This is a genomic window from Streptomyces sp. NPDC091287 (assembly GCF_044768525.1).
Lineage (GTDB): Bacteria > Actinomycetota > Actinomycetes > Streptomycetales > Streptomycetaceae > Streptomyces.
The window spans coordinates 1-57,671 of the sequence record NZ_JBIVUV010000031.1 but is presented as its reverse complement, the minus strand read 5'-3'; the positions used below and the strand labels follow the sequence as shown (position 1 = coordinate 57,671).

The following is a 57,671-nucleotide window of genomic DNA, read 5'->3' as shown; positions in this document are numbered from 1 at the left end:
GCCCACGAACTCACCGCGCTCGGCGCGGAGGTCCGGGTCGAGGCGTGCGACGCGAGCGACCGTTCCGCGCTCGCCGCGCTGCTGGACACCGTGCCCGCCGACCGTCCGCTGACGGCGGTGGTGCACGCGGCCGGAGCACTGGACGACGGGGTGGTCCAGTCGCTGACCCCGGACCGACTCGACACGGTGCTCGCCCCGAAGGCCGACGCCGCGATGCATCTGCACGAGCTGACCCGCGACCTGCCGCTCGCGGGGTTCGTCCTCTTCTCCTCCCTCGCGGGTGTCGTGGGCAACGCGGGGCAGGGCAACTACGCCGCGGCCAACGCCCTGTTGGACGGCCTGGCCGCGCACCGCCGCGCTCTCGGACTGCCCGCGCTCTCCCTGGCCTGGGGCCTGTGGGAGGACAGCAGCGCGCTGACCGGCCACCTGGGCGACCAGGAGCGCCACCGGCTCGGCCGCGACGGTGTCGTCCCGCTGACGCGCGAGGACGGGCTCGGCCTCCTCGACGTCGCCCTCGCTGGTGGGCCGGCCTCCGTGGTCGCGGCGCGCCTGGACCACGCCGAGCTGCGACGCCAGGCCGGGGCCGGTCTCCTTCCGCCCCTCTTCACCGCCCTGGTGAAGACCCCGGCGCGCCGGACGGCGGCCGCTCCCGCACTCAGGTCGCTGGCCGAACGGCTCGCTTCGGTGCCGGAGGCGGAGGGCGAGCGGCTGGTGCTCGACCTGGTCCGGGAGACGGCCGCGGTGGTCCTCGGCCACGGCGACACGACCCTCATCGACGACGAGCAGTCGTTCAAGGAGCTCGGTTTCGACTCCCTGACGGCGGTGGAGTTCCGTAACCGCCTGAGCACCGCCACGGGGCAGAGGCTGCCCGCGACTGTGGTCTTCGACCACCCCTCTCCGGCCTCGCTCGCCACCGTGCTGCGGACCCGGGCGCAGGCGGAGACCGCCGCAAGCGGGGCCACGGGGACCGTGGCCGATCCGCTCGCCGGAGTCGACGCCCTGGAACGGGCACTGGCTCAAACTCCGGACGCCGACACCGCCTCCCGCAGCGAGGTCGCGCGGCGGCTGCGGGAACTGCTGCGGGGGCTGGAGGGCCCGACGGCTGCCCCCGCCGATCCGGCGCCGGACGTCTCCGCCCGTATCAAGTCGGCTTCGACCAGTGATCTTCTCGACCTCATCGACAGCGAATTCGGCAGGAAGGCCCGGTCGAAGTGACTACACCAGCGAGCAGCACCAAGACCACGCAGAGCACGGGCGGCGCCGAGCGCGCGCCGGGCATCGACGACGCCCCCGGGTCGGGCTCGGCCGACCCCGTCTCCCAGGAGGAGCGGCTCGTCGAGTACCTCAAGTGGATCACCGCCGATCTGCACGAGACCCGGCAGCAGCTCGCTCAGGCCGAGGCGGCCGCGCGGGAGCCGATCGCCATCGTCGGGATCGGCTGCCGTTACCCCGGCGGCATCCACGGCCCGGAGGACCTGTGGCGGGTCGTGGACTCGGGCACCGACGTCATCGGCGATTTCCCCGAGGACCGGGGCTGGGATCTCGCCGCGCTGTACGACGCCGATCCGGACCGGACCGGCACCTCGTACACGCGCAACGGCGGCTTCCTGGCAGACGCCACGGAGTTCGACGCCGGGTTCTTCGGGCTCAGCCCGCGCGAGGCCCTGGCGACCGACCCGCAGCACCGGCTTCTGCTGGAGACCACGTGGGAGGCTCTCGAGCAGGCCGGTCTCGACCCGCGGGAGCTGCGGGGCAGCCGGACGGCAGTGTTCGCCGGCCTGATGTACAGCGACTACGCGGCGCGGCTGCCGCACATCCCCGCGGAGCTCGAAGGGTTCATCGGCAACGGCACCGCTCCCTCGGTCGCCACCGGCCGGATCGCGTACACCTTCGGGTTCGAGGGGCCGGCTGTCACCGTCGACACTGCCTGCTCCTCCTCCCTGGTCGCCATCCATCTCGCCGTCCAGGCGTTGCGTCAGGGCGAGTGCTCGCTCGCGCTCGCCGGCGGGGCGACGGTCCTGTCGACCCCGGGTCTGTTCACCGAGTTCAGCCGACAGCGAGGGCTCTCCGCCGACGGCCGGTGCAAGTCCTTCGGTGCCGCCGCCGACGGTACCGGCTTCGGAGAGGGCTCGGCGCTGATCGTCCTGGAGCGGCTCTCCGACGCCCGACGCAACGGCCACGACGTCCTCGCCGTCATCCGGGGCAGCGCCACCAACCAAGACGGTGCGAGCAACGGGCTCACCGCACCCAACGGCCCGGCGCAGGAGGCGGTCATCCGCCAGGCGCTGGACAACGCCCGGCTGGCCCCCGCCGACGTCGACGCCGTGGAAGCCCACGGCACCGGCACCACTCTCGGCGACCCCATCGAGGCGCAGGCGCTGGTCAACGCGTACAGCCGGGATCGGGCGGCGGACCGGCCGCTGTGGCTGGGGGCGCTCAAGTCGAACATCGGACACACCCAGGCGGCGGCGGGGGTGGGCGGCGTCATCAAGATGGTGATGGCGCTGCGCAACGAGACGTTGCCGCGCACCCTCCACGCGGACGAGCCGACGCCGCACGTGGACTGGGAGAGCGGAACGGTACGTCTGCTCTCCCGGCCCCGCCCGTGGCAGGCTGAGCAGGGCCGGCCGCGCCGGGCCGCCGTCTCCTCCTTCGGGATCAGCGGCACCAACGCGCACCTGATCCTGGAGGAGGCGCCCGAAGTGCCGGAACCTGAGGGCCAGGGCGGCGGCACGGAGGCGGGCCCGGCCGGTTCGGTCCCGCTCCCGGTGATCGCCTGGCCCCTCTCGGGCCGAGGCGCCGGGACGCCGGGGGCGCAGGCGCGCCGGCTCCTGGAACACCTGACGGACCACCCTTCACTCACTCCCGGCGAGGTGGCGGAGTCGCTGGCCGCCCGCCCGGCGCTGGAGGACCGGGCGGTCGTCCTGGGCGAGGACCGCGAGACGCTGCTGCGCGGTCTGTCGGACCTCGCGGCCGGTGTCGGGTCCGCCGGTGTCGTCCGGGGCCGGACCGACCGCCGGTCCCGCACCGCGTTCCTGTTCACGGGGCAAGGCAGCCAGCGGGTCGGCATGGGCCGGGAGCTGTACGAAGCGCATCCCGTGTTCGCCGCCGCCTTCGACAAGGTGTGCGGTCTCTTCGACAAGCATCTGGAACACCCCCTGCGGGAGGTCGTGTTCGCGACGCCGCGAACCGAGCAGGCCGCGCTCCTCGACCGCACGCAGTACGCACAGGCCGCCCTGTTCGCACTGGAAACGGCCCTCTTCCGCACCTTGGAACACCACGGCCTCGTACCGGACTTCGTGATGGGGCACTCCGTGGGCGAACTGGCCGCCGCGCACGCGGCCGGGGTGCTCACGCTGGAGAACGGTGTCGCGCTCGTCGCCGTCCGCGGCCGACTGATGGAGTCGGCACGGGGCGACGGCGCCATGGTGTCCTTGCAGGCGACGGAGGAGGAGGTCAACGCCTTCCTGGCCGAGGGGTACGCGGGCCGGCTGACGGTCGCCGCCGTGAACGGCCCCCGGTCCGTGGTCGTCTCCGGGGACGCGGACGCGGCGGCCGAAGCCACCGCGCACTGGCGGGGCCGGGGCCGCCGGACGAAGCGGCTGAGAGTCAGCCACGCCTTCCACTCGCCCCATATGGACGGCGTACTCGACGCGTTACGGCAGGCTGTCTCCCACCTGTCCTTCCAGCCGCCGACCATTCCGGTGGTCTCCAATCTGACCGGCCTGCCCGCGACCACTGAAGAGATGTGCTCCCCCGACTACTGGGTGCGGCATGTCCGCGAGGCCGTGCGCTTCGACCCCTGCGTCCGTCATCTGGAGGACCAAGGGGTGGGGGTGTACGTCGAGTTGGGCCCGGACGGTGTACTGGCGGCGCTCGCCGGTCACAGCCTGCGTGAGGAGCCCCAGGTCCTCGTTCCCGCGCTGCGGGGAGACCGCCCCGAGCTACGGACGCTCCTTGCGGCGCTCGGCCTGGCCTGGGCGCACGGGCGTACGGTGACCTGGGGCGGCGCCTCCCGTACCGGCCGGCGCATCGCCCTTCCCCCGTACGCGTTCCAACGGCGCTCGTACTGGTTGAACGGACCGGCCCGGCGAGCCGCCGAAGAGCCGGATGCCCCCTTTGCCCCGGCGCAGGACACCTGCGTCGGTGTCGTCGATGCCCTCGGACACCCTGTCCTGCGCCGGCACCTGGCCGAACTCGGCCCCCGGGAGCGGGAGGCGGAGCTGCTGGAACTGGTGCTCGCGTCGGCGGCCTCGGTGCTCGGGCACGAGTCGGCGGCGGAGATGGCCCCGGACGCCACGTTCCTGGAGATGGGGTTCACCTCGTTCACCGGACTCGAACTGCGGAACCTGCTGAGCGACGCGACGGGGCTCGACCTGCCCTCGGTGGTCGCGTTCGACCATCCGACCCCGGCCGAGCTGGCCCGGCTGCTGGCGGCGGAGATCGGAGGGGAACGGCCCGTCGGGGAGGCAGGATAGAATACGGGGGCACACCCCGGTTTGATGTCGCTCCCGCCTCCGACGGGAGCGACATCGTTTTCAGCACGGCAAGGAGAGGACAGCCCGATGCGTGCAGACGCCCGCCGCAATTACGAGCGGCTCCTGTCCGAGGCCAAGAAGGCCTTCGACCAGCACGGCATCCACACGTCGCTCGACGACATCGCCAAGCAGGCGGGGGTGGGCAACGCCACGCTCTACCGCCACTTCCCGACGAGGGAGAGCCTGCTCAAGACGATGCTCCGCGACAGCATCTCCGAACTCGGCAGCACCGCCAGCGAGTTGCTGACCACGGAACCTGCGGGAGCGGCGTTGGCGACCTGGGTACGGGCAGCGGTGGCGCACGCCACGACCTACCGAGGTCTCGTGACGATGCTGATGGACAGCCTCAAGGACCAGACGTCCGAGCTGAACAGCGCTTGCACGTCGATGCAGTCGTCCGGCCAGCAGTTGCTGGAGCGCGCGCAGCGAGCGGGCGAGGTACGGGACGACACCACGGCCTCCGAGCTCTTCGCCATGATCGCAGCGGCGGCCTGGACCCGGGAACATGCCCCGAAGGAGGCCGACCAGGTCCTGACGGTCCTCATCGACGGCCTGTGGCCACCGCGACGCTGACGGGCCGTGACCATCGTCCCGGCCGGCATGGCGGCGCCCGGCCGACCCGTGCGGGCGCTCAGCGGGGCAGGCGGGCCAGTCTGTCGGTGATCAAGGCAGCGAGCTCGTCGGTACGGTCCGACAGGTAGAAGTGTCCGCCGCCCCGGAAGACGGTGCAGGCGAACTCCCCCGTGGTGTGGGCCTCCCAGGCCCGCGCCTCGTACTCGGTCACGCGCGGGTCCCGATCGCCGAGGAGCACTTCCACGGGCGTCGCGACGACCGCGTCCCGGCCCGGGCGGTAGGTCTCGATCGCCCGGTAGTCCGCACGCAGCGGCGGCAGGACCAGCTCGCGCATCTCCAGGTCGTCGAGCAGTGCGGCTGAGACCCCGCTGAGTCGCTTCGTCTCGGCGATCAGCGCGTCGTCGTCGAGCAGATGGAAGGCTTCCGACCGGTGTGTCGACGGCGCCCGGCGCCCGGAGGCGAACAGCACCGTCGGCTCACTGATTCGCGCCGCCTCGAACGCGACGATCGCCCCCATGCTGTGGCCGAAGTAGGCCGGCCGACGGTCCGCCCATGGCTCCAACGCGGCCACCACCCCTGCCGCGAGCTCCCGGACGTCGTCCACGGCGGATTCCGCCCGCCGGTCCTGACGCCCCGGATACTGCACGGCCAGCACCTCGACGGTCGGACTCAGCAGCCGGGAGAGCGTGTGGAAGTAGCTTGCCGATCCTCCCGCATGGGGAAAGCACACAAGCGGTACCCGCGCCGCGCCATCGGCGGCTGACGCGTGAAAGCGCCTGATCCACACCTCGCTGTCGACCGTCAGCCCCGTCATACCCGCACTCCTCGCGTTCAGATCGCCTGCGAACCCGGCTGATCCTGCCCCATCGTCCTTAAGTCCGGGTTACGCCCCATCCGCGAGTCCCGAGCGCGGCCTCGGCCCAGTCGGCGCCCGGACCACCCGCCCGCTGAGGTGGCCGGGCGCAGGGGGCGTGGGCCGTGGGGCGTGGGTCGCCCGTGACGCACACGGTGATCAGGTTGTGACCGCTCGTTCGACCAACGTCAGCGCGCGGTGCGGGAGTTCCCCCCGGTCACGGCGGCCGCCGCCGAGCCACACGACACGCGCGTCACGGCGGAACCAGGAGTCCTGACGGCGCGCGAAGCGCTTGGTGGCGCGTACGGTCTCGGCCCGCGCGTCGTCCTCGGTGCACTCCCCCGCGAGCACCGCGAGGATCTGCTGGTAGCCGAGGGCCCGCGAGGCCGTGAGGCCCTCGCGCAGCCCGGACGCCTCCAGGGCGCGGACCTCGTCCACGAGCCCCGCCTCCCACATCCGGTCGACGCGCAGGGCGATGCGCTCGTCCAGTTCGGGGCGGTCCACGTCGACGCCGATCTGCACGGCGTCGTAGACCGGCTCGTCGCCGGGGAGGTTGGCGGTGAACGGTTTGCCGGAGATCTCGATGACTTCGAGGGCGCGGACGATGCGGCGGCCGTTGCTCGCCAGGATGGACCGGGCGGCATCCGGGTCGGCGGCGGCGAGGCGTTCGTGCAGGACGCCCGAGCCGCGCTCGGCCAGCTCCGCTTCGAGGCGGGCGCGCACCTCGGGGTCCGTACCGGGGAACTCCAGGGCGTCGATGGCGCCTTTCACGTACAGCCCGGAGCCGCCGACGAGGATCGGCGTGCGCCCCTCGGCGAGCAGCCGGTCGATCTCCAGGCGGGCCAGTCGCTGGTACTCGGCGACGCTGGCGGTCTCGGTGACGTCCCAGATGTCCAGCAGTCGATGCGGCACGCCGTCGCGCTCGGGGAGCGTCAGCTTCGCGGTGCCGATGTCCATGCCCCGGTAGAGCTGCATGGAATCGGCGTTGATCACCTCGCCGCCGAGCCGCTGGGCGAGAAAGACCCCCAGATCCGACTTTCCGGCTGCGGTGGGGCCTACGACGGTGATGACGCGGGGGGCGGAAGCGGGAGGGGTCACTCGGACAGTCTCCCAAATATCCGTGCCCTCCCGACCACGCCGGGTGCCCGTGGAGGCCCGGCCGTGCGCGGAGAGCGACGTCAAGGAAGCGCGGGGACGCGCAATGAGGCGAGTAAAAACGGCAAGAACGGACAAGTGACGGAGAATGGGGTCGGGAGAACGCTCCCGCGACCAGTTCTCAACAGTCCTCACTGCACGGAAGGTGACCCAATGGGGTTCCTGGACAACCTGAAGGCCAAGCTGGGACCGGCCAAGGACAAGGTCGGCGACCTCGCGCAGCAGCACGGGGGCAAGATCGAGCAGGGCCTCGACAAGGCCGCGCGCACGGTCGACCAGAAGACCAAGGGCAAATACAGCGACAAGATCGACTCGGGGACGCGCAAGGCCAAGGAGGCCGTGGACAAGCTGGGGAACAAGGACGGGGGCACCCCCGGTACGCCTGGCACCCCCGGTACGCCCGGCACTCCCGGTCCGCCCGGCACCCCCGGCACTCCCGGTACGCCCGGCACCCCCGGCACTCCCGGTACGCCCGGCAACACCCCTCCTCCGCCGCCGCCCGCTCCCTGACACGGTGACCGGGGACCGGCGGCGGGTACGGGGCCGAGTGCTCCGTACCCGCCGCCGGTCTGTTCAGGACCAGGCGGCGACGGTGTAACCCACGCCGTACGGGGCGTCCTCGTAGAGCAGCCGGCCGACGAGCCCGGCGTCCCGCGCGGCGCCGCCGAGCAGCTGCCAGGGGGCACGTCCGGCCGCCTTGAGTTCACGGGCGAGCGCCGCGTCGAGCGCCGCGAGGGCGTCGAGGTCCGCGGAGCCGAGCGCTTCGGTGGCGCGGGCGTCGAAGGCGGCGGCCCGCTCGTCGAGGTAGCCGGGGGCCTTGAGGGTGCGGCAGGCGCTGCCGTCGCCCATCACCAGGATCGCGACCCGCTCGGCACGCCGGGCGAGGGAGTGTCCCGCCGCCGCGCACTCCGGGGCGGCCTCACTCTCCGCCACGGCGAACCCTTCGACCGGAGCGCCCGTCCAGCGGGCCCGGCCCAGCAGCCAGGCACCCACGGTGAGGGACTGCGGCAGCGGCCGGTCCGGGGCGGCGGCGTCCCGCGGGGCGTCACCGAGCGTCACGCCGAGGTCCACGCCGACGCCCCGGAAGGACCCGTGGGCCCCTGCCGGGTGGGGCCCGGCGGACGGGTCGTCGCCCGGCCCCACGACGACGAGCAGGTCCGGGCGCGAGGCGGCCAGCACCCCCACGGCGTCGAGGCACGCGTCACGCGCGGCATCGAGCTCGGGGGCGGCCCCGGCGGCGACCTCGGGCACCAGGAGCGGCGGACAGGGGCACACGGCGGCTGCGACAAGCATGCCGGTCAGCGTACTTGTCGGGGGCCGGAGGTCGGGGGCCGGTCGGCCGCGCGGGGTCCGTGGGCCGGGGCCGACGGCTACTGCCCCCGAGCCCCCGGCCGGCTGCCGCCGCCGGTCCCGGCCGGCCGGGACCGCTGAGCGGCCCCCGAGTCGTCAGCCGATGCCGCAGGCCGGGGCCGCGGTGGCCGGGAGCGGGTCCGGGGCGCCGATGCCGGGGAGGCCGAGCATCACTCCGGCGGGCTTGGCGGCCGCCTCGGTGGTGCGCTTCTCCCAGGCGTCGCCCGCGCGGGTGGACCGTACGGCGAGCGGTGTGCCCTCGGCGAGCAGGTGGTGCGGGGCGGCGTAGGTGATCTCGACGGTCACGACATCGCCGGGGCGCACGGCCTTCTCGGGCTGCGTGAAGTGGACCAGCCGGTTGTCGGGGGCGCGGCCGGAGAGGCGCCGGGTGGCTCCGTCCTTGCGGCCCTCGCCCTCCGCGACCATGACGTCCAGGGTGCGGCCGACCTGCTTCTTGTTCTCGTCCCAGGAGATCTGTTCCTGGAGGGCGGACAGGCGCATGTACCGCTCCTGGACGACCTCCTTGGGGATCTGGCCGTCCATGTCGGCGGCGGGGGTCCCGGGGCGCTTGGAGTACTGGAAGGTGAACGCGTTGGCGAACCGCGCCTCGCGGACGGCGTGCATCGTCTGCTCGAAGTCCTCCTCCGTCTCGCCGGGGAAGCCCACGATGATGTCGGTGGAGATGGCGGCGTCCGGCATCGCGGCGCGCACCTTCTCGATGATCCCCAGGAAGCGCTCCTGGCGGTAGGAGCGGCGCATCGCCTTCAGGATGCTGTCCGATCCGGACTGCATCGGCATGTGCAGCTGCGGCATCACGTTGGGCGTCTCGGCCATGGCGGTGATGACGTCGTCGGTGAAGTCGCGGGGGTGCGGCGAGGTGAAGCGGACGCGCTCCAGGCCCTCGATGGCACCGCAGGCGCGCAGCAGCTTGGAGAAGGCCTCGCGGTCGCCGATGTCGGAGCCGTACGCGTTCACGTTCTGGCCGAGCAGGGTGATCTCGGAGACGCCCTCGGCGACCAGGGCCTCGATCTCGGCCAGGATGTCGCCGGTGCGGCGGTCCTTCTCCTTGCCGCGCAGCGCCGGGACGATGCAGAAGGTGCAGGTGTTGTTGCAGCCGACCGAGATGGAGACCCACGCGGCGTAGGCGGACTCGCGGCGGGTGGGGAGCGTGGAGGGGAAGGCCTCCAGGGACTCGGCGATCTCGATCTGCGCCTCCTCCTGGATGCGGGCGCGCTCCAGGAGGACCGGCAGCTTGCCGATGTTGTGGGTGCCGAAGACGACGTCGACCCAGGGGGCCCGCTTGACGATGGTGTCGCGGTCCTTCTGCGCGAGACAGCCGCCGACGGCGATCTGCATCCCGGGGCGCTTGGTCTTCATGGGCGCGAGGCGGCCGAGGTTTCCGTACAGCTTGTTGTCGGCGTTCTCCCGCACCGCGCAGGTGTTGAAGACGACGACGTCGGCGTCGCCGTCGGAGCCTTCGGGGGCCCGGACGTAGCCGGCGCCCTCCAGGAGACCCGACAGCCGTTCGGAGTCGTGGACGTTCATCTGGCACCCGTAGGTGCGCACCTCGTAGCTCTTCTGGACGTCCACTGCTTCGCTCCGGTTGCCGCTGCTCATGGGACAAGGGTAGGCGGTTGCCGGGCGGCCCCCTCCCGTCCCCTTCCCCGGCCCCGCCCGTCCGCCGCCCGGCCCGGCCCACTGTGGGCCGGGCCTCACGGGGAAGCCTGGTCAGGGGGGCGGTCGAGCTGGCAGGATCGCGCGCATGCTCCACGCTCTGTCCCGATTCGGCCGCCGGCGCACCCTGCAGACGGGCGCCGTCCTCGCGGTCGTGCTCGGGCTGCTCGCGTGGTGGTTGCAGCCCCAGGGGGACGAGGGGGACCCGAGCGGGTCGCTCACCTTCTCCACCGGAGTGCCCAGCGGTGTCTACCAGCGGTACGGGGAACGGCTGGAGGGCGTACTCGCCAAGGACATGCCGGAGGTGTCCATACGGCTGCGGACGAGCGAGGGGTCGCAGCAGAACCTCGCCCGGGTGGCGACGGGCGAGGCGGACTTCACCATCGCCACCGCCGATGCCGTGGCCACCTATCTGCGCGACGGCAGGCCGGGGGCGCAGCGACTGCGCGGCTGTGTCCGCCTGTACGACGACTACGTCCAGCTGGTCGTCCCCCGCGGCTCCGACGTCCGGACGGTCTCCGACCTGCGGGGCAAGCGGGTGGGCGTCGGCCAGGAGGGTTCCGGGGTACGGCTGGTCGCGGACCGGCTGCTGGCGGCGGCGGGGCTCGATCCGACCGCCGACGTCACACCGGTGCCGGTGGGCATCGACACCATGCCCGTACGGCTGGCCCAGGGCCGACTCGACGCGTTCTTCTGGTCGGGCGGGCTGCCGACCGCGGCCGTGCAGGAGCTGTCGCAGCGCTTCGACATCCGGCTGGTGCCGTTGGAGGCCGAGCTGGTCGCGAAGCTCCAGGCGGCGACCGGTCCCACCCGCTTCTACCGGTCCGCCATGATGCCCGCCGACGTGTACCCGCAGGCCCAGCAGGGTCAGGCGGTGCCCACGGTCGCCGTCGCCAACCTGCTCGTCACGACCGACCGTACGGACGCGGCCATGACCGAGGCCTTCACCCGGACCGTGATCAACAGCCGGGACCGGATCGGCCGCGAGGTCCACGCGGCGCAGTTGGTGGATCTGCGGACGGCGATCTACACGGATCCACTGGACGTGCACGACGGGGCCAAGGCCTACTACCGCTCGGTGAAGCCGTGAGGCCCCGCCGCTCCTGAAGCCGACGGCCCCTCCCTCTCGGCTTCCCTTCAGCTCCCCGGCAGGTCGCGGGGGACCGAGACGGTCACCCGCAGGCCGTGCGGTTCGTGATGCTCGTACGCGATCGAGCCGCCGCCCGCCGCGAGCAGCACCCGGGAGATGGAGAGCCCCAGGCCCGATCCACTGATGTTCTGGTGGCGGGCGCTGCGCCAGAAGCGGTCCCCGACGCGCTCCAGCTCCGCTTCGGTGAGGCCGGGGCCCCGGTCGGCGACCACGACGGTCGCCGCGCGGGCTCCGGCGGCGACGGTGACGGTGACGTCCTCTCCGGCGGGGGTGAACTTCAGGGCGTTGTCGACCACCGCGTCCAGGGCGCTGGAGAGCGCGATGGGGTCGGCCCAGGCGGTGGCCGCCGGGACCCCGTCCAGGGTGAGGTTCACGCCCTCCCGCTCCGCCATCGGGCGCCAGGAGGCGACCCGCTCGGCGGCGAGCGGGACGATGTCGATCAGCTGGAGGTCCGCCTCGGCGTGCTCGGCCAGCGCGAGGTCCAGGAGGTCGTCGAGAACCCGGGCCAGCCGCTTCCCCTCGGTGCGCACGGCCGCGATCTCCTCACTGTCCTCGGGCAGCTCCAGGGCGAGCAGCTCGATGCGCAGCAGCAGGGCGGCGAGCGGGTTGCGCAGCTGGTGCGAGGCGTCGGCGACGAAGGCGCGCTGCTGCTCCAGCACGTCCTCGACGTTGTCCGCCATCTCGTTGAAGGAACGAGCCAGGCGTCTGAGCTCCGGCGGCCCGGCGGAGGCGGCGACCCGGGAGCGCATACGGCCGCCGGCGATGTCGTGGGTGGCCGCGTCCAGGGTCCGTACGGGCAGCAGGACCCAGCCGGTGAGCCGTACCGCCGCGCCGACCGCCACCAACAGCGCCAGCGCCTCGCCGAGGCCGATGAACAGCCACGTCCGCAGGATCCGGGACCGCATCTCGCCGGTGGGCGAGTCGAGGACGACCACGGCGACCACATCGCCGTCGCGCACGACGGGCGAGGCGACGACGACGCGGCCGTCGCGCCACGGCCAGACCTGCGGGGGGTCGTGCGAGCGGCGGCCCAGCAGCGCCTCGTTGAAGGCCGTGCGCCCCTCCCCCTCGACGGGCAGGGTCCAGTAGCCGGGGGCCTTGGCCAGGGCCCGGTCGTCCCGGAAGAAGACGCCGGCGCGGATGTCGTACACCGAGGCGTAGAGCTCCAGGTCGGTCTGGAGGGTGCGGCGCCGCTCCTCGCTGTCCGGGGAGGTGTCGGTGATGGACTGCGCCAGGGCGGCGAACCGTGCGGTGTCGTCGATCCGGTCGATCACCAGCCGCTGCTGCTCGGCGGCGGCCACGCTGATCGCGAGCGGGAAGCCGAGGGTGAGCAGGACGGCGGCCATCAGGACGATGAGCAGCGGGAGCAGACGGGAGCGCACCGGGAGACGTACCCGCCGGTTACGCGGACGGCGCGACGAGCCGGTAGCCGACGCCCCGCACGGTCTCGATCAGGGCGGGCAGCCGCAGCTTGGAGCGCAGGGAGGCGACGTGGACCTCCAGGGTGCGTCCGGTCCCCTCCCAGCTGGTGCGCCAGACCTCGCTGATGATCTGCTCGCGGCGGAAGACGACGCCGGGGCGCTGGGCGAGGAGGGCCAGCAGGTCGAACTCCTTGCGGGTGAGCTGGACTTCCGCGCCGTCGACGCTGACCCGCCGGGTCGGCAGCTCGATGGCGACCGGACCGAGGCGCAGGGCGGCGACGGGGGTCGGCGCGGTGTCCTCGCCGCTGGTGGTGCGCCGGGCGACCGCGTGGATACGGGCGAGCAGCTCGCCGGTGTCGTACGGCTTGGTGACGTAGTCGTCGGCGCCGAGGTTGAGCCCGTGGATGCGTGAGCGCACGTCGGCGCGGGCGGTGACCATGATCACGGGGGTCGCGGTGCGTTTGCGGATCTTCCCGCACACCTCGTAGCCGTCCTGGTCGGGCAGGCCGAGGTCGAGGAGGATCACCCCGAAGGGCTCCTTCTCGGCGGGCAGCAGGGCGCGCAGGGCCTCCTCGCCGTTACGGGCGTGCACGACCTGGAATCCGTGCCGGGCGAGCACGGCGGACAGGGCCGCCGCGACATGGTCGTCGTCCTCGACGAGCAGCAGTCTCATGGCCCTCCTCTCCGTGTCTCCCGGGGCCGTACGGCTCCTCGGGTCTCCGTGCTTCCCCGGGGCCGTACGGCTCCTGGGGCTCGTTCGCTTCGTCGTCACCTCGGCAGCACCGTCGCACGGCGTCACCGCGTAGGGCCCGACATTAACCCGCGCTCCATCCGCGAGATCCCCCGAGAGCCCCCGAGAGCCCCCGAGAGCCCCCGAGAGCCCCCGAGAGCCCCGATGAGACTTCCCGTTCTGCGGTGTTTCACGTCTTCCTCGTCCTAGGCATCCACGCCGATGAACGGCACACCAGTCAAGAGCCTCCCGGTTACAGCAGGGTTCCGTTATGCACCCGGTACGCCCCCGGGGCGGTGCGTGGCGTCCTGTTCACACGGAGTGTCCGGTTGCCGCCGGATCGTTATGCTCAATTTCCGCTCAGATGTAATGACGCTGGTAGCACTGCGTCATTACTGTCCTTGTTCAACCGAGGAGGACGGAGCAAGAAGCCGATGAGCGGAGTTTCAGTGACCAAGGACGCCGAGGATGCCGCGCCCGCGGCGAACGACCTGGTCGTACTGAGCAACGTCAACAAGCACTTCGGCGCGCTGCATGTGCTCCAGGACATCGACCTGACCATCGCCCGTGGCGAGGTCGTGGTCGTCATCGGGCCTTCCGGGTCCGGCAAGTCCACGCTGTGCCGCACGATCAACCGCTTGGAGACGGTCGATTCGGGAGCGATCTCGATCGACGGCAAGCCCCTGCCCCAGGAGGGCAAGGAGCTGGCCAGGCTGCGTGCCGACGTGGGCATGGTCTTCCAGTCGTTCAATCTCTTCGCACACAAGACGGTGCTGGAGAACGTCATGCTGGGCCAGGTCAAGGTCCGCAAGGCCGACAAGAAGGCGGCGGAGGAGAAGGCCCGGACCCTGCTCGACCGGGTGGGCGTCGGCGTACAGGCCGACAAGTACCCGGCGCAGCTCTCCGGTGGCCAGCAGCAACGCGTCGCGATCGCACGGGCGTTGGCGATGGACCCGAAGGTCATGCTCTTCGACGAGCCCACGTCGGCGCTCGACCCGGAGATGATCAACGAGGTCCTGGAGGTCATGCAGCAGCTGGCCCGGGACGGGATGACGATGATCGTCGTCACCCACGAGATGGGCTTCGCCCGTTCCGCCGCCAACCGCGTCGTGTTCATGGCCGACGGGAAGATCGTCGAAGAGGCGACCCCCGACCAGTTCTTCAGCAACCCGCGCAGCGACCGGGCCAAGGACTTCCTGTCGAAGATCCTTCACCACTGACGACAACGACCCACGACCTAAGGATTGTTCACATGAAGCTCCGTCAGTCCGCCGCCGTCGCGGCCATCGCCGTCCTCGCCCTGACCGCGACCGCCTGCGGCGGCAAGGAGGGCTCCGCCGGTGACAAGCCGGGCGGCACGAAGCCCGGTTCCTCCGAGGCCCCCGCACTGCCCACGTACACCGCGGCCAAGGACGTCGCCCTGGACTCCCCGGTCTTCAAGAAGGCCAAGGAGCGCGGCAAGCTCGTCATCGGCGCCAAGGCCGACCAGCCGTACCTCGGCTTCGAGGACCAGTCGACGAAGGAGCGCTCGGGCTTCGACATCGAGATCGCCAAGATGGTCGCGGCCGACCTCGGCTTCTCCGACAAGCAGATCGAGTGGAAGACCGTCGACTCCGGCGTCCGTGAGACGGCCATCTCCAAGGGCCAGGTCGACTACTACGTCGGCACGTACACGATCAACGACGAGCGCAAGAAGCAGGTCGGCTTCGCCGGGCCGTACTACAAGGCCGGCGCGGACCTCCTGGTGCGCGAGGACGAGAAGTCGATCACCGGCAAGGACGCGGTGAAGGGCAAGAAGGTCTGCTCGATCGTCGGCTCCACGCCGCTCCAGGAGATCAAGAAGCCGGAGTACGGCGCGAGCGTCGTCGAGCTGGCCAAGTACTCCGACTGCGTGCAGCAGCTGCTGACCAAGCAGGTCGACGCCGTCACCACGGACGACTCGATCCTCAAGGGCTACGCGGCCGCCAACTCCGGCAAGCTCAAGGTCGTCGGCGACCCGTTCACCGACGAGCCCTACGGCGTCGGCCTGAACAAGGACGACAAGGTGCTCCGCGAGGCCATCAGCAAGTCGCTGGAGGAGCGCGTCAAGGACGGCACGTACAAGAAGATCTACGAGGCCACGCTGGGTCTGTCCGGTTCGGACTACGTCGAGCCGCCGGCCATCGAGCGCTACTGACGCCGTCGGCTCTCGGACCGCGGGCTCCGGCCCGCCGTCCGACGGCCGGCACCCCGTCATCCGTCACGACGCCCCGCGAGTGACCCAGGCGTCCCGTACGCCACCGCCGTCCCGGTGTTCCCGGGGGCCGCGGGCGTACGGGGCGCCCCTTCCCCTGCCCTGATGCCGCTGACCGCCGACGCGGAGACCTCATGAACGTACTGCTCGACAATTTCCCAGAGTTCCGCGACGGCTTCATAGGAACCGTGTCGATCACCGCCGTCAGCTCGGTTATCGCCCTGGTCCTCGGTGTGCTCATCGCCGGATTCCGGGTCTCGCCGGTGCCGCCGCTGCGGTACTTCGGCACCGCCTGGGTGACGCTGATGCGCAACACCCCGCTGACGCTGCTCTTCCTGATCTTCTTCTTCGTCGTGCCCGAGATCCTCTTCCCGGGGATGAGCCCGTTCGTGCTCGGCTCGCTCGCGCTCGGCTTCTACACCTCCTCGTTCGTGTGCGAGGCGGTCCGCTCCGGCATCAACACCGTGCCGCTGGGACAGGCCGAGGCCGCGCGCTCCATCGGCATGACGTTCGCCCAGACGCTGCAGATCGTGGTGCTCCCGCAGGCGACGCGGACCGTGATCCCGCCGCTGAGCAGCATCTTCATCGCGCTGACGAAGAACAGCGCGATCGCCGGCGCCTTCAGCGTCGCCGAGCTGTTCGGCTGGCAGAAGCTGATGAGTGACCGGGGCTACGACATCGTGCCCGTCTTCATCTGGGTGGCCATCGGCTACCTGATCGTCACGTTTACCATCAGCGGCCTCTTCCGGCTGCTGGAGCGTCGCATGGAGGTCGCCCGATGAGCGCCAGCGTTCTCTACGACGCCCCGGGTCCCAAGGCCGTCGTCCGCAACCGGATCTACGCGGTCGTCGGCAGCCTCGCCATCGCGGCGCTGATCGCGATCAGCATCATGCGGCTCGCCGACAAGGGGCACCTCGCCCCCGCGATGTGGGACATCTTCAACTACACGGGCATCCGGCAGAACATCGCCGACGCCCTGCTCGCCACGCTCAAGGCGTTCGGTCTCGCCGCGGTCGGCTCGCTGGTCCTCGGCGTGGTCCTGGTGGTGGGCCGGCTCTCCGACCACAAGCCGGTCCGCTGGGCGGCGACCACCTTCATCGAGCTGTTCCGCTCGCTCCCGCTGCTGATCACCATCTACGCCATCTGGGTCGGCTTCCTCACCGACTACTCGATGTGGGCGCTGGCCGCGGGCCTTTCCGTCTACAACGGCTGCGTCCAGGCCGAGGTGCTGCGGGCCGGCATCAACTCGGTGCCCAAGGGGCAGAGCGAGGCCGCGTACGCGCTCGGCATGAGCAAGACGCAGGTCATGGTCAGCGTCCTGATGCCGCAGGCCGTCCGGTCGATGCTGCCGACGATCATCGGTCAGCTCGTGGTGACCCTCAAGGACACCTCGCTCGGCTTCATCATCCTGTACCCGGAACTGCTCCAGACCGCGCGGCTGATCGCCTCCAACACGCAGGTGAACGGCCAGTACCCGTACGTCTCGACGATCGTCGTCATCGGCACGCTCTACATCGCGATGTGCCTGCTGCTCTCGGCGCTGGCGACGTGGATCGAGAAGCGCGGCCGCCGCGCCAAGACCGGCATCAAGGTGGCGCCCGGCGCCCCGGCCGCCGGCATCCCCGTGGTGGAGGCCGTGCCCGGTCCGGACGCGGGGGGCGCAGGGGGCGCAGGCCCGACGGCCGGCGGTGCCGGTGCGACCGGTGTGACGAAGGACTGATCGTCCCGGGCCCTTCCCGGCCCTGACGAGCAGGAGCATTCGAGGCAGCGGCGCACGCGTCGCTGCCTCGGTCACTTGACGCAAGCACCACCAGTGGGTTGCATACGTTCTGTGATCACGCACCCGGCTTCCTATGCCACGTTCCGCATGACCGTACGGGCCGGAGGGTACGAGCCGTGGACCCGGTGATCGTCGTCGGCGCCGGGCCCGTCGGGCTGACGCTGTCGCTGGCCCTCGCCGCCCAGGGCGTCCCCTCGGTCGTTCTCGACGAGGGCCCCGGCACGGAGGAGCCCCGTCCCGCCCGCACGGTCGTGCTGCGCGAGGACACCGCCGATCTGATGGGCCGCCTCGGCTGCCGGGAGCTGGACCGGGTCGGGCTGCGCTGGTCCGGGTGGCGTTCGATGCGCCGGAAGCAGCTGGTCCGGAACGTGCCGCTGAGCGGGGGCGGCGGCGACGAGGACGAAGCCCCGCTCACCGGGCTCCTTCCCGCGCCGCTCCATGTTCCGCAGCATGCGCTGAGCGCCGCGCTGCGTGCGGCGGCGGACAAGGCGCCGCTGGTCCAGCGGGTGCCGCTGAGCCGCATCGACACGCTGGAGCAGGACCCCGACGGCATCACGGTGCACACGAGGGAGCCGGGCTCGACCTGGTGGCGCGGGAGTTACCTGGTCGGTTGCGACGGCGCCCGGTCAACCGTGCGCAAGCTGCTGGACATCCGGTTTCCCGGTCGTACGGCGGTGGAGCGGCATGCCGTCGCCGCGCTCCGCGCCGAGCTGCCCTGGCCCGACGAGGCCGTCCTGCACCGGCAGCCTCCCTGGCGGACCGGGGGCGCCGAGGTCTCCGCCCGGCCACTGCCGGACGGCGTCTGGCGGCTGGACTGGCTGCTGCCGCCGCGTGGCGAACTGGTCACTCCCGAAGCCCTGATCACCCGTATCCGGGACACCCTGGCCGGCTGGTGCGGCGAGACCCCGGCGTACGAACTGCTGGACACCGGCGTCCACACGCTCCACCACCGGCTCGCCCGGCGCTGGCGCAAGCAGCGTGCCTTCCTCGCGGGGGACGCGGCGCACCTGCTGGGCGCCGTGGGCACGCAGGGTCTGGACGAGGGGATCCGGGACGCCGAGAACCTGGCCTGGAAGCTGGCCCACGCCTGGCACCACGGCCCGGCCGAGCACCTCCTCGACAGCTATCAGGCGGAGCGCCGGGCGGCGGTGGCCGCACGGCTGCGCGCCGCCGACCAGTCGCTGCCGATACTGCGCGGCGGAGGCGGCCTGCGGACCCTCGTCCCGGGCGCCGCACGTGGTCACGACACCCTGCTCTCCGACGGCCATCTGGGCTGCGGAGCCCTGGGTGCGCCCCCTTCGTACTCGCACTCCCCCCTTGCACCACCGCACACGGAGGCGCACGCCGTCGTCGGTACGCCCCCCGGTGCGCCGGTCGCCGATGTGACGGTGACGGCGCCGGACGGGACGGCGGCGCGTCTGCGGGAGCGGCTCGGGCGGGGCCACCCGCTGGTGATCCTGGTCGCGCCGGGGACCGGGGTCTGGGACCGGCGGCACTGGCAGACCGCGGGCGTCATGCCCCGCCTCACGGACGCCGTGGCGGCGCTCCCCGGGTCGACGGAGCTGCTGGTCACCGAGAGCTATCCGGGGGCATCGGCGCACACGGTCCTGCTGGTCAGGCCGGACGGGCACCTGGTGGCCGCCTTCGGCGGCGTACGGCCCGCGGAGCTGCTCGCCGCGGCACAGGCCGCTCTGGGCGGTGCGCCCCGCCAAGCGCGGGAGCCCGTGGAACAGGGTGACGGCGGGGACGAACGGGGTGCGGGGCGCGAACAGCGGCCCCGGGCACGGGTCCACGCCGACGGCACCGCCGGGCTCAACTGATCGATTGACCGTCACGGGCGCGCGTGGTGTACTCCAGATCATGACCGACACCGATGTGCGCCTGTGGCGGAGGGTCCATATGGACCTCGTCCGTTACGCGGGCTGCGTGTGTCGCCCGTCCTGCTGACTCGCCTCCCTCTGCCGGTGCGTGCCGCTCTCCGCACGGCCGGAACCCCGCGCGAACTCCCAGGACGGTCCTCGTGTCTTCCCCTCGCTCCGCCGTGCCCACGGCTGCCGCTGTTCCTTCCCCTTCCGCCCCCGTGACCGGGGGCTCCGCAACCTCTTCCGCCGCACCGACAGTCGCGGAGCTGATGGACTTCGTCCGCGGCGCCGCTCGGGACGAGGCGCTCATCGCCTCGCTCCCCCTCGATCCGGAGGGCCGCACCTGGATCCGGCTCGACGGACCGGGAGGCAGCGAAGCGTGGCTGATCGGCTGGCCGCCGCGCACCGGCACGGGCTGGCACGATCACGCAGACTCGTTCGGCGCGTTCACCACCGTGGCCGGCGCTCTCAGGGAGCACTCACTGGCCGTGCGGCTGCCCACCGACGGCTGGAAGACGCTGGAGCTGACGGACGAGGTGGACCGGTCGAGGAATCTGGCGACCGGTCAGGGCAGGGCCTTCGGGCAGAACCACGTCCATGAGGTCCTCAACGAGTCCGAGGTCGCCCACGCGGTCTCCGTCCACGCCTACTACCCGCCCCTGCCGCGGATCCGCCGGTTCAGCCGCACCGGTGCGGTGCTCCGCCTGGAGCAGACCGAGAGCCCGGAGGACTGGCAGTGAGCGAGGACCGGAACACCGACCGGGGCGAGGCCGCGCCGGACGCCCCGACGCCCGTGGGCATCGACGAACTGCTGGAGCGGGTCAGGGCCGGCTACGACCGGATCGGCCCGCCCGAGGCTGCCGCAGCAGCGGAGGCCGGGGCCCTCCTGGTGGACATCCGGTACGCGGCGCTCCGTGACCGGGACGGACTGATCCCGGGCGCGCTGGTCGTCGAACGCAACGAACTGGAGTGGCGGCTCGACCCCCGGGGCAGCCACCGTGCCGCCGAAGCGGTCGGCCACGACCTCCGGATCGTCGTCATCTGCAACGAGGGGTACGCCTCCAGCCTCGCGGTCGCCTCGCTGCGGCAGCTGGGCCTGCACCGGGCCACCGACCTGATCGGCGGCTTCCAGGCATGGCGCGGCGCGGGCCTTCCGGTCACCTCCGCCGCCACCTCCACCTGACACCCGGGAGCTGATGCCCGGGAGCTGGCGCCCGGGCGTCAGTTGCCGGGCACGACACCGGGATCTGCCACCTGACGCCTGCCACCTGAGCTCAGGTGGCAGGCGTCAGGCATCCGGTGACAGGCGTCAGGCATCAGCTCCGTTCGGATGTCACACACCCGAACGCCACGTTCCACTAGAGCAATCGCCGTGCGTGACCGACATTCGCCTCACACAGAGGACCGAAATGTACGGAGATGACGCATTCATGGCGACCGCTCTCCTCACCCCCGACCAGCTCGACGGCCAGGCTTCCCGGCTGCACGACACCCAGGCGTGGCAGCAGATCGTCACGGGGTGGGAGCGCACAGTCCCCGAGCCCTCCGAGCCCGTGCTCACTCCGGCGGGGCCGACGTCCGCACGGCTCGTGGAACCCACAAAACCCGAGGAACCCGCGGAATGCGCGCCCACAGCGCCCTTCGATTGGCGGACGCTGCTGTCCGTGCCCGTGGACCGGCTCGTCGACGACACCCTGCGGACGCTGCCCGCCGCGCCCCCGCACGAGCGCCCGCTGCCCGGGAGGCTGGGCGCGATGCTGCCCGACCGCGTCCACCTCTGGCGGCGGGTCGGGCAGAGCAACCTCCGCCCGTCGACCCATCTCGGCTACGCACGGCAGATCCTGGCCGAGTGGGGCTGGCAGAACACTCCGTACCGGCTGCGCAACACCCGTGGCGCACGCTGCGTCTGCGGCGCCCTCATCTCCGCGCACCGCCTCGGCTACGGCTCCCTCGACACCGTGGACCGGGCGGGTGCCTGGCTGATCACGGAGCTGCGCGCGCAGGGGTGGCCCGGACTGATCGGCCCCTGGAACCGCCATCCCGGCCGCACTGCAGTGGACGCCCTGGCCCTCGTCGACGCCACCATCCGCCGCGCGTCCCTGGCGGGACAGTGACCACGGGCCCCTGACCATCGGACGCGTGCCGTCGGGAGGTAACCGCCGGCTGTCGGACGCGGCCGCCGGACGCTGGCCGCCGGCGGCTGGCGGCTGGCGGCTGGCGGCAGGCGGCAGGCGGCAGGATGTCGGCCGCCGCTACCCCCTGCCCGGCCCCTGCCCCCTGGCCGCGCATATCTCCGGACCCCGTATTCAGAAAGGCTCGTCCAGGCCTTCCGTGTCCTCGCCCTCCTCCTCCAGCGCCTGACGCACCACCCGCAGGGCCATGCCTTCCCCGTATCCCTTGCGTGCGAGCATCCCCGCCAGGCGACGCAGCCGCTTGTCCCGGTCCAGGCCCCGTGTGGAGCGGAGTTTGCGAGCCACGAGCTCCCGCGCCGTCTCCTCCTCCTGATCCGGGTCGAGCCGACCGACCGCCTCGTCGATCACGGTGGAGTCCACGCCCTTCGTCCGCAGCTCACGGACGAGGGCACGGCGCGCGAGCCCCCGGCCGTGGTGCCGGGACTCCACCCATGCCCCGGCGAACGCCGCATCGTCGATCAGCCCGACGTCTTCGAAGCGCGCGAGCACTTCCTCGGCCGCCTCATCCGGGATCTCCCGCTTGCGCAGGGCGTCCGCGAGCTGTTTGCGCGTTCGCGGCGTCCCGGTGAGCAGCCGCAGGCAGATGTTGCGCGCCTGCTCGACCGGGTCACGCGGCTCCCCCTTCTCGGCCCTCGACGAGGAAGGGGAGCCGCTGCTTCTGGTGCCGGAGCGGGCACGGCGGCCCGCCCCCTCGCCGAATCCGCTCCCGGCGCCGGCTCCACCGCGTGAGCGGCGCCCGGGCCGCGCCCCGCCGCCCGCCTCCGGCTCGGCGGGCCCGTGGTCGGATTCAGGGTCGCCGCCGGGCTCGGCAGGGCCGCCCGGCCACTCCGTACGACGTGTCACGGCCTAGCTCTTGGCCGCCGCAGTCTTGGCCGGCTTGGCCTTGGCGGCCGCGGTGGTCGCCGGCTTCGCCGCCCCGTCGGCCGCCGGCGCTGCGGCCGCTGCCCCAGCGGCGTCCGCGGCAGGCTCGCCCGTAGCGGCGTCCGGACGGACACCGATCCCCAGCTTCTCCAGGATCTTCTTCTCGATCTCGTTGGCGAGGTCGGGGTTGTCCTTGAGGAAGTTGCGGGCGTTCTCCTTGCCCTGGCCGAGCTGGTCGCCCTCGTACGTGTACCAGGCGCCGGCCTTGCGGACGAAGCCGTGGTCCACGCCCATGTCGATCAGACCGCCCTCGCGGCTGATGCCCTGGCCGTAGAGGATGTCGAACTCCGCCTGCTTGAACGGCGGGGCGACCTTGTTCTTGACGACCTTGACGCGGGTGCGGTTGCCGACGGCGTCGGTGCCGTCCTTGAGCGTCTCGATCCGGCGGATGTCGAGGCGCACCGAGGCGTAGAACTTCAGTGCCCGGCCACCGGTGGTGGTCTCCGGGGAGCCGAACATCACGCCGATCTTCTCGCGGAGCTGGTTGATGAAGATCGCGGTGGTCTTGGACTGGTTGAGCGCACTGGTGATCTTGCGGAGGGCCTGGCTCATCAGACGCGCCTGGAGACCCACGTGCGAGTCGCCCATCTCGCCCTCGATCTCCGCACGGGGCACCAGGGCCGCCACGGAGTCGATGACGATCAGGTCCAGGGCGCCGGAGCGCACCAGCATGTCGACGATCTCCAGCGCCTGCTCACCGTTGTCCGGCTGGGACAGGATGAGGTTGTCGATGTCGACGCCGAGCTTCTTCGCGTACTCCGGGTCCAGTGCGTGCTCGGCGTCGATGAACGCCACCGAGCCGCCGAGCTTCTGCGCGTTCGCCACCGCGTGCAGCGTCAGCGTGGTCTTACCGGAGGACTCCGGTCCGTACACCTCCACCACACGGCCGCGCGGCAGACCGCCGACGCCGAGGGCGACGTCGAGAGCGGTCGATCCCGTGGGGATGACCTCGATGGGCTCGTTCGGCCGCTCACCCAGGCGCATCACCGCACCCTTGCCGAATTGCCGTTCAATCTGTGCGAGTGCGGCGTCCAGCGCCTTCTCGCGGTCGTTGCCTGCTGCCATGGGTTCCACCCGATTTGCTTGAGTCGATCGCTTCACGTCTCAGACGCTAACCCCTGCCACTGACAATGGGCCTCGACGTCCTCCCGGCCTGTGGACAACTCCACGGCCGAGCCCGGGAAAACCCGGCCGGAATCTCATCAGAATGGATGTTCGATTTTCATGTCAAGCGCACCACGCGGCCCCGCGGTCGCCCCTTGTCCTGTCGCACTGAAGATTAAGCGTTCTCACTGAACTTTGGTGACCGGCAGGTTCGTCTCATTCAAGTTTGAGCGGCGAACGCTTCTGGGTGCGGGGGTTGGCGGCTCCGCCTGCTGCCGAAGGGTGACGGGAGCCCGCTCCTGTTGCAGGACCGGCCACCACATCCCACCGCAACGGAACCGGACCCCGGCCTGGGCCTGGCGTGTGCAGCAGCGGGCGTGCCAAGATCCCTCGGTGATCGAGACCGCTGCCCAATTCGTCCAGCTGACCGCCCCGGAACAGGTATCTGATTCTCTCGTTGAGGAGCTGGCGTCCTGCTGGGTCGAGGTGACCAATGCCGGGGGCACCGCCGGTTTTCCGTTCCCTCCCGTGGACCTTGCGCAGACGGCGTCGGCCGTCGAGGCGATCGTGGAGTCCCTGGCGCCGGAGACGAGCCGACTGCTCCTCGTTCACGTCGAGGGAGAGCTGGCGGGCTGGCTGAACGTGCGCCGCGATCCGTTCGAACTCGTACGGCACTGGGGGACCGTGCACCACGTGCAGACCCGTCCCGCGGTCCGCGGTCGCGGACTCGGGATGCAGTTGATGCGCGAGGTTCGCACCCTTGCTCGCAAGGAGATGGGCTTGGAGCAGCTCCGTCTCGCCGCCCGCGCAGGGGTGGGGCTGGAGGGGTTCTACGGACGGCTCGGCTGGAAGGAGATCGGACGCTGGCCCGGGGCTCTCCGGTTCGGTCAGAACGATGACCGTGACGAGGTGCTCATGCTGCTGTCCCCGTTGTGATCCGCTGCCGCGTTGCTCCTGTGCCCGGTGCAGGTACGCGCCTCATGCGGCATGGAGGTGGTCTGCCCGGGGCGCGTGGTGGTGGCGAAAGCCGCCGGGGGCGAGCACGGCGTCCGCCAGGTGGGGATGGGTCGCGGGCAGATTGGCGTGGACGTGCGCGCCCTCGCTGTGTGCAACGGGCGCCGTGGCTTCTGCTGAGTCGGCGGGCCAGGAGCGGACGGCGAGGACCGCAGAGGCGAGCGCGACGGCGGTCAGGGCCAGCACGGCCGCTTGGAGGCCGGCGGCGGCGCCGAGCCATCCGGCGAGTGGGTAGGTGGCGAGCCAGCAGGCGTGCGAGAGGGAGAAGTGCGCCGCGAAGGCGGTCGTGCGGTGCTCGGGGGACGTGTACTGCCTGATGATCTTCCCGGCCGGGGTCAGGACCAGAGAGCCGGCGGCGCCGAACGCGGCCCAGATGGTGAGCAGGGCGGGCCAGCGCCAGTCCCCGGTGCGCGCTGCGGTGACCAGGGCGGCTCCTGCAAAGACGCCTGGCAGGGCGAGAACTCCGGTGAGCATCGCCTTCCGGTCAGGAACGTGCTTCAGGAGGCGGGGGAGGAACAGGGCCACAACCATGGAGCCGCCGCCGTAAGCGCCAAGCGCGAGGGCCACGTCGCCCGCCGCCAGCGAGAGGTGGCCGCGCACGTAGACGACGGTGTTGACCAGGACGAGCGCGCCGCCCGCCGCGACCGCGAGATCCATCCAGAGCAGGGAACGCAGCGCGGGCGCCCCGAGGAGAAGCCGGATCCCCGCCGTCACCCTGCCCTGGACTCCTTCCTGGTGCTGCATGCCGGCCGCCGCAGCGCGCTTGGGCAGAACGGCGGAGAGGACCAGGATCGCGGAGGCCGCGAACCCGGCCGCGGTCCCCAGGAACAGCCAGTTGTACGTCGTGACGGCCAGCAGTGCCGCGGCGAGGGCCGGGCTGAAGAGACTTTCGGTATCGTAGGCGAGCCGCGACAGCGAGAGTGCGTGGGTGTAGTCGCGCTCGTCGGGCAGAACGTCGGGGACGACAGCTAGGAACGCCGGCGTGAACGCGGCCGAGGCCGCCTGCAGGACGAAGACGAGCACGTAGACCTGCCAGACCTGATCCACAAACGGCAGAGCGAGCGCCACACCCCCGCGCACGCCGTCCGACCAGACCATGACGGCCCGGCGAGGCACCCGCTCGGCCAGCGCGGCGATCACCGGGGCCAGGCCCACGTAAGCCGCCATCTTGATGGCCAGCGCCGTACCGAGCACCGATCCCGCGCGCGGTCCGGCGATGTCGTAGGCGAGCAGTCCGAGGGCGACCGTGGCCAGCCCGGTGCCGGCCAGGGCGACGACGTGGGCGGTGAACAAGTGCCGGTAGGCGCGGTTGCGCAGCACTGTGAGCATGCGGGTCCCCCTCGCTGCGAGGAGCGTTCCCCGCCCCGCCAACGTACCAATCATGTGCGCAGGTGCGCACGTGTTGACGGAATGGATGGGTGCGTATGGCCATGCGCGGCCTAGGGTGTGGGAGTGTCCATCAGCAAGGAACCTTCACCTGCGTCATCTGTGCACCAGCAAGCGGTTGACGAGAGGCGGCTGTCCGAGGCCGCCGAGGTGTTCGCGCTACTCGCGGACTCCACCCGCCTGCACCTGCTGTGGCTGCTCGCCCAGGAGGAGGCCGACGTCGGCACCCTCAGCGAGCGCTGCGCCGCATCGCGGACCGGGGTGAGCCAGCACCTGGCGAAGTTGCGACTGGCCGGGTTGGTCGACACGCGCCGGGAGGGACGACACGTCGTCTACCGACTGACGGACGGGCACCTGCGCCGGCTCGTCATCGAGGCCCTCAGCCACGCCGATCACCGCGTCACCGGTGCCGCCGCCCACGACTGACTCGTGCCGCCGAGCTCCTCTCGGCGGACCAGTTCGGGCGTCGGCCGTCACTCAAACTTCAGTGAGATCGCTCAACGTTCAATGCGACAGGACACCCCTTGACCGAAGCCCTTGACCGAAGCCCTTGACCGAACGTAGCCGAATCTGCACCCCTGGGCGTATCGCCCTATATTCAATCGATATGGGATCGATTGCAGGGCTCGGCGCACCCGACGGAGGGCAGGCCCCCGGATCCGATCTGGCCGGTCGCGTGGCACTCGTCGCCGGTGGCACCCGCGGGGCCGGGAGAGGCATCGCCGTCCAGCTCGGCGCCGCCGGGGCGACCGTGTATGTGACCGGCCGTACGAGCGGGTCCGAGCGGTCCGAGATGGACCGGCCCGAAACGATCGAGGAGACCGCGGCCCTGGTCGACGCGGCGGGCGGTCGGGGCATCGCCGTCCAGGTCGATCATCTGGTTCCCGACCGGGTCAGGGCGCTGGTGGCCCGCATCGCGAGCGAACAGGGCGCCCTGCACATTCTGGTGAACGATATCTGGGGCGCCGAGATCGAGTGGGACAGGCCGGTGTGGGAGTCGTCGCTCGACACCGGGCTGCACACCCTGCGGCTGGCCGTCGGCACCCATGCCATCACCAGTCACTTCGCGCTGCCGCTGCTGATCGAGACACCGGGCGGCCTGGTCGTCGAGATGACCGACGGGACGGACGAGTACAACGCGTCCCACTACCGTGTCTCGTTCTTCTACGACCTGGCCAAGGCCGCGGTGAACCGGATGGCCTTCGCCCTCGGCCATGAACTCGCACCGCACCACGCGACGGCCGTGGCGCTCACCCCGGGCTGGCTCCGGTCCGAGGCGATGCTCCAGGCCCACGGGGTGACCGAGACCACCTGGCGGGACGCCGTCGCGCACACGCCCCACTTCGCGGTCTCCGAGTCCCCCGCGTACGTCGGCCGCGCTGTGGCCGCCCTCGCCGGCGACCCCGAGGTGGCCCGCTGGAACGGCAGGTCGCTCTCCAGCGGGCAACTCGCCCAGGTGTACGGCTTCACGGATGTGGACGGGAGCCGACCCGACGCCTGGCGGTATCTGACCGAGGTCCAGGACCCCGGCCTGCCGGCCGATGTGACGGGCTACCGCTGAGGCGGCCCGCCACGACCGACTGCTACCGCCGAGGCCACACCAGACGGCGTATCCGGGACGGCAAGGGCCTCCCGGGCGTGCGGCTGCTGCCCCCGTGCACGCGTGGGTCGTCGGTGACGTCGTACCGCTTCACATAGGCGCCGAGGAACGCCTGGAGCGTGGCGATGGCGGGAATGGCGACCAGCGCTCCGACCGCGCCCAGCAGGGCCGTGCCGGCGATGACCGATCCGAAGGCGACCGCGGGGTGGATGTCGACGGTCTTCGCGGTCAGCTTGGGCTGGAGCACGTAGTTCTCGAACTGCTGGTAGATCACGACGAACCCGAGCACGTACAGCGCGTACCAGGGGTCGACCGTGAAGGCGATCAGCATGGGCAGGGCGCCCGCGAGATACGTGCCGATGGTGGGGATGAACTGCGAGACGAGTCCGACCCAGACGGCGAGTGCCGGGGCGTAGGGCACCCCGAGGATCACCAACAGGACGTAGTGCGCTACGCCGGAGATCAACGCCATCAGACCGCGCGAGTAGATGTATCCGCCGGTCTTGTCGACCGCGATCTCCCAGGCGCGCAGCACCTCGGTCTGCCGGGCCGGCGGCAGGACTGAGCACAGGGCGCGGCGGAGCCGGGGACCGTCGGCCGCGAAGTAGAAGGAGAACAGGAAGATCGTCAACAGCCGGAACAGCCCGCCGAGAACCGTGGTGGAGACGTCGAGCACTCCGGTGGCGCTGTTCTGGACGTACTTCTGCAGCCAGTCGGAGTGCAGCAGGCTGTCCTGGACCTCGACCCGGGAGAGTTCGGTACGGAAGGTCTGGTTGACCCAGTTGATCACCGAGTCGATGTACTTGGGGAACTCGTCGACCATGTCGACGATCTGGCCCGCGAGCATCGACCCCAGCAGCACCACGAATCCGACGCCGAAGATCGTCACTGCGAGGAAGACGAGGAACGTGGCCAGCCCGCGGCGTATGCCGCGACCCGCCATCCGGCCGACCGCGGGCTCGATGGCGAGCGCGAGGAAGAACGCGATCAGCACGTTCGTCAGCAACCCGATGAGCTGGTAGAACGCCCAACTGCCGAGCTGGAAGCAGGCGTAGAGCGCCAGGGCCAGCACCATCGCACGCGGCAGCCAGCCGGGCATGCGGACCCCGCCTGCGCCGGAGGGCGGCGCGGGTGGTGCGGCCGGCGGGGCGGGCGGGGATGCGGACGGCTGGGCCGGGGCGGTCTCGTCTGTCGATGACACGGGACAAGTCTGGCCTATGCCGCCGGCCACCGGTCCCCCGCCCCGAGCCGACCATTCCGGTTCCGCCCCGGTCCCGTCCCCGCCCGGAACGGGGTTCAGCGCTCGCCCGCCGGAACGCACACGGGCTTCAGCGCCTGTCGGCCGGAACGTCCATGGCCGTACAGACCCCGCGCCAGACGTCCTTGGCGTCCCAGCCCGCGTCCAGGGCCTGGTGCACCGTGCGGCCGCCGAGTTCGGCCATCACATGGTCACGGGCGAAGGAGTCCGCGTACGCCGCACCGAAGTGGTCGGCCATCCGCTCCCAGAAAATCGTCAACCGCATGCCACCAGTATCCCGCTCCTGAGAGTGCAGCCGGTCCGCCGGGCATGTGCCGGACGCCTTTCCCCTCTACGGTCGGTCCATGGCTGGAACCGGAGCAAGCACCCTCGCGCGAGCCGAGCAGTTCATCTGGCTCACGGCCCGTGTCCTCGAACAGCGGAGGTTCGCCCATGGCTTCCTGGACGGAGATCCCGACGCCGTCGAAACGGCCCTGTCCGCCTATCAGAACGAGGACGGCGGCCACGGTCACGCGCTGGAACCCGATCTCCGGGGTCCGGTCAGCCAACCGCTGCACACCGCCCATGCGCTGAGCGTTCTTGATTCGATCGATCGCTGCACCGGACAGCGCGTCGAACGGATCTGTCGCTTTCTGACCGATGTGTCAACCAAAGAAGGCGCGCTTCCCGCTCTGCTTCCTACACAGCGCGGGTACCCGGCGGCCCCGTTCATCCCCATCGTCGACGACCCTCCGGCGGAGCTGCTCGCGACCGGCCCGGTCGTCGGGCTGCTCCACGGCAATCAGGTGTGGCACGCCTGGTTGTTCCGGGCGACGGACTTCTGCTGGAGTGCCGTCGAGGCTCTGGAACAGTCCCATCCTTACGAGATCGAGGCCGCGGTCGCCTTTCTGGACTGCGCCCCGGACCGGGCCCGCGCCGAGGTGGCGGCCGACCGGCTCGGCCGCCTGGTGCGCGAACAACGGCTCGCGGTGCTCGATCCCTCCCGGCGGGCGGAGTACCCGGTGGCGACGGGTTACGCGCCGGGCGAGCACCACTTCCCGCACGACTACGCCCGTACGCCCGGGTCCCTGGCCCGCCGCTGGTTCACGGACGAGGAGCTGGAGCGCTCGCTCGACCACCTGGCCGCCGAGCAGCAGGACGACGGCGGATGGCCGGTGACCTGGCGTCAGTGGGCGCCGGGAACCGCACTGGAAGGGCGCCCCCTGGTGACGCTCAGGGCCTTGGGGACGCTCCGCTCGTACGGTCGTCCGCTCGGCTGACCGCGTGTCCGGTGTGGTCGACGGATCCCTCCCCGCGTTCGGTTTTCGGGCGTTCGGCTCGCTCAGGCCAGTGCCCGGACGCCGGCCGTGACCAGGACTCCCGCGCCGACGACGACCAGGAAGGGAGCGCGGAGGACCAGAGCGAGTGCCGCCGCCCCGAGACCGGCGGCACGGGCGTCGAGGACGAGCTGCTGACCGTCGCCGAAGGTCTGCTGTGCGGTGAGAGCCGCCAGCAGCGCCACGGGCAGCAGAGCGGCCATCCGCTGGACCAGCGGTCGCTCCAGCACACCCGCGGGCACCAGCAGGCCCAGGAGCTTGGCGAGGTAGCAGCCCGCCACGGTCAGTCCGATCGCGATCCAGACGTTCATGGGTGCCGCTCCTCCTTCTCCTGCTGTGCCGTCTTCTTCTGCCGGGTCGCCGCGCCGTCCTCGGGGCCCTCGGGGTTCGGTCCCCGTTTCGTCCGTCCCATGAGGAAGAGGACGACGGGTGCCGCGAGCGCCGACAGCAGAACGGGCACGCCCGCCGGCAGAACGGGCAGCAGCGTCAGCGCCAGCAGGACGGCCAACCCCGCCGTGACGCGTTCGATGGTGCTCTTGAGCATCGGCGCGAGCAGCGCGAGGAACACCGCGGGACTCGCCGCGTCCAGGCCCCACGCGTCGGTGTCGCCCAGCGCCTCGGCGCCCAGGGCGCCCACCAGGGTGGTGAGGTTCCACAGCACGTACAGGGTGAGTCCGGTGACCGTGAAGCCGATGCGCGCGGCCCGCCGGGTGGGCTGGGGCAGGGTGACCGCGGTCGTCTCGTCGATGACCCAGTGGGCGGCGAAGGGCCGTACCGCGCGGGGAAGCGCGAGCAGTTGCGAGAGCCGCAGACCGTAGAACGCGTTCCGGACGCCCAGGAAGAACGCCCCGGCCGCCGCGGTGTAGGGATTGCCACCCGCGGCCAGCGCGCCGACCAGGGCGAACTGCGAGGCGCCGGTGAAGACGAGAAGACTCAGGACGCAGGTCTGGAGCAGGCCGAGTCCGGAGCCCGCGGAGGTGACGCCGAAGGCGAAGCCGGAGAGCCCGACGGCGATGCCGACGCCTAGCGCGTCGCGGACGACGGCCGCGTCCGGCTTGTCCGGAAGGGCCTCGGCCGACCGGCCGGGCGGACCGGGCGGACCGGGCGGACCGGGCGATATGGCACCGGGTGCGCCGGTGCTCCCTGGGAGTGCTGTCTGTTCTGCCACGCCCGGAACGCTACGGGGATCACCAGGGCCGGGTCTTGTACGTTCTTGCACACCAGTCGGCACTTTCCGCACACGCAGAGTTGCAGTCTGCACACCCACTGACATGTTCTGCGCCATCAGCGGTACGTTCTTGCGCCCTCACCGGCCGGGCCGAGGCACTCCGCGCTCGCGCTGGTAGGCGCCGGGTGGCACACCCACGATCCGGGTGAAGTGGCGATTGAGGTGCGGCTGATCCGTGAAGCCGACGGCGGTCGCGGCCTCGGCGGGAGCGACACCGGCGTCGAGCATGCGACGGGCCCTGCGCACCCGGGCGTCGGTGAGCCACGTGTGGGGCGGCATCCCGTACTCCTTCTTGAACGCTCTCAGCAGCGCGAACGGGCCGGTGCCCAGCTCGGCGGCGAGCGCCTCCAGTGTGGGCGGGGCGGTCATGCGCTCCTCCAGCGCGGCGCGGGCGCGCACGGCGTTCCGCGCACCCCCGGCGTGCGCGGCCAGTCCGGGCAACGGGCTGCCGTGCTGGCTGAGGAGCCGCGTGACGAGGACCCGCAGCAGGCTGTCGGCCGCCAGCGCGTTTCCCTCCTCCGCCGCCCGGTGCACCTCGGTGATCAGGCGGGAGGCATGGGGGTCGGTCACCCGGGTCTCGGCGAAGCCGACCGTGCCGCGCAGGGACGTCACATCGGCCGCGATGTCGTTGACGACCTGGGCCGACGGGTAGAGCGTGGCGTACGCCCACCCCTCGGGCGCCCCGGAGCGGGCGGTGTGCGGCACCTCCGGATTGATCATGACGACGGTCCCGGGGACCGCGTGGACCGTGCCGCCGGGCAGCCCCACGTCCTCCACCCCGCCGGTGACGGCGCCGAAGACATACCCCTCGTGGCTGTGCCGGGGGAAGGTGTGGCGGACGTACCGGGCGCGCAGCAGATCGAGGTCGGGCAGCGCGGCGTACTGCCAGTGCCGTGCCCATTCCTCCGTGCCGTCCGCTCCCGTCATGGCGCCATTCTCGCAGGTCCCGGCCGTGCGCCACCGGCTGAGCGGACCATCGCGGGCGGTGTCACCGGCCCGTTGTCAGTGCCGGGGTGCACGATGGGGAGCATGACCGGATCCGCGCTCGACGCGTTCTCGCCCGCGACCCGCAGTTGGTTCGCCGGGGCTTTCAGCGCGCCCACCGCGGCGCAGGAGGGTGCCTGGCGGGCCATCGGCGAGGGCAGCGATGTCCTGGTCGTCGCGCCGACCGGTTCCGGTAAGACACTGGCCGCGTTCCTCGCCTCGCTGGACCGGCTGGCGGCCGAGGCGCCACCCGCCGATGCGAAGAAGCGCTGCCGGGTGCTGTACGTGTCCCCGCTCAAGGCCCTCGCGGTCGACGTCGAGCGCAATCTCCGCTCGCCGCTGACCGGCATCCGCCAGGAGTCGGTGCGTCTGGGCCTGCCGGAGCCGGAGGTGCGGGTCGGCATCCGGTCCGGAGACACCCCGCCCGCCGAGCGGCGCTCCCTGGTGACCAGGCCGCCGGACATCCTGATCACCACGCCCGAGTCGCTGTTCCTGATGCTGACGTCCTCCGCCCGGGACGCGCTGGCCGGCGTCGAGACGGTGATCCTCGACGAGGTGCACGCGGTCGCCGGCACGAAGCGCGGCGCCCACCTCGCCCTGTCCCTGGAGCGTCTCGACGAGCTGCTGCCGCGTCCTGCCCGACGCATCGGCCTGTCCGCGACGGTCCGGCCGGTCGACGAGGTGGCCCGCTTCCTGTCGCCGCAGCGCAAGGTGGAGATCGTCCAGCCCCGGTCCACCAAGGAATTCGACCTCTCGGTCGTGGTCCCGGTCGAGGACCTGGGCGAGCTGGGCGGCTCCCCCGCCACGGACGGTGACTCCGGCCAGGCGGACAAGCCCTCGATCTGGCCGCATGTCGAGGAGCGCATCGCCGATCTCGTGCAGTCGCACCGCTCCACCATCGTCTTCGCCAACTCCCGGCGACTGGCGGAGCGGCTGTGCAACCGACTGAACGAGATCGCGTACGAGCGGGCCACCGGCACCGCGTTCGACCCCGACAACCCGGCCCCCGCCCTCCCGGAGGCGCACGCCCCCGCCGAGATCATGGCCCAGTCCGGTGCGGGCAGGGGCGCTCCCGCCCTGCTGGCCCGTGCCCACCACGGCTCGGTCTCCAAGGAGCAGCGGGCCCAGGTCGAAGAGGACCTCAAGGCGGGCCGGCTGCCCGCCGTGGTGGCCACCTCCAGCCTGGAGCTGGGCATCGACATGGGCGCGGTCGACCTGGTGATCCAGGTGGAGTCCCCGCCCTCCGTCGCCTCCGGCCTCCAGCGGGTGGGCCGGGCCGGACACCAGGTGGGGGCGGTCTCCACCGGAGTGGTCTTCCCGAAGTACCGCGGCGATCTGGTGCAGGCCGCCGTCGTCACCGAGCGGATGCGGACAGGGGCGATCGAGGCGCTGCGCATCCCGTCCAACCCGCTGGACGTCCTCGCCCAGCAGCTGGTCGCCATGGTGGCGCTGGACAGCTGGCAGGCGGACGACCTGCTGGCCCTGGTCCGCCGGGCGGCCCCGTTCGCCTCGCTTCCCGAGTCCGCGTTCACCGCCGTGCTCGACATGCTCGCCGGACGCTATCCCTCCGACGCCTTCGCGGAGCTGCGCCCCCGGGTCGTGTGGGACCGCGTCGGGGGCACGGTCACGGGCCGCCCGGGGGCGCAGCGGCTCGCCGTCACCTCGGGCGGCACCATTCCCGACCGAGGGCTCTTCGGAGTCTTCCTCGCCGGGGCCGACCCCAAGAAGGGCGGCGGCCGGGTCGGCGAGCTGGACGAGGAGATGGTCTACGAGTCCCGTGTGGGCGACGTCTTCACCCTGGGCACCACGTCCTGGCGGATCGAGGACATCACCCGCGACCGGGTCCTCGTCTCGCCCGCCCCGGGTGTTCCGGGCCGGCTGCCGTTCTGGAAGGGCGACCAGCTGGGCCGTCCCCTGGAGCTCGGGCGCGCCCTGGGAGCGTTCCTCCGGGAGATCGGCGGACTGTCCGAGGAGGACGCCCGGCTGCGCCTGCTGGCCGCCGGGCTCGACGCCTGGGCGGCGGACAACATCCTGGCCTATCTGGACGAGCAGCGCCGGGCCTGCGGCCACGTCCCGGACGACCGGACGATCCTGGTCGAGCGGTTCCGGGACGAGCTGGGCGACTGGCGGGTCGTCGTGCACTCCCCCTTCGGCGCCCAGGTGCACGCCCCCTGGGCGCTCGCGCTCTCCGCCCGCCTCGGTGAGCGCTACGGGATGGACGCCCAGGTGATGCACGCCGACGACGGGATCGTGCTGCGGCTGCCCGACGCGGACATGATGGGCCTGGACCTGCTCGATTTCGACGCCCCGGGGCCCCCGGACACCGAGCACGGCGGGCCCGCGCCGGGAGCTGCGGCGTACGACAGCGACCAGCCGCCGGTGGCGGCCGCCGACGTCGTCTTCGACCAGGGCGAGGTCCAGCAGATCGTCACCGACCAGGTGGGCGGCTCGGCCCTGTTCGCCGCCCGGTTCCGGGAGTGCGCCGCGCGCGCCCTGCTGCTGCCCCGGCGCTCCCCCGGAAAGCGCACCCCGCTCTGGCAGCAGCGGCAGCGGGCTTCCCAACTGCTGCAGGTCGCCTCGGAGTTCGGCTCGTTCCCGATCGTTCTGGAGGCCGTCCGCGAATGCCTCCAGGACGTGTTCGACGTCCCCGGGCTCACGGAACTGATGGGCGACCTTGAGGCGCGCCGGGTCCGGCTGGTCGAGGTGACCACCCAGGAGCCCTCGCCCTTCGCCCGCTCGCTCCTCTTCGGTTACGTGGCGCAGTTCCTGTACGAGGGCGACTCGCCCCTCGCCGAACGGCGCGCCGCCGCCCTTTCCCTGGACTCCCACCTTCTCGCCGAGCTGCTGGGCCAGGCGGAGCTGCGCGAACTGCTCGACCCCGAGGTCCTCACCGAGCTGGAGCGGGAGCTGCAGTGGCTCACCGAGGACCGGCGGATCAAGGACGTCGAGGGGGTCGCCGACCTGCTGCGCGTGCTCGGTCCGCTCACCGACGCCGAGCTCGCCGAGCGGGGCGCCGAGCCGTCCTGGGCACCGGAGCTGGCGTCGGCCCGCCGGGCGATCCAGGTCCGGATCGCCGGGGCCGATCACTGGGCGGCGATCGAGGACGCGGGCCGGCTGCGCGACGCCCTGGGCACCGCGCTCCCGGTCGGCGTTCCCGAGGCGTTCACCGAGCCGGTGAAGGACCCGCTCGGCGACCTCCTCGCCCGCTTCGCCCGGACGCACGGCCCGTTCACCGCCGCCAGGGCCGCCGAGCGCTTCGGGCTGGGCACCGCCGTCACCGACGGGGCGCTGCAACGGCTGTCGGCCTCCGGCAGGACCGTCCAGGGCGAATTCCACCCGGCGGGCATCGGTCAGGAATGGTGCGACGCCACGGTGCTGCGCCGGCTCCGCCGCCGTTCGCTGGCGGCGCTCCGTCAGGAGCTGGAGCCGGTGCCTCCCGCTGCCCTCGCCTCCTTCCTCCCCCAGTGGCAGCACTTCGGCTCCAACGGCCTGCGGGGCATCGACGGGCTGGCCCGCGCCGTCGAGCAGCTTCAGGGCGCTCCCGTTCCCGCGTCGGCGCTGGAGAAGCTGATCCTGCCGAGCCGCGTCATGGGCTACGCCCCGGCGATGCTCGACGAGCTGACGACGACCGGCGAGGTCGTCTGGGCCGGGGCGGGAGCCCTGCCCGGCAAGGACGGCTGGGTCTCCCTCTACCTCGCCGACAGCGCGCCGCTCCTCCTGCCTCCCCCGCACCCGCTGGAGCTGTCGGCGCTCCACGAGTCCGTGCTCACCACGCTCTCCGGCGGGTACGGCCTCTTCTTCCGGCAGATCGCCGACCAGGTCCGGGCCACCACCCACCCGGGCTGCACGGACCAGCAGCTGGCCGACGCCCTGTGGGACCTGGCCTGGTCCGGGCGGCTCACCAACGACACCCTGGCCCCGCTGCGTTCGCTCCTGGGCTCGGGGCGGACGGCGGGCTCCACGGCCCACCGCTCCCGGCGAAGCGTCCCGCGCGGGCGCTACGGCTCGCTCACCGCCGCCGCCCGCCCCGCGTCCCGGACCGGCCCGCCGACCGTATCGGGCCGCTGGTCCCTGCTGCCCCCGGCCGAACCGGAACCGACCCACCGCGCCCACGCCCTGGCCCGGGCCCTCCTCGACCGGCACGGCGTGGTGACCCGCGGCGCGGTGCAGGCCGAAGGGGTGGAGGGCGGTTTCTCCGCGACGTACCGCATTCTGGCCGCCTTCGAGGACAACGGGCAGGCGCGGCGCGGCTATGTGGTCGAGGGGCTCGGGGCCGCCCAGTTCGCGATGGACGGCGCGGTGGACCGCCTGCGGGCGGCCTCCACGGCCCGCGACCGTCGGGATCCGGACTCCGCACCCCAGGCTCTGGTGCTGGCCGCGGCCGACCCGGCCAACGCGTACGGCGCCGCCCTGCCGTGGCCCGAGTCCCCTGACGGCGCCGGACACAAGCCGGGCCGCAAGGCGGGGGCGCTGGTGGTCCTGGTCGACGGCGAGCTGACGCTCTACATGGAGCGGGGCGGGAAGACCCTCCTGGCCTGGCCGTCCGACCCCGAGGCCCCGGCCCTGCGGGCGGCGGCCGAGGCCCTGGCCGCCTCGGCCCGCGCCGGCGCCCTGGGCACGGTGACGGTGGAGCGGACGAACGGCGTCTCCTCCCTCACCTCGCCGCTGGGCCGGACGCTGGAGTCCGCAGGGTTCCTCGCCACTCCGAGAGGTCTGCGCCTGCGCGCCTGATCCGAGGTGCCGATGATCCGAGATGCCGCCCCCGCCCGTCCCGGGCCCGGCATCTCGACGGACAGCACCTCGGTGGACAGCACCTCGGTGGACGGCACCTGCCCCGTCAACCGAGGCCACCGACCCCCGGCCGGACGCAACCCGACCCGACGGCGGGCCGGGCCATCGCACGAACGGCCCGGCCCGGCCCATCATGGAGGCATGCCAGAAGGAGACACCGTCCTCCAGACCGCCGCCCGGCTCCACGAGGCGCTGGCCGGGCAGGTGCTGACCCGGTCGGACCTGCGCGTCCCCCGTTTCGCCACCGCCGACCTCTCCGGCCGGACCGTCCTGGACGTCACCGCCCGCGGCAAGCACCTGCTGACCCGTGTCGAGGGCGGCCTGACCCTGCACAGCCACCTCCGGATGGACGGCGCCTGGAGGGTGTACGCCCCGGACGAACGCTGGCGAGGCGGCCCGGGGCACCAGATCCGCGCGATCCTCGCCAACGCGGAGCACACCGCGGTCGGCTACCGGCTCCCGGTGCTGGAGCTGCTGCGCACCAGCGAGGAGGACCGGGCCGTGGGCCATCTGGGCCCTGATCTGCTGGGCCCCGACTGGGATCCCGGCCTGGCCCTGGACCGACTGCTCGCCGCGCCGGAGCGCCCCCTCGGCGAGGCGCTCCTGGACCAGCGCAATCTGGCGGGCATCGGCAATGTCTACAAATGCGAGCTGTGCTTCCTGGCCCGCGTCACGCCTTGGCTCCCCGTGGGCGCCCTCCCCGACGGCGCGCTCCTCCGGCTCGTCACGCTCGCCGAGCGATTGCTGCACGCCAACCGCGACCGCCCCACCCGCACCACGACGATCACCTCCGAACTCCGCACGCCACCGGGCCCACCGAGCCCGCCCACCACAGCACACCCACCGAGCACCCCGGCCACCACACCGACCCCGGCCCCCGCCCGCCCACGCGCCCGGCCGCCCGTTCGCGTACAGGAGCGGCTGTACGTCTACGGGCGGGCCCGTCGCCCCTGTCTGCGCTGCGGAACCCCGATCCGTCTCACCGACCAGGACGCCCGCCCCACCTACTGGTGTCCCGGTTGCCAATCAGGACCGACCCCCTAGTTGACGACCCGTCAGATACGGTCGTACGGTCCCGTCATGCCTCTCTCCGCGTACGACCTCACGGGCCGCGCCGCGTTCATCACCGGCGCGGCGAGCGGCATCGGGCGGGCGAGCGCCCTGCTGCTGGCGGAGGCCGGGGCGACGGTGCACTGCGCGGACCGTGACGAGACGGGGCTGCGCCGGACGTACGACCTGATCGCCGACGCGGGCGGCAGCGCCCGGGCCCACCCTCTCGACGTCACCGACCGCGACCAGGTCCGTGCGGCCGTCGGCGCGGCCGGGCATCTCGACGTCCTGGTCGCCTCGGCCGGGATCATGCACACCAGCAGCGTGCTGGAGACGGCGGACGAGGACCTGGACCGCGTGCTGGCCGTCAACTTCCTGGGGGTGCTGTACGCCTGCCAGGAAGTGGCCCGCTCCATGACGGCCCGCTCCGCCCCCGGCTCGTTGATCACGATGGCGTCCGGCGCGGTGGACTCCGCGAGCGCGGGCCTGCTCTGCTACAGCGTCGCGAAGGCCGCCGTGGTGCAGCTCACCAAGACGCTCGCCACGGAGCTGGGGCCTCACGCCATACGGGTGAACGCCGTCGCGCCCGGCTGGATCCGTACGCCCATGACCGACCGGCACGATGCCTCGGGTCAGCACCGGGCGGAGGCGACGATGGCCCGGATCTCCCCACTGGGCCGGGTCGGCGAACCGGAGGACGTCGCACATACCGTGCTGCACCTGGCCTCGGACGCCTCGGCCTTCATGACCGGTCAGATTCTCCGGCCGAACGGCGGCGTCGCCATGCCCTGGTAGACCACCGCCGCGTCAACGAACCCAACGAGCCCGACGGCCCGAGCAGACCCGACCACCCTGACCGCCCCGACCGCCCGGGCGGGCTCACCGGGCTCATCGGCACGACCGACGCGACATGCACCGGCAGCAGGCTCAGCCCCCAGCCCCCCGCCGCCACCGCCCCCTCCACCAGCCCCGCCTGTTCCGGACGCAGCACCAGCCGGAGCACCGCCCACCACCACAGTCCGCCGAGAACAAGCGCCGGCACCCATCGCCGTATCATCGCTGCCTCCCGCGGCCGACGTCCTTTCCGGCAGTTTCCCCTGGCAGCGGCCGTGGTGCATCCAGAACGCCCGGCCGAGGGGTCACCCACACGGGAGTGCCCCCGCCGAAACGGCGGGGGCACTCGAACCCTGGGGCAGTGGCTCCGAAGGCTCAGGGCTACTTGTCGTCGTCCCGGCGGAGGGAGTCCTTCACGCCCTTGGCGCGGTCGCCGATTCCGCCCGCCGTGTCCTTGGCCCCGCCCTTGGCCTGATCGGCCTTGCCCTCGGCCTCCTTGCGGCGGTCGCCGGTCAGCTTGCCGACAGCCTCCTTGCCCTTGCCCTTCAGCTTGTCCTTGGCTCCGTCACTCATGATGTCGCTCCTTCTGCTAGGGACGTATCGCGGTCGTCGGTCGGGCTCCGGTTCAGGCGCTCTCCGCCTGGAACATCCAGGCATGCTTCTCAAGCTCCGCCGTCAGCCCGATCAGCAGGTCCTGGGTGATCGGATCCGGCTCGTCGGTCGCCTCGATGCGCTCCCGCATCCGGCCGATGACCACGCTCAGCGCGTCCACCAGGATCCGCACGGCGTCGGTGTCCTTGATCCAGCCCTCGGGCACGGACGCGATGGCGGTCTCCTTGGCCACCGTGCCGGACCGCCCGTCCGGGTTGACCCCGACCGCCGAGGCGCGCTCGGCGACCGTGTCGGAGTGCTGCCGGGCCGTGACGACGACGTCGTCGAGCTGAAGGTGCACGGAACGGAAGCGTGGACCGACCACGTTCCAATGGACCTGCTTGGCCACCAGGGAAAGGTCGACGAGGTCGACCAGAGCGCCCTGCAGCGCCGTTCCCACGACCTTGAGGTCGCTCTCGGACAACGTGCTCTTGACCACAGACATGTGCGCTACTCCCATCCGTCAGCCGCTTCGCTGACCGTCTCGGTGCATCACCCACGATGGCACATATGAAGCAAAACGGTCACGCGGGCCTTGTCCTCCGTCTGCCCACCCGCCGAAGGCTCACACCCGTACGAGGCGCGTGACTCCCAGGCCGCACGGAGGACCCGGCGGTCACGTGGACGTCGAACGCGAAAGTCCCGGCCGACCCCGGTAGGGGCCGACCGGGACTCGGTCGAGCAACTGTGCCGCGTGGATCAGGCGGCGACGACGTCCACCGCTTCCGCGGGCGCCTTGATGGTCACCCGGCCCGACGGCACACCTGCTACCGACGAGACGGAGACGGAGTTGAGCATGGGACGAACCGGTACTGGGACCGGATCACTGGCAGCTGCCGACTCGGCCAGCTCAGCGAGCGAGAGCTCGTCGCTCACTTCACGCATGAGCTCGGACATCCGTACGTCAAGCGCGTCGCAAATCGCGGAGAGCAGCTCGGAGGATGCCTCCTTCTGCCCCCGCTCCACCTCGGAGAGATAACCGAGCGAGACCCGGGCGGACGAGGAGACTTCGCGCAGAGTACGGCCTTGGCGCTGGCGCTGCCGACGCAGCACGTCACCCAGCAGGCGACGGAGCAGAATCATCGGTGGCTCCCTCCTCGGACCGCGTAGCCGCATCCTTCACGCCCTACCGTACCGCCTTGTGCTGCGGCCGTGCGGGGAGCGATGTCGTGTTCACTCAGGGCTGCAAACATCAATTCCCCCCGTTCTGTTCCGTATCCTGTGCCCGCGCATTCTCACCGAGTTCGCCTGCGAGCAGTTCGAGGGCACCTCGCACACTCTCACTACGGATATCCGCCCTCTCACCATTCAACCGCAGAGCCGTCACTTTCTCGATGCCGGAGGGTCCGGCCACGGCCACGTAGACCGTGCCGACCGGCTGCCCGTCCTGTGGTTCCGGTCCCGCGACCCCCGTGGTGGAGACGCCCCAGTCCGCGTCGAGGACCCGGCGCACACCGGCCGCCATCTGCAGCGCGACCTCGGGGTCCACGGCTCCGCGTTCCGCCAGCAGGCCCCCGTCGACGCCCAGGACGTCCCGCTTCAGGGAGGTGGCGTAAGCGGTCACCGATCCGCGGAAGGACCGGGAGGCGCCGGGTACGGAGGTCAGGTCGGCGGCGACCAGGCCGCCCGTCAGCGATTCGGCGACGGCGAGCGTCTCGCCCCGCGCTCCGAGAAGCCGGAGCACCCGGGCAGCGGCTGTCACCGCTCGGCCTCCGCGGCGTCGCGCGCCTCGGCAGCAGCGTGTACGTCCTTCACGCCGGCCACGGCTCCAGCGGCCGGACCGGCTTCGGCCGCGGTGCCGGCGTCGGCCTGGAGGGCCTCCGCAGCCTCTGCGGCCCGCTCGGCCGCGGCGGCGCGCTCGGCGGCGAGGCCCTGGCGACGCAGGACGACGGCCTGACGTACGTAATCGAGTCCGGTGACGACCGTCAGCACGACGGCGACCATCATCATCCAGAAACGCAAGGTCGCCAGGGGTCCGGTGAGCACCAGGACGTACATCCCGGCCGCCGTCCCCTGCGCGAGCGTCTTCAGCTTGCCGCCCCTGCTGGCCGGGATCACCGCGTGCCGGATGACCCAGAACCGCATCAGCGTGATGCCCAGCTCACGGGCGAGGATCACCCCGGTGATCCACCACGGCAGATCGCCCAGGACGGACAGCGAGACCAGCGCAGCGCCCATGATCGCTTTGTCGGCGATCGGGTCGGCGATCTTCCCGAAGTCCGTGACCAGGTTGTACGCCCGCGCCAGATGACCGTCGAACAGGTCGGTGATCATCGCGACGGCGAAGGCCGCCCAGGCGAACGCGCGCCAGACCGGGTCGTATCCGCCGTCGTGGAACAGCAGCAGGACGAACCCGGGCACGAGCAGCAGCCGCACCATGGTCAAGATGTTGGCGATGTTCCACAGGCTGGCCTGGTTGACGGCCGCAGTGCCCAGCTTGCCGCCGCGGACCGGCTTCGCGCCGGAGCCGCCTGCCGCGGATGCCGGGACTCCGGTCATCTGGCTACCTCCGCAAGCTCATGGTGTTCGGCCACCAGGTCGACGCCCTCGGTGCCCACTGCCTTTGCCTCGACCATACGGCCCGGCACGAGACCCTCGCGTGTGGTGAAGACCACCTGGCCATCCGTTTCGGGGGCCTGGTGCGCCGCGCGCCCGATCGCGACCTCGCCGTCCTCCTCCGACTCCACGGACTCCACCAGCACCTGGAGGGTCTCGCCGACGCGCTCCTCGGCCCGCTGCGAGGTCAGCTCCTCGGCCAGCTGGGAGATGTGGGCGAGGCGCTCCGCGATGGTGTCGGCGTCGAGCTTGTTCTCGTAGCCGACCGCCTCGGTGCCCTCCTCGTCCGAGTACCCGAAGACACCGATCGCGTCGAGGCGGGCGCCGGTGAGGAAGCGTTCCAGCTCGGCGAGGTCCGCCTCGGTCTCGCCGGGGAAACCGACGATGAAGTTCGAGCGGGCACCGGCCTGGGGGGCCTTGCTCCGGATGGTGTCCAGGAGCTCCAGGAACCGGTCGGTGTCGCCGAAGCGGCGCATCGCGCGCAGCACGCCGGGGGCGGAGTGCTGGAAGGAGAGGTCGAAGTACGGGGCGACCTTCGGGGTCGAGGTGAGGACGTCGATGAGGCCCGGGCGCATCTCGGCGGGCTGGAGGTAGCTGACCCGGATCCGCTCGATGCCGTCCACGTCGGCCAGCTCGGGCAGCAGGGTCTCCAGGAGGCGGATGTCGCCGAGGTCCTTGCCGTAGGAGGTGTTGTTCTCGGAGACGAGCATGACCTCCTTGACGCCCTGTTCGGCCAGCCAGCGGGTCTCCTGGAGCACGTCCGAGGGACGCCGCGAGATGAAGGAGCCGCGGAAGGAGGGGATGGCGCAGAAGGAGCAGCGGCGGTCGCAGCCGGAGGCGAGCTTCACCGAGGCGACGGGGCTGGTGCCGAGCCTGCGGCGCAGCGGCGCCCGCGGCCCGGAGACCGGTGCGACACCTTCGGGGAGGTCCTCGGGCGCGGGGGCGGGCGTCTCCTGGGCGTGGCCGGGCAGCGCCACGGCGGCGTCCTGCCGCTCGGCGGGGCTGATCGGCAGCAGCTTGCGGCGGTCGCGCGGGGTGTGCGAGGCGTGGATGCCGCCGTTGAGGATGGTCTGGAGCCGGTCGGAGATGTCGGCGTAGTCGTCGAATCCGAGGACACCGTCCGCCTCCGGCAGGGCCTCGGCGAGGTCCTTGCCGTAGCGCTCGGCCATGCAGCCGACGGCGACGACGGCCTGGGTGCGGCCTTGATCCTTCAGATCGTTGGCTTCGAGCAGGGCGTCGACGGAGTCCTTCTTGGCGGCTTCGACGAACCCACAGGTGTTGACGACTGCGACATCCGCGTCGGAGGCATCCTCGACGAGGTCCCAGCCGTCCGCTGCCAAGCGGCCTGCAAGCTCCTCCGAGTCCACCTCGTTACGGGCGCAGCCAAGAGTGACAAGGGCGACGGTACGGCGTTCGGGCATGGACTCAAGACTACTTTGTTCCGGCGGCCCCCCTGCCGTGCAGGGTTGCCTGCCCCTACCGCCACCCCTTCCCCGCTACGGGGAGTAACGGGGTCCGGGCCGGGGAACGCCGACGGGCGCCCGGCGCGATGCCGGACGCCCGTCGGGACGTGTGCGGAAGCGGAGGGCGGCGGATCAGCCGGCCTCGGGGTCGCCCTTGGTGTAGGAAAGCCGTTCGACCTGGCCAGGACCGAAGCGGTCCTCGACCTGCTTGCCGTTCACGAAGAGCTCGATCGCCCCGGCGTCGCCGAGGACGAGGTCGATGCGCTCCTTGTCCTGGAAGGTCTTGGACTCGCCCTGGAGCAGCAGCCCGTCGAAGAGCTGCCGCCCGTTGTGATCCTTGGCCGAGATCCAGCTCTTGCCCCGGTCCGCGCTGAGCTTGACCGTCACCTTGTCCCGGGGGGCGGCGGCGATGGCGCTCTCGGAGGGCACGGGCTTGCGGTCGGAGGGCTTGGTGGCGGTGGGCTTGGCCGCGGTCTTGTCGGGCTTGGAGCCCTCCGCGATCTGTGCGGTGTTCGAGGGTTCGTCCTCGCCGCTGAAGAGCGTGAAGCCGACGAAACCGATGACGGCGACGATGGCCGCGACCATGGCGGCGGTCCAGTTGGGCCGCCGGGGTTCGGAGCGGATGCGTTCCGCTTCGAACAGCGGAGCCGCGGGGGTCGGTGCGGGACGGCCGCCGTGATCGGCGTCGTACTCCTCGACCAGCGGTTCCGGATCGAGGCCGACGGCACGGGCGAGCGTGCGGATGTGGCCGCGGGCGTAGACGTCGCCGCCGCAGCGGGAGAAGTCGTCCTGCTCGATCGCGTGCACGATGGGGATGCGCACCCGGGTGGAGCTGCTGACTTCCTCGACCGTCAGAGCCGCGGCGATTCGAGCCTGCTGAAGGGCACGACCGATCGAAGGCCGGTCGTCTTCGGGGGAGTTGCCGATGGACACGGGGGCGCCTTTCGAGCGTGAGCCACCTGCTGGATGTTCAGTCTAGGGGGGGTACGAAAGGGAGGGGCAACCGGGAGGGACGACTTTGTACGCCATCGGGTTCGCCGGACGGCCCCGCCGCCGGCTCCGGGGCGGAGCGGGGACGGAGCACAGCCCCGATCGAGGACTGGTCAACCTGTAGTGGGCCGAACGGGGTGGGAGTACGGATGCGGTGACGACGGAGCGTGCTGCGGGGAGGAGCATGGTTCCGTCCCTCCCTTCAACTGGACGTACGACCGTACGAAACGGTTGCCCACAAAACCTTTACGGAGCGGATTCCCCGCGGATGACGGCCAACACCCCGTCGAGCTCGTCGGGTTTCACCATGACGTCGCGCGCCTTGGAGCCCTCGCTCGGTCCGACGATGTTGCGGGACTCCATCAGGTCCATCAGCCGGCCCGCCTTCGCGAAGCCGACCCGGAGCTTGCGCTGGAGCATCGAGGTCGATCCGAACTGGGTGGAGACGACCAGTTCGGCGGCCTGGCAGAGCAGGTCCAGGTCGTCGCCGATGTCCTCGTCGATCTCCTTCTTCTGTTTCGTGCCCACCACGACGTCGTCCCGGAAGACCGGGGCCATCTGGTCCTTGCAGTGCTGGACGACGGCGGCGACCTCGTCCTCGGTGACGAACGCGCCCTGCATACGGGTGGGTTTGTTGGCGCCCATCGGGAGGAAGAGCCCGTCGCCCTTGCCGATGAGCTTCTCGGCTCCGGGCTGGTCGAGGATGACGCGGCTGTCGGCGAGGGAGGAGGTGGCGAAGGCGAGCCGGGAGGGGACGTTGGCCTTGATCAGGCCGGTCACCACGTCGACCGAGGGCCGCTGGGTGGCGAGCACCAGGTGGATGCCGGCCGCACGGGCCAGCTGGGTGATGCGGACGATCGAGTCCTCGACGTCGCGCGGGGCCACCATCATCAGGTCGGCCAGCTCGTCGACGATCACCAGCAGGTACGGGTACGGGGACAGCTCCCGCTCACTGCCCTCGGGCGCCTTGCACTTGCCGTTGCGCACCGCGTGGTTGAAGTCGTCGATGTGCCGGTAGCCGAAGTTGGCGAGGTCGTCGTAGCGCAGGTCCATCTCCCGCACGACCCACTGGAGCGCCTCGGCGGCCTTCTTGGGGTTGGTGATAATCGGGGTGATGAGGTGGGGGATGCCCTCGTACGCGGTCAGCTCGACGCGCTTGGGGTCGACGAGGACCATCCGTACGTCGTCCGGGGTGGCCCGCACCATGATCGAGGTGATCAGGCAGTTGATGCAGGAGGACTTGCCGGAGCCGGTGGCGCCGGCGACCAGGACGTGCGGCATCTTGGCGAGGTTGGCCATCTCGTAGCCGCCCTCGACGTTCTTGCCGAGCGCCACGAGCATCGGGTGGTCGTCCTCGGCCGCGTCCGCGAGGCGCAGCACGTCGCCGAGGTTGACCATCTCCCGGTCGGAGTTGGGAATCTCGATGCCGACGGCGGACTTGCCCGGGATCGGCGAGATGATCCGCACGTCCGGGCTCGCCACGGCGTACGCGATGTTCTTGGCCAGTGCCGTGATCTTCTCGACCTTCACGGCGGGGCCGAGCTCGATCTCGTAACGGGTGACGGTCGGGCCCCGGGTGAATCCGGTGACCGCGGCGTCGACCTTGAACTCGGTGAAGACGTTGGTCAGCGAGGCGACGACCACGTCGTTGGCGGCGCTGCGGGTCTTGCCCGGTCCGCCGCGCTCCAGGAGGTCGAGCGAGGGCAGCGAGTACGTGATGTCGCCGGACAGCTGGAGCTGCTCGGCGCGGGCGGGCAGGCCCTCGGAACGCTCCGGTGCGGGCTTCGTCAGGTCCGGAACGGCGCCGGACCGGCCGGAGGTGTCACCGCCGGTCGCGTCGTCCGCGGCACCGGGCCGCTCTTGCCTGCGCCCTGCCCCGGCCTTCCCCGCGCTGTCCCGCTCGGCCTCCCGGGCTCCGGGGACGGGCGTCCCGGTGCGCTCCCGGTCCCCGGAGACGCCCTGGGTCAGGTCGGCGACGACCGGCGAGGGCGGCATGCCGTTGAGCACGGCTCCGTCGAGCGCGGCGGCAGCGGCCGCGGCGACGTCCACCGCGTCCAGCGGCCGGTTCATCGCGGGCTGCGCGGAGGGCCTGCGGGGCCTCCTGCGCTTGGTGAGCGCTTCCGCCTCCGCCTCGTCGTGGTCGTGGACGGGGTCCGCGTCCGGGCGCCGCGTGCCACGCCGACGGGTCCGGTCGGGCAGCGCCTCGCGCCACTGTTCGTCGTAGCGCTCATCGTCCTCGTACCCCTCGCCGGCCTCGGGCGCCGGTTCCACGATGCCGAGGCGGACACCGAGCTGACGCAGCCGCTGCGGAATGGCGTTGACCGGAGTGGCGGTGACGACGAGGAGACCGAACACGGTCAGCAGCACCAGCAGCGGTACGGCGAGCACCTCGCCCATCATGAAGATCAGCGGCTTGGAAGTGGCCCAGCCGATCAGCCCGCCCGCGTCCTGCATCGCCTCGGTGCCCTCGGCCCGGCCCGGCGACCCCACGGCGATGTGCACCTGGCCGAGGACCCCGATGACCAGGGCGGAGAGCCCGATGACGATACGGCCGTTGGCGTCGGGCCGCTCCGGGTACAGGATCAGCCGCACCGCGATCGCGCCCAGCAGTATCGGCGCGAGCAGGTCGAGCCGGCCGAAGGCGCCGGTCACCAGCATCTCGACCAGGTCGCCGACCGGCCCCTGGAGGTTGGACCAAGTGCCCGCGGCGACGATCAGCGCCAGGCCGAGCAGCAGCAGGGCGAGCCCGTCCTTGCGGTGGGCGGGGTCAAGTCCCTTGGCTCCACGCCCTATCGAGCGGAACAGGGCGCCGACGCCGTGCGCCGCCCCGAGCCAGACCGCCCGCACCAGCCGGTAGACGCCTCCGGTGGGTGACGGTGCGGGTTTGGGCGCGGCCTTCTTGGCCGCCGCCTTCTTGGCGGGAGCCCTCTTCGCGGGAGCAGCCGACTTCTTGGGCGCGGTCTTCTTGGCGGGCGCGGCTTTCCTCGCCGGGCCCGAGGTACGGCCGACGCGCTTCGCGGCGCCCGCCGCGCCCTGGGAACCCTTGCCGGACGTACGTGAGGCCATGGTGCCGAGGTTACCGCTGTCGTCGCCCGTGAATACGTTCGCCTACTGGTTCACCCGACCGTGTCGCCCTCGGGGGGCCGGGAACTGACGCCACCTCACGGCAGCGGTCGGCACGCACCGAGCCGGAGGGGCCGGAAATCGTCAGCTCTGTGCGGGCAGCACGCCCGTACCCCCGCCGGTGCCCGGCTCCAGCGCGTCGAGCGCGCGGCGCAGGCCGGTCAGCTTGCGTTCGAGGTGGGCGGCGGTGGCTACCGCCGCGGCGTCCGCGGATTCGTCGTCGAGCTGCTTGGAGAGCGCTTCGGCCTGCTCCTCGACCGCCGCGAGCCGCGCGGAGAGTTCGGCCAGCAGACCGGCCGGCTCCCTCTCGTGCTCGCCGCCCGCGTGGCCGTCGCCCTCCAACTGGAGCCGCAGCAGTGCGGCCTGCTCGCGGAGCTTGCAGTTCTTCATGTACAGCTCGACGAAGACCGAGACCTTGGCCCGCAGGACCCATGGGTCGAACGGCTTCGAGATGTAGTCCACCGCACCGGCCGCGTAGCCGCGGAAGGTGTGATGCGGACCGTGGTTGATCGCGGTGAGGAAGATGATCGGGATGTCCCGGGTCCGCTCCCGCCGCTTGATGTGCGCGGCTGTCTCGAAACCGTCCATGCCCGGCATCTGGACGTCCAGCAGAATGACCGCGAAGTCGTCCGTGAGCAGCGCTTTGAGCGCTTCCTCCCCTGACGATGCCCGGACCAGTGTCTGATCGAGCGCAGAGAGGATGGCCTCCAGCGCCAGCAGATTCTCCGGCCGGTCATCGACCAGGAGGATCTTGGCCTTCTGCACCATGGCCCGTCCTCCTCGCCCCGGAAATGCACCGGGTGCCGCCCCAGGGGACGACTCCCTTACGCCGTCCGTCCTTGTGCCGGTCATGGTAGCCGCACCCCGCCCGTCACCACACCCTGTCACCGCGATGTCACTGTGCACATACCGCAAACGCGGTTTGAGACCAGAAGGTTCCCCGAATACGGCGAGTTCACACCCGTTCGAGCACAGTCGGTCAACAACGGACGCTCTTCTGCTCCAATCCCGATCACTCTCCGTGCATCCACTGCTCCATCACCGCCAGCAAGTGATCAGGGTCAACCGGCTTCGTCACATAGTCGGAAGCCCCGCAATCGATGGCCTTCTCCCGGTCGCCCTTCATGGCCTTCGCGGTGAGCGCGACGATCGGCAATCCGGCGAACTGCGGCATCCGACGGATCGCGGTCGTCGTCGCGTAACCGTCCATCTCGGGCATCATGATGTCCATCAGCACGACCGTCACATCGTCGTGCTGCTCCAGGACTTCGATGCCCTCACGGCCGTTCTCCGCGTACAGCACCGCCAGTCCGTGCTGCTCCAGCACGCTGGTGAGCGCGAAGACGTTGCGGATGTCGTCGTCGACGATGAGGACCTTCTCACCGCGGAAGCGGAACGTCCGCCGGGGCTCCCTCTCCTCCGCCGCCGGCTGGCCCTGAACCTGGCTCTCGCCCTGGCTCCCCTGCGCCTGCACCCACTCCTCCTGCTGTGGGGAGCTCTCGGGCGTGGTCCTGCCGGTCGGCAGCGCGGGCCTGCGGGCAGCGTCCCCCAGGGCCTTGCGCCGCCGCCGGAACATCCCTGCGGAGTTGGCCGGGTCGCCGAACGGAGCCGGCTGGCCCTGCGGCGACTGCACGTGCCCCATCTCGCCCGCGCCGCCCAGCACCTCGGCGGAACCGGAACCCACCGCGGGGTAGCCCTGGGGCGGCAGTTCGGCCCGGTGCAGCGGCAGGTACAGAGTGAAGGTGGAACCGCGTCCCGGCTCGCTCGCCGCGTGGATCTCGCCTCCGAGCAGCCGTGCGATCTCCCGGCTGATCGAGAGACCGAGGCCGGTGCCGCCGTACTTCCGGCTCGTCGTGCCGTCCGCCTGCTTGAACGCCTCGAAGATCACCAGCATCTTGCTGGACGCGATCCCGATCCCGGTGTCGGTGACCGAGAAGGCGATCAGATCGGCGTCCGCGTCCCGCAGCGAACCGGCCTCCAGCAGGTGCTCCCGGATCGCGTTGGGCACATCGGCGCCGGCCGGCCGGATCACCAGCTCCACCGCACCGCCGTCGGTGAACTTCACCGCGTTGGAGAGCAGGTTGCGCAGCACCTGCAGCAGGCGCTGCTCGTCGGTGTGCAGCGTCGCGGGAAGCTCCGGCGACACCCGTACGGAGAAGTCGAGCCCCTTCTCCGCGGTGAGTGGGCGGAAGGTCGCCTCCACATAGTCGACCAGCTGGACCAGCGCGATCCTGGTCGGGCTGACGTCCATCTTGCCCGCCTCGACCTTCGACAGGTCGAGGATGTCGTTGATCAGCTGGAGCAGGTCGGAACCGGCCCCGTGAATCGTCTCGGCGAACTCCACCTGCTTCGGCGAGAGGTTGCCCTCGGCGTTGTCCGCCAGCAACTTGGCGAGGATCAGCAGCGAGTTCAGCGGCGTACGCAGCTCGTGCGACATGTTCGCCAGGAACTCGGACTTGTAGCGCATCGAGACCGCGAGCTGCTCGGCCCGCTCCTCCAGCACCTGCCGCGCCTCCTCGATCTCGGTGTTCTTCACCTCGATGTCGCGGTTCTGCTGGGCCAGCAGCTCGGCCTTCTCCTCCAGTTCGGCGTTGGACGCCTGGAGGGCCTTCTGACGGTTCTCCAACTCCTGCGAGCGGTCACGCAGTTGCTCGGTCAGCTCCTGCGACTGCTCCAGGAGCTTCTCGGTCTTGGTGTTGACGCTGATCGTGTTGACGCTCGTCGCGATCATCTCGGCGAGCTGGTTGAGGAAGTCCCGCTGGATATGCGTGAACGGCTGGAAGGAGGCCAGCTCGATCACGCCGAGGACCTTGCCCTCGAAGAGCACCGGCAGCACGATCACATGCGCCGGAGGGGCCTCTCCCAGCCCGGAGGAGATCTTCAGATAGCCCGGCGGCACGTTGTCCACCTGGATCGTCCGCTTCTCCTCGGCCGCCGTCCCGATGAGCGTCTCACCGGGCCGGAACGAGGTCGGCATCGAACCCGCGGAGTAGCCGTAACTCCCCCGCATCCGCAGCTCGTACGCGCTGGCCGCACCGTCGTCCGGACCCACCTCGTCCGAGTCGCCCGCGGTCATGGCCAGGAAGAACGCGCCGTGCTGCGCCGAGACCACCGGCGTCAGCTCGCTCATGATCAGCGAGGCCACGTCGTCCAGATCACGGCGGCCCTGCATCAGGCCCGAGATCCGGGCCAGATTGCCCTTCAGCCAGTCCTGCTCCTTGTTGGCGAGGGTGGTGTCGCGCAGGTTCGCGATCATCGTGTTGATGTTGTCCTGGAGGACCTGGATCTCGCCGGCCGCGTCCACGTCGATCTTCAGGTTCAGGTCGCCGCGGGTCACCGCGGTGGCGACGGCCGCGATGGCGCGGACCTGACGGGTCAGGTTCCCGGCCATCTCGTTCACCGACTCGGTGAGGTCGCGCCAGGTGCCGTCGACGTCCCGCACCCGCGCCTGACCGCCCAGCTGCCCCTCGGTGCCCACCTCGCGGGCGACCCGGGTCACCTGCTCCGCGAACGAGGACAGCTGGTCGACCATCGTGTTGATGGTGTTCTTCAGCTCCTGGATCTCACCGCGCGCGTCGATGTCGATCTTCTTGGTCAGGTCGCCCTTGGCGATGGCGGTGGTGACCGTGGCGATCTGCCGCACCTGGCCGGTCAGGTTGGAGGCCATCGAGTTCACGGACTCGGTGAGGTCCTTCCACGTACCGGCGACTCCCGGCACCCGCGCCTGGCCGCCCAGCTCGCCTTCCGTACCCACCTCGCGGGCCACACGCGTGACCTCGTCGGCGAACGAGGACAGCGTCGTCACCATCGTGTTGACCGTGTCGGCCAGCTCCGCGACCTCGCCGCGCGCCTCCACGGTGACCTTCTTCGTCAGATCGCCGTTGGCGACCGCCGAGGAGACCCGGGAGATGTTGCGCACCTGGCTGGTCAGGTTGTTGGCCATCAGGTTGACGTTCTCGCTGAGGTCCTTCCAGATGCCGGTCGCCCCGCGCACCCGCGCCTGACCGCCGAGAATGCCCTCGGTACCCACCTCGCGGGCCACGCGCGAGACCTCGTCCGCGAAGTTCAGCAGCTGATCGACCATCGTGTTGACGGTCGTGACCAGTTCGAGGATCTCGCCCTTGGCGTCGACCGTGATCTTCTTGGAGAGATCGCCCTTGGCGACCGCCGTGGTGACCTCGGCGATGTTGCGGACCTGGAGAGTCAGGTTGTTCGCCATGCCGTTGACGGACTGGGTGAGGTCCTTCCACGTACCGGACACGCCCTGGACCTCGGCCTGACCGCCGAGAATGCCCTCCGTACCCACCTCGCGGGCGACCCGCGTCACCTGCTCCGCGAAGTTGGACAGCTGGTCCACCATCGTGTTGAGGGTGTTCTTCAGCTCCAGGATCTCGCCCCGGGCGTCCACGTCGATCTTCTGCGACAGGTCACCGCGCGCCACCGCCGTGGCGACCTGAGCGATGTTACGGACCTGGGCGGTGAGGTTTCCGGCCATACCGTTCACCGAATCGGTGAGATCGCGCCACACTCCGGCCACGCCGGGCACCTGCGCCTGACCGCCCAGACGCCCGTCCGTACCCACCTCACGGGCCACCCTGGTGACCTGGTCGGCGAAGGCGGAGAGCTGGTCGACCATCGTGTTGATGGTGTTCTTCAGCTCCAGGATCTCGCCGCGGGCGTCCACGTCGATCTTCTGCGACAGATCGCCCCGCGCCACCGCCGTCGTCACCTGCGCGATCTGCCTCACCTGGGAGGTGAGGTTGCCGGCCATGAAGTTGACGGAGTCCGTGAGTTCCTTCCACGTACCCGACACACCGTCCACACGCGCCTGACCGCCGAGGCGGCCCTCGGTGCCCACGTCCCGGGCCATCCGCGTCACCTGGTCGGCGAAGCTGGACAGCTGCGCCACCATCGTGTTGACGGTGTTCTTCAGCTCCAGCATCTCCCCGGCCACGTCCACGGTGACCTTCTGCGACAGATCACCGTTCGCGACAGCCGTGGTGACCTGCGCGATGTCCCGGACCTGACCGGTCAGGTTACGGAACGCGGTGTTCACCGAGTCGGTGAGGTCCTTCCACGTCCCCGCGGCTCCCGGCACCTCGGCCTGGCCCCCGAGCCGGCCCTCGACGCCGACCTCCCGGGCCACGCGGGTCACCTCGGAACCGAACGACTGGAGCTGGTCCACCATCGTGTTGACGGTGTTCTTCAGCTCCAGCATCTCCCCGGCCACGTCGACCGTGACCTTCTGCGACATGTCGCCGCTGGCCACCGCCGTCGTCACCTGCGCGATGTCGCGCACCTGGGTCGTCAGATTCCGGAAGACCGTGTTCACCGAGTCGGTGAGGTCCTTCCAGGTCCCCGCCGCGCCCGGCACCTGCGCCTGACCGCCGAGCAGCCCCTCGCCACCGACCTCGCTCGCCACCCGCGTCACTTCGTCCGCGAAGGTGCGCAGCGTCTCGGTCATCTGGTTGATCGTCTCGGCGAGCTGCGCGACCTCGCCGCGTGCGCTCACCGTGACCTTCTGCGTCAGGTCACCGCTGGCGACCGCCGTCGTCACCTCCGCGATACCGCGCACCTGGGAGGTGAGGTTGCCCGCCATCGTGTTGACGGAGTCGGTGAGGTCCTTCCACACGCCTGCCACACCCGGCACGGTCGCCTGACCGCCCAGCTCGCCCTCCGTACCCACCTCACGGGCGACGCGTGTCACCTCGGAGGAGAACGAGGACAACTGGTCGACCATCGTGTTGACGGTGTTCTTCAGCTGGAGCATCTCACCGGCCACATGGACGGTGACCTTCCGCGACAGATCACCCTTGGCGACCGCCGTCGTCACCAGCGCGATGTCCCGCACCTGGGCCGTCAGCCGGTACGCCATCGTGTTGACGGAGTCCGTGAGGTCCTTCCAGGACCCGGACATCCCACGCACCTGCGCCTGCCCGCCGAGCTTGCCCTCGGTGCCCACCTCGACGGCGACCCGGGTCACCTGCTCGGTGAAGACCGACAGCTGGTCGACGAGGTTGTTGACCGTACGGGCGACCTTCAGGAACTCGCCGCGCAGCGGCCGGACCGTCTCGTCCGTCGTGTGCGACCGCAGCTCCATCCGCTGCTCCAGATCACCGTCGGCGACCGCCGACAGCACCCGGCCCACTTCGGAGACCGGTCGCGCGAGATCGTCGACGAGCTCGTTGGAGGCGTCGATCGCGGCGGCCCAGGAACCCTCGCAGGCGCCCGTCTCCAGCCGCTCCGTGAGCTTTCCCTCCCGGCCGACCACGCGCCGTACGCGGGCCAGCTCACCGGTGAGATGAAGGTTCCGGTCGGCGACCTCGTTGAAGACCGCGGAGATCTCCGTCATCACACCGTCGCCGGAGACGGTGAGCCGCCGGCGGAAGTTGCCGTCGCGCATCGCCACGAGTCCCGCGAGCAGTCTGTTCAGAGCTGCCGCGTCGACCTCGACGGTGCCATTGCGCTGCTTTTTCACGGACTGTCCGCCTTTTGTACGCGCCTTCGAACCCTGCGCCGCCACGCCAGACTCCACCGTGTCCCTCCCGCAGGGGTTGACCGTTTCACTCGGGCCTATCAGGAAGCTTGCCCAGTTCCACTTTGGCTCACCGCCACAGCACACCGTCAACGGGCGACCGGGCGGACGTCAAATCATGGCAACGTACCAGGCCGGAACCGGTCGGCGGGCAACCTGTCCCGGTTGCCCCCCATCCCTTGCACCCGGAGTCCATACTTGTGCGCCCGCGCACGACTACAAGACCGTTCTGTCCCGAACTCGGCCCTCGTGTAACCGGCACCCCCGACGAACGTCTAGCCTGGCAAGCGAATCGAAGCGGCGATAAACGGGCACAGGACTCGGGGAAGCGACGAGACACCATATGGGGAGTGCTGTGATCACCGCGCGCGCGGCCGCCACCTTCGAACCGGTCGGGCGCTCTGTCGCGACCGCCCGCGCCTTCGTCCGGGACACGCTCCAGGGGTGGGGCTACAACGATGTCGTCGACGACGCCGTCGTCCTCACCAGTGAGCTCGTGACCAACGCCGTCGTGCACGCGGGGACGGCGGCCGACGTGCTGTGCCTGCGCAGCGGGGACGGCGTCCGCGTCGAGGTCGCCGACCACTATCCGGAACGCGAGGTCCCGCTCCAGAGCAACGGCCTCGACTTCGGCAGCCCCGACCGCGAGAACGGCCGCGGTCTGCTGCTCTGCGCGGCGCTGGCCTCCCGCTGGGGTGTCGAGTACTCCCCCACCCGTAAGCACGTCTGGTTCCAGCTGGACCTGCCGGACCGGCCCGTGGGCATCCGCTCCGCCGGCCCGGTCCTGCCCACCTCGCTGCTCCCCGTCACCGACCAGCGCGTGCGGGTCGCCGTCGTCCAGATCGACAGCACCGGCGCGATCAGCGCGTGGAACGACGACGCCGCGTACGTCTTCGGGCACACCGCGGAACAGGTCACCGGCAAGCAGTTCACCGACTTCGTGGCCTGGCCGCACACCCCGGGGACCAACACCGGCATCGCCGACGCCCTCCAGCTCTCCCGCTGGGAGGGCAGCTACGGAATCCGCGGCGCCGACGGCCGGACCATCGCCGTCTACTCCTCACACCTGCGGGTCCGCGACACCGACGGCGAACCTTCCACGGTCTGTCTCCTCGTCCGCGACGACGAGCGTGCCGTGCTCCAGTCCCCCGTCCGCGCCCCGGTCTCCGACGCCTCCTCCGACAACCGCACCACGGACCCGTTCGAAGTGTTCATCGGCTCCCCGGCCCCCGACGACCTCGACGGCCTCCTCCAGCGGACGGTCGAGCGGGCACGCGACATGCTCGACGCCGACGCGGCGTTCCTCCTGCTCGCCACGGACGACGAGACGGAGCTGGAGGTCCGCGCCACGACGGGCCTCCCCTCGGCCCGCCAGCGCTTCGCCCGGGTCCCCGTGGAAGCCGGGACGGGACGCTACGGCTCCGCCCGCATGCCGGCCGTCCACGAGGACCTCACGGCCGTCCCCGGCGCCGTGCCCCTGCTCACCGACACCGGGATGCGCTCGGTCGTCACGGTCCCGCTCAAAGTCGAGGGCCGCCTCACCGGCTCCCTCGGCGTCGCGGCGGAAGCGGCGGGCCGCTACACCAACGAGGAGGCCCTGCGCCTCCAGTTCGCGGCGGACCGCATCGCGCTGGCCGTGGAGTCCGCCCGTCTGGGCGAGCTGGAACGGCTGCGCCGCGGCTCCCTGTCCTTCCTCGTCGAGGCCTCCGACCTGCTGGCCGGCACGCTCGACCGGGACCAGACCCTCGCGCTCATGGCCCAGATGACGGTCCCGACGCTGGCCACCTGGTGCGCCGTCTACACGATCGCGGACCAGTCCTCCGAGCCCTACCTCTCCTACGTGCTCCACGAGGACGAGGACCTCATCGACGGCCTCAAGGCCCTGCTCTCCAAGATCGCCCCGCCGGATCCGGTACCGACCCCGGGCGCCCGTGTCTGGGCCGCACCCTCGGAGGCCGGTCACCGTGCCGCGCTGAGCACCTCGACCCGCAGCCTGCAGCACGACGCGCCGCTGAGCATGAGCACGGCCACCCGCACCATCCTCGCCACGGCCCAGGCCGTCGGCGGCGAGACGGTGGTCCTTCCGCTGGTAGCCCGCAACCGCGTGATCGGCATGCTGACGCTGGGGAAGCCCTCGGACGACCACTTCCGCCAGGAGATCCTGGAACTGGCCGAGGACCTCTCCCGTAGGGCCGCCCTGGCCCTGGACAACGCCCGCCTGTACTCGGAGCGCATGGCCATCAGCCAGTCCCTCCAGCGCAGCCTGCTGCCCCCGGGCCTGCCCGACGTGCCGAACGTCGAGATCGAGGTCATCTACCGCGCCGCGGGCGAGGGCAACGAGGTCGGCGGCGACTTCTACGACGTCTTCCCGATCAGCGACGGCGCGTACGGCTTCGCCATCGGCGACGTCTGCGGTACGGGGCCCGAGGCCGCCGCCGTCACGGGCCTCGCCCGCCACGCGCTGCGCCTGCTGGCCCGCGAGGGCTTCGGCGGTCCCGCGGTCCTGGAGCGCCTCAACGCGGCGATCCTCGAAGAGGGTGCCCGCAGCCGCTTCCTGACCCTCCTGTACGGCGAGCTGTGGCCCCAGGAGGACGGCAGCGCCCTCCTGAAGGTCGTCTGCGCCGGCCACCCACTGCCGCTGCGCCTGCGCCAGGACGGCTCCGTCGAGTCCGCCGCGGAACCGCAGCCCCTGCTCGGCGTCATCGAGGACCTCGACCTGTACGAGCAGGAGGTCGTCCTCAACCCGGGCGACGTCCTCCTGTGCGTCACGGACGGCGTCACCGAACGCCGCGAGGGAAGCCGCATGCTGGGCGACGACGGCCTCGCGGACGTCCTGTCGACCTGTACGGGCCTGACGGCCGGAGCGGTCGCCGCACGCATTCTGCGGGCCGTGGAACGCTTCGCGGCGGAGCCGGCCTCGGACGATATGGCGATCCTGGCCATGCGCGTCCCGGAACCGCCCCGCGTCTGACCCTCAACGCGAAAGGCCCCCGCCAGTGGCGGGGGCCTTTCGCTTTCCTCTGAGCCCCAATGCGGAATCGAACCGCAGACCTTCTCCTTACCATGGAGACGCTCTACCGACTGAGCTATTGGGGCCTCGCTGCGCTGTGGCAACGAGGTAAACCATACACGGCATCCGGGGATGCTCATAATCCCGGCCGGCCGGAGTCGCGGCTCTGGGGCGCCCCTCGTACGCGCGGGTCATGCGGGTCGCGCTGGTGGCTCGGGTGGAGTGGGTGCATGGGTCGCGGATCGGTCCGTGAACGCAGAAAAGCCCCGCACCAAAAGGTGCGGGGCTTTCCCGGAAAAATTGTTCGGCGGCGTCCTACTCTCCCACAGGGTCCCCCCTGCAGTAC

At 71.2% G+C, this 57,671-nt stretch carries 47 protein-coding genes and 1 tRNA gene (1 of these 48 running past the window's edge); 22 read left to right on the top strand and 26 right to left on the bottom strand.

Going from position 1 to position 57,671, the window contains the following annotated elements; translation table 11 throughout:
* The 3 genes from ACIQRW_RS36500 to ACIQRW_RS36490 form a co-directional block, all read left to right on the top strand.
* Positions 1-1,215 carry part of the coding region annotated (locus ACIQRW_RS36500; protein WP_403769158.1) for an SDR family NAD(P)-dependent oxidoreductase on the top strand (this coding region is incomplete at its 5' end). The annotated region extends 7,603 nt beyond the left edge of the window, so 1,215 of the 8,818 annotated nt are shown.
* The gene (locus ACIQRW_RS36495; protein WP_403769155.1) at positions 1,212-4,478 is read left to right on the top strand and encodes a type I polyketide synthase; all 3,267 of its coding nucleotides are present in this window, start codon (positions 1,212-1,214) and stop codon (positions 4,476-4,478) included. The genes ACIQRW_RS36500 and ACIQRW_RS36495, both read left to right, overlap by 4 nt.
* A gap of 87 nt (positions 4,479-4,565) precedes the next feature.
* Complete coding sequence (locus ACIQRW_RS36490; protein ID WP_403769152.1) at positions 4,566-5,111, top strand: TetR/AcrR family transcriptional regulator; 546 nt, start codon at positions 4,566-4,568, stop codon at positions 5,109-5,111.
* A 58-nt stretch (positions 5,112-5,169) separates the two neighbouring features.
* Here the strand turns inward: ACIQRW_RS36490 and ACIQRW_RS36485 are convergent, their stop codons facing one another.
* Positions 5,170-5,925 (bottom strand): thioesterase II family protein, encoded by a 756-nt coding sequence (locus ACIQRW_RS36485; RefSeq protein ID WP_403769149.1) that lies wholly within the window; start codon positions 5,923-5,925, stop codon positions 5,170-5,172.
* 198 nt (positions 5,926-6,123) lie between these two features.
* Complete coding sequence (miaA, locus tag ACIQRW_RS36480) at positions 6,124-7,062, bottom strand: tRNA (adenosine(37)-N6)-dimethylallyltransferase MiaA (RefSeq protein WP_403769146.1); 939 nt, start codon at positions 7,060-7,062, stop codon at positions 6,124-6,126.
* Between the two features lie 210 nt (positions 7,063-7,272).
* Between miaA and ACIQRW_RS36475 the strand changes: the two genes are divergently transcribed.
* Complete coding sequence (locus tag ACIQRW_RS36475; protein WP_403769144.1) at positions 7,273-7,629, top strand: antitoxin; 357 nt, start codon at positions 7,273-7,275, stop codon at positions 7,627-7,629.
* Positions 7,630-7,692: 63 nt separating this feature from the next.
* Here the strand turns inward: ACIQRW_RS36475 and ACIQRW_RS36470 are convergent, their stop codons facing one another.
* Entirely contained in the window at positions 7,693-8,412 is a 720-nt protein-coding gene (locus ACIQRW_RS36470; RefSeq protein WP_403769141.1) for a class III extradiol dioxygenase subunit B-like domain-containing protein, read from the bottom strand.
* Between the two features lie 153 nt (positions 8,413-8,565).
* On the bottom strand, positions 8,566-10,086 hold the full coding sequence (gene miaB, locus ACIQRW_RS36465; RefSeq protein ID WP_403769138.1) for a tRNA (N6-isopentenyl adenosine(37)-C2)-methylthiotransferase MiaB: 1,521 nt from the start codon (positions 10,084-10,086) through the stop codon (positions 8,566-8,568).
* A gap of 145 nt (positions 10,087-10,231) precedes the next feature.
* Here miaB and ACIQRW_RS36460 point away from each other — a divergent pair, with 145 nt between their 5' ends.
* A complete protein-coding gene (locus tag ACIQRW_RS36460; RefSeq protein WP_403769135.1) occupies positions 10,232-11,233 on the top strand; it encodes a TAXI family TRAP transporter solute-binding subunit in 1,002 nt (333 codons plus the stop codon).
* Between the two features lie 47 nt (positions 11,234-11,280).
* On the opposite strand, the gene ACIQRW_RS36455 is transcribed toward ACIQRW_RS36460, so the two are convergent.
* The gene (locus tag ACIQRW_RS36455) at positions 11,281-12,675 is read right to left on the bottom strand and encodes a sensor histidine kinase (protein ID WP_403769132.1); all 1,395 of its coding nucleotides are present in this window, start codon (positions 12,673-12,675) and stop codon (positions 11,281-11,283) included.
* A gap of 19 nt (positions 12,676-12,694) precedes the next feature.
* Positions 12,695-13,387, bottom strand: coding sequence for a response regulator transcription factor (locus tag ACIQRW_RS36450; protein WP_003965809.1), 693 nt, complete (start codon positions 13,385-13,387; stop codon positions 12,695-12,697).
* Between the two features lie 491 nt (positions 13,388-13,878).
* Between ACIQRW_RS36450 and ACIQRW_RS36445 the strand changes: the two genes are divergently transcribed.
* From ACIQRW_RS36445 to ACIQRW_RS36405, 9 genes are all read left to right on the top strand, one after another.
* The gene (locus ACIQRW_RS36445; RefSeq protein WP_026291196.1) at positions 13,879-14,664 is read left to right on the top strand and encodes an amino acid ABC transporter ATP-binding protein; all 786 of its coding nucleotides are present in this window, start codon (positions 13,879-13,881) and stop codon (positions 14,662-14,664) included.
* A gap of 32 nt (positions 14,665-14,696) precedes the next feature.
* Entirely contained in the window at positions 14,697-15,620 is a 924-nt protein-coding gene (locus tag ACIQRW_RS36440; protein WP_397925304.1) for a glutamate ABC transporter substrate-binding protein, read from the top strand.
* A 191-nt stretch (positions 15,621-15,811) separates the two neighbouring features.
* Positions 15,812-16,459 carry an amino acid ABC transporter permease gene (locus ACIQRW_RS36435; protein WP_097870537.1) on the top strand — a complete coding sequence of 216 codons (648 nt, stop codon included), beginning with the start codon at positions 15,812-15,814 and terminating at the stop codon, positions 16,457-16,459.
* On the top strand, positions 16,456-17,397 hold the full coding sequence (locus ACIQRW_RS36430; protein ID WP_403769127.1) for an amino acid ABC transporter permease: 942 nt from the start codon (positions 16,456-16,458) through the stop codon (positions 17,395-17,397). The genes ACIQRW_RS36435 and ACIQRW_RS36430 overlap by 4 nt, the downstream gene beginning before the upstream one ends.
* 176 nt (positions 17,398-17,573) lie before the next feature.
* Positions 17,574-19,277, top strand: coding sequence for an FAD-dependent monooxygenase (locus tag ACIQRW_RS36425; protein ID WP_403769124.1), 1,704 nt, complete (start codon positions 17,574-17,576; stop codon positions 19,275-19,277).
* Between the two features lie 40 nt (positions 19,278-19,317).
* Positions 19,318-19,404, top strand: a complete 87-nt coding sequence (locus ACIQRW_RS36420; protein WP_311605579.1) for a putative leader peptide — start codon at positions 19,318-19,320, stop codon at positions 19,402-19,404.
* Positions 19,405-19,477: 73 nt separating this feature from the next.
* Positions 19,478-20,059 (top strand): cysteine dioxygenase, encoded by a 582-nt coding sequence (locus ACIQRW_RS36415; protein ID WP_403769122.1) that lies wholly within the window; start codon positions 19,478-19,480, stop codon positions 20,057-20,059.
* Entirely contained in the window at positions 20,056-20,502 is a 447-nt protein-coding gene (locus ACIQRW_RS36410; RefSeq protein WP_403769119.1) for a rhodanese-like domain-containing protein, read from the top strand. The genes ACIQRW_RS36415 and ACIQRW_RS36410 overlap by 4 nt, the downstream gene beginning before the upstream one ends.
* A 247-nt stretch (positions 20,503-20,749) precedes the next feature.
* Positions 20,750-21,433, top strand: coding sequence for a hypothetical protein (locus tag ACIQRW_RS36405; RefSeq protein WP_403769116.1), 684 nt, complete (start codon positions 20,750-20,752; stop codon positions 21,431-21,433).
* Between the two features lie 192 nt (positions 21,434-21,625).
* Here the strand turns inward: ACIQRW_RS36405 and recX are convergent, their stop codons facing one another.
* Positions 21,626-22,354 (bottom strand): recombination regulator RecX, encoded by a 729-nt coding sequence (recX, locus tag ACIQRW_RS36400; protein WP_403769113.1) that lies wholly within the window; start codon positions 22,352-22,354, stop codon positions 21,626-21,628.
* Positions 22,355-22,357: 3 nt separating this feature from the next.
* Complete coding sequence (gene recA, locus ACIQRW_RS36395) at positions 22,358-23,497, bottom strand: recombinase RecA (protein ID WP_403769110.1); 1,140 nt, start codon at positions 23,495-23,497, stop codon at positions 22,358-22,360.
* Positions 23,498-23,929: 432 nt separating this feature from the next.
* Between recA and ACIQRW_RS36390 the strand changes: the two genes are divergently transcribed.
* Positions 23,930-24,472: a GNAT family N-acetyltransferase gene (locus tag ACIQRW_RS36390; RefSeq protein ID WP_403769107.1), complete on the top strand. Its 543-nt coding sequence runs from the start codon at positions 23,930-23,932 to the stop codon at positions 24,470-24,472.
* Positions 24,473-24,514: 42 nt separating this feature from the next.
* Here the strand turns inward: ACIQRW_RS36390 and ACIQRW_RS36385 are convergent, their stop codons facing one another.
* Entirely contained in the window at positions 24,515-25,879 is a 1,365-nt protein-coding gene (locus ACIQRW_RS36385; protein ID WP_403769104.1) for an MFS transporter, read from the bottom strand.
* A gap of 123 nt (positions 25,880-26,002) precedes the next feature.
* Between ACIQRW_RS36385 and ACIQRW_RS36380 the strand changes: the two genes are divergently transcribed.
* Together ACIQRW_RS36380 and ACIQRW_RS36375 are read left to right on the top strand one after the other, a co-directional pair.
* A complete protein-coding gene (locus ACIQRW_RS36380; protein ID WP_403769101.1) occupies positions 26,003-26,362 on the top strand; it encodes an ArsR/SmtB family transcription factor in 360 nt (119 codons plus the stop codon).
* 250 nt (positions 26,363-26,612) lie between these two features.
* Positions 26,613-27,497 (top strand): SDR family oxidoreductase, encoded by an 885-nt coding sequence (locus ACIQRW_RS36375; RefSeq protein ID WP_403769164.1) that lies wholly within the window; start codon positions 26,613-26,615, stop codon positions 27,495-27,497.
* Between the two features lie 22 nt (positions 27,498-27,519).
* Here the strand turns inward: ACIQRW_RS36375 and ACIQRW_RS36370 are convergent, their stop codons facing one another.
* Positions 27,520-28,635, bottom strand: coding sequence for an AI-2E family transporter (locus ACIQRW_RS36370; RefSeq protein WP_403769161.1), 1,116 nt, complete (start codon positions 28,633-28,635; stop codon positions 27,520-27,522).
* A 229-nt stretch (positions 28,636-28,864) separates the two neighbouring features.
* Complete coding sequence (locus tag ACIQRW_RS36365; protein ID WP_003965827.1) at positions 28,865-29,059, bottom strand: DUF3046 domain-containing protein; 195 nt, start codon at positions 29,057-29,059, stop codon at positions 28,865-28,867.
* A gap of 79 nt (positions 29,060-29,138) precedes the next feature.
* On the opposite strand from ACIQRW_RS36365, the gene ACIQRW_RS36360 reads away from it, so the two are divergent.
* The gene (locus ACIQRW_RS36360; protein WP_403769098.1) at positions 29,139-30,053 is read left to right on the top strand and encodes a hypothetical protein; all 915 of its coding nucleotides are present in this window, start codon (positions 29,139-29,141) and stop codon (positions 30,051-30,053) included.
* Between the two features lie 62 nt (positions 30,054-30,115).
* Here ACIQRW_RS36360 and ACIQRW_RS36355 read toward each other — a convergent pair whose 3' ends face one another.
* From ACIQRW_RS36355 to ACIQRW_RS36345, 3 genes are all read right to left on the bottom strand, one after another.
* Positions 30,116-30,421: an AzlD domain-containing protein gene (locus ACIQRW_RS36355; RefSeq protein WP_003965829.1), complete on the bottom strand. Its 306-nt coding sequence runs from the start codon at positions 30,419-30,421 to the stop codon at positions 30,116-30,118.
* Positions 30,418-31,278: an AzlC family ABC transporter permease gene (locus ACIQRW_RS36350; protein ID WP_403769092.1), complete on the bottom strand. Its 861-nt coding sequence runs from the start codon at positions 31,276-31,278 to the stop codon at positions 30,418-30,420. Before ACIQRW_RS36350 ends, ACIQRW_RS36355 begins: the two co-directional genes overlap by 4 nt.
* Before the next feature lie 138 nt (positions 31,279-31,416).
* Complete coding sequence (locus tag ACIQRW_RS36345) at positions 31,417-32,265, bottom strand: AraC family transcriptional regulator (RefSeq protein ID WP_403769090.1); 849 nt, start codon at positions 32,263-32,265, stop codon at positions 31,417-31,419.
* Positions 32,266-32,367: 102 nt separating this feature from the next.
* Here ACIQRW_RS36345 and ACIQRW_RS36340 point away from each other — a divergent pair, with 102 nt between their 5' ends.
* From ACIQRW_RS36340 to ACIQRW_RS36330, 3 genes are all read left to right on the top strand, one after another.
* Positions 32,368-37,053, top strand: a complete 4,686-nt coding sequence (locus tag ACIQRW_RS36340; RefSeq protein WP_403769087.1) for a DEAD/DEAH box helicase — start codon at positions 32,368-32,370, stop codon at positions 37,051-37,053.
* A 201-nt stretch (positions 37,054-37,254) separates the two neighbouring features.
* Positions 37,255-38,157 carry an Fpg/Nei family DNA glycosylase gene (locus ACIQRW_RS36335; RefSeq protein WP_403769084.1) on the top strand — a complete coding sequence of 301 codons (903 nt, stop codon included), beginning with the start codon at positions 37,255-37,257 and terminating at the stop codon, positions 38,155-38,157.
* Positions 38,158-38,193: 36 nt separating this feature from the next.
* Complete coding sequence (locus ACIQRW_RS36330; RefSeq protein WP_403769082.1) at positions 38,194-38,958, top strand: SDR family NAD(P)-dependent oxidoreductase; 765 nt, start codon at positions 38,194-38,196, stop codon at positions 38,956-38,958.
* On the opposite strand, the gene ACIQRW_RS36325 is transcribed toward ACIQRW_RS36330, so the two are convergent.
* The 11 genes from ACIQRW_RS36325 to ACIQRW_RS36275 form a co-directional block, all read right to left on the bottom strand.
* Positions 38,906-39,220, bottom strand: a complete 315-nt coding sequence (locus tag ACIQRW_RS36325; RefSeq protein WP_403769079.1) for a hypothetical protein — start codon at positions 39,218-39,220, stop codon at positions 38,906-38,908. The two genes, ACIQRW_RS36330 and ACIQRW_RS36325, sit on opposite strands and share 53 nt — an antisense overlap.
* Before the next feature lie 158 nt (positions 39,221-39,378).
* Entirely contained in the window at positions 39,379-39,570 is a 192-nt protein-coding gene (locus ACIQRW_RS36320; protein ID WP_069755312.1) for a CsbD family protein, read from the bottom strand.
* Positions 39,571-39,622: 52 nt separating this feature from the next.
* Positions 39,623-40,093, bottom strand: coding sequence for a Dps family protein (locus ACIQRW_RS36315; RefSeq protein ID WP_228927694.1), 471 nt, complete (start codon positions 40,091-40,093; stop codon positions 39,623-39,625).
* A gap of 254 nt (positions 40,094-40,347) precedes the next feature.
* Positions 40,348-40,731, bottom strand: coding sequence for a helix-turn-helix domain-containing protein (locus tag ACIQRW_RS36310; RefSeq protein ID WP_003965837.1), 384 nt, complete (start codon positions 40,729-40,731; stop codon positions 40,348-40,350).
* 109 nt (positions 40,732-40,840) lie between these two features.
* The gene (locus tag ACIQRW_RS36305; protein ID WP_403769076.1) at positions 40,841-41,350 is read right to left on the bottom strand and encodes a CinA family protein; all 510 of its coding nucleotides are present in this window, start codon (positions 41,348-41,350) and stop codon (positions 40,841-40,843) included.
* On the bottom strand, positions 41,347-42,147 hold the full coding sequence (pgsA, locus tag ACIQRW_RS36300; RefSeq protein ID WP_403769073.1) for a CDP-diacylglycerol--glycerol-3-phosphate 3-phosphatidyltransferase: 801 nt from the start codon (positions 42,145-42,147) through the stop codon (positions 41,347-41,349). The genes ACIQRW_RS36305 and pgsA overlap by 4 nt, the downstream gene beginning before the upstream one ends.
* Positions 42,144-43,625, bottom strand: a complete 1,482-nt coding sequence (gene rimO, locus ACIQRW_RS36295; RefSeq protein WP_397932755.1) for a 30S ribosomal protein S12 methylthiotransferase RimO — start codon at positions 43,623-43,625, stop codon at positions 42,144-42,146. Before rimO ends, pgsA begins: the two co-directional genes overlap by 4 nt.
* 174 nt (positions 43,626-43,799) lie before the next feature.
* Entirely contained in the window at positions 43,800-44,600 is an 801-nt protein-coding gene (locus tag ACIQRW_RS36290; protein ID WP_403769069.1) for a RodZ domain-containing protein, read from the bottom strand.
* Positions 44,601-44,903: 303 nt separating this feature from the next.
* Positions 44,904-47,723 carry a DNA translocase FtsK gene (locus ACIQRW_RS36285; RefSeq protein WP_403769066.1) on the bottom strand — a complete coding sequence of 940 codons (2,820 nt, stop codon included), beginning with the start codon at positions 47,721-47,723 and terminating at the stop codon, positions 44,904-44,906.
* 141 nt (positions 47,724-47,864) lie between these two features.
* A complete protein-coding gene (locus ACIQRW_RS36280; protein ID WP_047179132.1) occupies positions 47,865-48,548 on the bottom strand; it encodes a two-component system response regulator in 684 nt (227 codons plus the stop codon).
* 244 nt (positions 48,549-48,792) lie between these two features.
* Positions 48,793-54,258 carry a HAMP domain-containing protein gene (locus ACIQRW_RS36275; RefSeq protein ID WP_403769063.1) on the bottom strand — a complete coding sequence of 1,822 codons (5,466 nt, stop codon included), beginning with the start codon at positions 54,256-54,258 and terminating at the stop codon, positions 48,793-48,795.
* Positions 54,259-54,658: 400 nt separating this feature from the next.
* Here ACIQRW_RS36275 and ACIQRW_RS36270 point away from each other — a divergent pair, with 400 nt between their 5' ends.
* The gene (locus ACIQRW_RS36270; protein WP_403769060.1) at positions 54,659-57,286 is read left to right on the top strand and encodes a SpoIIE family protein phosphatase; all 2,628 of its coding nucleotides are present in this window, start codon (positions 54,659-54,661) and stop codon (positions 57,284-57,286) included.
* Between the two features lie 52 nt (positions 57,287-57,338).
* On the opposite strand, the gene ACIQRW_RS36265 is transcribed toward ACIQRW_RS36270, so the two are convergent.
* Positions 57,339-57,411: transfer RNA gene (locus ACIQRW_RS36265), tRNA-Thr, on the bottom strand.
* Positions 57,412-57,671 lie beyond the last annotated feature (260 nt).

Coding starts and splice junctions, on each gene's coding strand:
- ACIQRW_RS36490 (WP_403769152.1), top strand. CDS start 4,566: ATGCGTGCAGACGCCCGCCGCAATTACGAGCGGCTCCTGTCCGAGGCC.
- ACIQRW_RS36485 (WP_403769149.1), bottom strand. CDS start 5,925: ATGACGGGGCTGACGGTCGACAGCGAGGTGTGGATCAGGCGCTTTCAC.
- ACIQRW_RS36475 (WP_403769144.1), top strand. CDS start 7,273: ATGGGGTTCCTGGACAACCTGAAGGCCAAGCTGGGACCGGCCAAGGAC.
- ACIQRW_RS36470 (WP_403769141.1), bottom strand. CDS start 8,412: ATGCTTGTCGCAGCCGCCGTGTGCCCCTGTCCGCCGCTCCTGGTGCCC.
- miaB (WP_403769138.1), bottom strand. CDS start 10,086: ATGAGCAGCGGCAACCGGAGCGAAGCAGTGGACGTCCAGAAGAGCTAC.
- ACIQRW_RS36460 (WP_403769135.1), top strand. CDS start 10,232: ATGCTCCACGCTCTGTCCCGATTCGGCCGCCGGCGCACCCTGCAGACG.
- ACIQRW_RS36450 (WP_003965809.1), bottom strand. CDS start 13,387: ATGAGACTGCTGCTCGTCGAGGACGACGACCATGTCGCGGCGGCCCTG.
- ACIQRW_RS36445 (WP_026291196.1), top strand. CDS start 13,879: ATGAGCGGAGTTTCAGTGACCAAGGACGCCGAGGATGCCGCGCCCGCG.
- ACIQRW_RS36440 (WP_397925304.1), top strand. CDS start 14,697: ATGAAGCTCCGTCAGTCCGCCGCCGTCGCGGCCATCGCCGTCCTCGCC.
- ACIQRW_RS36435 (WP_097870537.1), top strand. CDS start 15,812: ATGAACGTACTGCTCGACAATTTCCCAGAGTTCCGCGACGGCTTCATA.
- ACIQRW_RS36430 (WP_403769127.1), top strand. CDS start 16,456: ATGAGCGCCAGCGTTCTCTACGACGCCCCGGGTCCCAAGGCCGTCGTC.
- ACIQRW_RS36420 (WP_311605579.1), top strand. CDS start 19,318: ATGACCGACACCGATGTGCGCCTGTGGCGGAGGGTCCATATGGACCTC.
- ACIQRW_RS36405 (WP_403769116.1), top strand. CDS start 20,750: ATGGCGACCGCTCTCCTCACCCCCGACCAGCTCGACGGCCAGGCTTCC.
- recA (WP_403769110.1), bottom strand. CDS start 23,497: ATGGCAGCAGGCAACGACCGCGAGAAGGCGCTGGACGCCGCACTCGCA.
- ACIQRW_RS36385 (WP_403769104.1), bottom strand. CDS start 25,879: ATGCTCACAGTGCTGCGCAACCGCGCCTACCGGCACTTGTTCACCGCC.
- ACIQRW_RS36370 (WP_403769161.1), bottom strand. CDS start 28,635: ATGCCCGGCTGGCTGCCGCGTGCGATGGTGCTGGCCCTGGCGCTCTAC.
- ACIQRW_RS36365 (WP_003965827.1), bottom strand. CDS start 29,059: ATGCGGTTGACGATTTTCTGGGAGCGGATGGCCGACCACTTCGGTGCG.
- ACIQRW_RS36360 (WP_403769098.1), top strand. CDS start 29,139: ATGGCTGGAACCGGAGCAAGCACCCTCGCGCGAGCCGAGCAGTTCATC.
- ACIQRW_RS36355 (WP_003965829.1), bottom strand. CDS start 30,421: ATGAACGTCTGGATCGCGATCGGACTGACCGTGGCGGGCTGCTACCTC.
- ACIQRW_RS36345 (WP_403769090.1), bottom strand. CDS start 32,265: ATGACGGGAGCGGACGGCACGGAGGAATGGGCACGGCACTGGCAGTAC.
- ACIQRW_RS36340 (WP_403769087.1), top strand. CDS start 32,368: ATGACCGGATCCGCGCTCGACGCGTTCTCGCCCGCGACCCGCAGTTGG.
- ACIQRW_RS36335 (WP_403769084.1), top strand. CDS start 37,255: ATGCCAGAAGGAGACACCGTCCTCCAGACCGCCGCCCGGCTCCACGAG.
- ACIQRW_RS36330 (WP_403769082.1), top strand. CDS start 38,194: ATGCCTCTCTCCGCGTACGACCTCACGGGCCGCGCCGCGTTCATCACC.
- ACIQRW_RS36325 (WP_403769079.1), bottom strand. CDS start 39,220: ATGATACGGCGATGGGTGCCGGCGCTTGTTCTCGGCGGACTGTGGTGG.
- ACIQRW_RS36320 (WP_069755312.1), bottom strand. CDS start 39,570: ATGAGTGACGGAGCCAAGGACAAGCTGAAGGGCAAGGGCAAGGAGGCT.
- ACIQRW_RS36315 (WP_228927694.1), bottom strand. CDS start 40,093: ATGTCTGTGGTCAAGAGCACGTTGTCCGAGAGCGACCTCAAGGTCGTG.
- ACIQRW_RS36310 (WP_003965837.1), bottom strand. CDS start 40,731: ATGATTCTGCTCCGTCGCCTGCTGGGTGACGTGCTGCGTCGGCAGCGC.
- pgsA (WP_403769073.1), bottom strand. CDS start 42,147: ATGACCGGAGTCCCGGCATCCGCGGCAGGCGGCTCCGGCGCGAAGCCG.
- rimO (WP_397932755.1), bottom strand. CDS start 43,625: ATGCCCGAACGCCGTACCGTCGCCCTTGTCACTCTTGGCTGCGCCCGT.
- ACIQRW_RS36285 (WP_403769066.1), bottom strand. CDS start 47,723: ATGGCCTCACGTACGTCCGGCAAGGGTTCCCAGGGCGCGGCGGGCGCC.
- ACIQRW_RS36280 (WP_047179132.1), bottom strand. CDS start 48,548: ATGGTGCAGAAGGCCAAGATCCTCCTGGTCGATGACCGGCCGGAGAAT.
- ACIQRW_RS36270 (WP_403769060.1), top strand. CDS start 54,659: ATGGGGAGTGCTGTGATCACCGCGCGCGCGGCCGCCACCTTCGAACCG.